Origin of the sequence: Paenibacillus sp. B01, from assembly GCF_009649995.1 — a bacterium.
GTDB classification, from domain to species: Bacteria; Bacillota; Bacilli; order Paenibacillales; family Paenibacillaceae; genus Paenibacillus_O; species Paenibacillus_O pasadenensis.
Genome location: NZ_CP045802.1, coordinates 2,203,018 through 2,260,688, shown reverse-complemented (window position 1 = coordinate 2,260,688; position 57,671 = coordinate 2,203,018). Strand labels below are relative to the sequence as shown.

Below are 57,671 nucleotides of genomic sequence, written 5' to 3'. Positions count from 1 at the left end.
ATTGAACTGACTAGACCTATCACACCAATAAGAAAGGAAAGCAGCTTGACTGGATAGTTATTTGAAAGTGTGTTGTACATCCTATATCGTACTAATCCTGACCAATACATCAAAGATATTGGACTTGTAACAACAAAGCGGACCCCTTCACGAAGCCATATTAACGGGTTCTTCACTTCCTTTTGTGCTTCATTCACCCAGCCTTCTGCGGCGCCTATAAACGTAAGCAACACATCGTCTATCGTACTGATAACTTCCTGCAATATTCGACGTTCCAAATCCAAACTATAACTATTAACCATCTCTGAATAGTTTTCTCTAATGCCACTTATTCCGTTTACGATAATTTCATAGTTCCTAAAATAATGATTCGCGCCGGGTGGTTTATACACCGATGCTATACCGAATGACCCCATTAACGTTTGCATCTTTGTTGATTTCATTTTTAGCCATTGGTATTTGTCGCCGTTGAATGTGTTTTGAAACAACGGCGAACAAAAATCTCTATAATTATTCATAAACTCGATAGCGAAGTTTTCGTTTTTTACTGTGGTTCGAAGAGTAGCAACTGTTTTGACGAAACCAATAACAATAATTAACACGACAATAATAAATGGTAGCCAGTTGTTCAACGACACGACTCCTTAACATGTTATATGGACGGACGATATGTATAATATTGTATCATATTTTGACGCTTATCCGGGAAAGCCTTCATCGTAAAATAACCTATTCAACACGTCGATCAATTAAAATCACACATAACAGATATGTTACTTTCAATGATAATAAACTCATCCAGCGAACGGCGGTTAACCGTCCTCATAGGCTGTCGCCCCTTCCAGGATCACTGCAAGCCGCCCCCATTGCGATAACTATGGCTAGACGGAAGTATCATTATCCCGCCGCATAGATTATCGCCAAAATGATACCATCATTTATTTTTGCATAGGTAAAGATCGCTCGCACCCCAAATAAAGGATGGTCGTGGCGCACCTGCAAAATGGCTTTCCCTTTCGGGTATGCGGGGAACGTACCGGATGAGTGGTTATGTTATTGTCAAAGAACGGTGGAGGGATGTATCCCCTCTACCATCCGTTTCATTTTTGAAGCCAAACCGGACCCTTCTCTCAAAAAATATTTATGAAAATAAAAGCGGCAGCATCAAACTCTTCATAGAGCTTGGTGCTGCCGCAAATTATTGTGTGTAACTGCATCCTTTCCGTATGTTTGAAAAACTCTTTAATATAAGATATGTTCTAGTGTTTTAGGACATTGATCATTTCATAGCATTCGCGCAGGTGCGAGTCCTCCTTCAAACACAGGTTTACAAAGGTTTTCATTTCCTCTATTGACCACCGCACATTCCCCAGAATTTCACAACAGACATGAACTCCATACTCACGCCCATTCTGTTTTCAGCGAATAAAGTAAATTTTTTCTCGGAAGTGTCCGATTTCCCCCAAAAAATGAAACGGATAGTAGAGGGATATTTCAGAACCTCATCTCAATCGAATTATGTTGAATAAGGAGTTCGCCCATGCCACACAATCAAAATCAACCAGTTCTTGAACCTGATCCTTACCAACTTCTTTTTCAGACCATGCCTGATGTCGTAAATGTCGAGCAAATGTGTACCATGTTAGGCGGCATTAGTACCAAGACAGGCCGCAAATTACTCCAATCAGGGCGCATCGCCCACTTTCGCATCGGGCGCTTCTACAGAATCCCGAAGCTGAGCATCATCCATTATTTACGGGAAATCATGACCCCCGGCACTCCACTCGACTATGACGCTTTACAGCATTGAACTAATCTTTCTATGCCTGTTATCATTAAAGTGTCGATGGTAGGAAGCCGGGCTGCTATCCTGGGAGGGATTACGATGGTAGCAGGCCATCTGCAAGAAAAGAAAGGGAATTATTATATCGTTCTGAATTACAAAGACGAAGAGGGCAAGCGGAGAACCAAATGGATTGCAACAGGGTTACCGACAAAGGGGAACAAGAAGAAAGCAGAAAGCATGCTGCAAGACGCACGCAAGAGCTTTGAAATTCCTTCTGAAACGATTGTCGAGGAAATAACGCCGCCGATTGAGAAGAAAGCCACTCCAGACGCGGACAGTCCAGCCGGTGTTCTTTTCAGCGATTTCATGTTGGAATGGCTGGAAATGATGAAGCATCGAGTCGAAGTCACTACTCATGCCGCGTACACCTTTGGGGTCAAAGGCCGAATCGTCCCTTACTTTCGTGAAAAAGGATTTCGACTGCTGGAGATACAACCCAAACACTTGCATGATTTCTACCAGCACATGTTAAAGGAGTTCAAGCTTTCTACAAGTACCGTACAACACTTTCATGCCTATATCCGTCAAGCTCTGCAACACGCGCTTAAAATGGATATGATTTTAACCAATCCGGCTGATAAAGTTGAGCGCCCAAAAAAGAACCATTTTGTAGGAAGCTTCTACAACGATCAAGAGCTTCAGGAGTTATTCGAGGCAGTAAAAGGCGATCCAGTCGAGCTTGCCGTCCTACTGGCCGCTTTCTATGGCTTACGGCGCGGCGAGATTGTAGGGCTCAAATGGCAGGCGATCAACTTTCAGAACCAGACACTTACCATCCAGCACACCGTCATTCCTGTTTCCTATGAGGGCAAACAAATCACAATCGCAAAGGACCGGGCCAAAAATAAATCCAGTCGTCGCACCCTTCCCCTCGTCCCGGCGTTTCAGGAATTGCTTTTGCGATTACTTGAGGAACAGCAGCGAAATCAGGCGCTCTACAAAAGTTCGTACTCCAATGACTACAAAGACTATATCTATGTAGATAAGCTAGGGCAATTGATAAAACCGGGGTATATTACGCAGCACTTCCCGATTGTGCTAGAGAAGCATAATTTGAGAAGGATTCGCTTTCACGATCTTCGGCATAGCTGCGCCAGCTTATTGCTGGCAAATGGCGTTAATATGAAGGACATTCAAGAATGGCTTGGGCATAGCCATTACTCCACAACGGCTAACATTTATGCTCATCTTGACTACAGTTCAAAGATTTCGTCGGCACAGGTCATGAGCAACACTTTACAAATCCCAATCATGCAAAAAGCTCCTGAATCGTCACAAGGACAAATTCAAGAGCTCGTTAATTGTTAGGGTGGTGCGGTCAAGAGGACTCGAACCTCCACGGTATTGCTACCACTGGCACCTGAAGCCAGCGCGTCTGCCAATTCCGCCATGACCGCACATTTTTACCCTCATGTGCCTCTCGGAAAACGGAGAGAACTACAGGAGAGAACTTGGAACCAATACTTCAGTAAAACCGCATAACCACAAGGGTTTTGGGGAATCTCAACCAGCTTTCGCACAAGTACCTGAATCTAGCGCGTCTGCCAATTCCGCCATGACCGCGTAATCACAAGGAATAATATACCGCGGCCGTATCCTAAAGTCAACAAAAATCAGCGGATTTCCACCATCGCCTTGATGACCTGCGAGGCGGGATCCAGCCATTCCTCGAACCGGTCGACCGTCTCGTCGAAGGCCGCCCGATGCGTGACGTAGGCGCCGATGTCGAGCGATCCGCCGCGAACGACATCCATCACATGGAGGAAATCTTCTTTGGTCGCGTTGCGGCTGCCCATCAGCGTCATCTCGCGCTTGTGGAATTCGGGATCGTTGAAGGCGATGTCCCCCTTCACCAAGCCCACATAGACGAGCCGGCCGCCATGCGCGACATAGCGGAAGGCGCTTGTCATCGATCCGGCGTGGCCCGTCGCATCGAATACAGCCGTCGGATAGTCGCCGTCCGTGATGCTCGCCAGCTCGGCCGCCGCTTCCGGCGACGCCTTGACCGTATGATGGACCTTGGCCCACTGGCTGCAAAAAACAAGCCGCTGCTCGCTCAAGTCCATCGCGATGACGCGCGCGCCCCGCTGCTTGGCGAACGCCATCACGCCGAGGCCGATCGGCCCCGCGCCGATGACGAGCGCGGTCTCGCCCGCGCGCAGCTCCGAGCGGCGCACCGCATGGGCGCCGATGCTCAGCGGCTCGACCACGGCCGCCTCGTCGAGAGTGAGGCCGGACGCCTTCAGCAGATGGCTCGTCGGCACGGCGATGCGCTCGCGCATCCCGCCGTCCGCATGGACGCCTAGCACCTTCATCGCCGTGCAGCAGTTCGTCTTGCCGCTGCGGCAGGCGATGCAGCGGCCGCAGTGCAGGTAAGGGATGATGCTGACGGGATCGCCGGCTCGCAGGCCTGAGGCCGGATCGTCGATCCGCTCGATTACGCCGGACAGCTCATGCCCGAGGATGCGCGGATAGTCGAAGAACGGCTGGTTTCCTTTGTAGGCATGCAGGTCGGTGCCGCAGATGCCGATCCGCTTGACCGCCACGATCGCCTCGCCCGGCCCGCATGCCGGCTCCGGCAGCTCGACCAGCGCCAGCTTTTCCGCTTGCTCGCAACGGATTCCTTTCATCGTCCAAGCTCCTCTCGCTTACACATTCAAGCTCCGGTTGTATTCCGGCAGGCCGCTAGGCCAGGTCTGTCCTTGCACGGGCGCCAGGACGTCCAGCACTTCCTGCAGCAGCTCCGTGTCGAGCTCCTCTTCCGCCCAGCCGGCATTGCGGCGGATGTTGTCCGGGTTGGCCGTGCTTACGAGCGTAGTCGGGATGCTCTCGTTGGCGACGGAATACTGGATCGCCAGCTTTGAGATCTCCGTTCCTTTGGAGGCGCACAGCTCGGCGGCGCGCTTGCAGGCCGCCTTCAGCTCGCTGCCGGCCGGATGCCAGTCCGGCGCGCCGCGCGTGCCGAGCAGTCCCATCGAGAGCGGAGAAGCGTTCACCAGCCCGACCTGACGAGCCGAGAGCAGCGGCAGCAGCTCGAGCAGCGTGGAGTCGTTCAGCGAGTAATGGCAGTACGAGATGATCGCATCGACCTCGATCTGCGGCAGCATCTGGCGGAACAGCTCAAGCGGCAGGCCGCAGATGCCGGCATGGCGGATCTTGCCCTCCTGCTTCAGCCGCTGGAGCGTCGGCATCGCTTCTTCAAGGATGACGGCCGGCTCCACGAATTCGATGTCATGCAGGAAGAAGAGGTCCACATGGTCGGTATTCAGCCGCTGCAGGCTTTCCTCCAGGCTGGCGGCGATCCGCTTCGACGAGAAGTCGAATTCGTTCTCGCCGTAGCGGCCGGCTTTGGTCGACAAGTAGAAGCTGTCGCGAGGAACGTCGCGAATTGCTTTGCCGAGCACGGTCTCCGCCTTGGTCAAGCCGTAATAAGGCGATACGTCGATATAATTGATGCCGCAGTCCAGCGCTTCGCGGACGGTGCGGATGCTTTCGCTCTCGTCCGTAGTCCGGAATACCGAGCCCAGCGACGAGGCGCCGAAGCTCAGCACGGAGACGTCGAGTCCGGTGCTGCCGAGTTTCCTGTAGTTCACGTTCGGTTCGCTCCTTGAAAGAAGAGTGGGATGACGCTAGAGGATGACGCCGTCCTTGAAGATCGCGATCTCCCGGAAGTCGTTGCGCTCATTGTTCGTCTGCCGCTCGCCCGAGGCGAGCGCGATCACATAATTCCACAGCTCGTCGGCGAGCTGGTCCATCGTGGCATCCTCAAGCAGGCGGCCCGCATTGAAGTCGATCCAGTTTTTTTTGCGCGCGGCCAGCTCGCTGTTCGAGGAGAGCTTGACGGTCGGCACCGGTCCGCCGAACGGCGTCCCTCGGCCTGTCGTGAACAGGACGATATGGGCGCCGCTCGCCGACAGCGCCGTCACCGAGACGAGATCGTTGCCGGGCGCCTCCAGCAGGGCAAGCCCAGGCCGGCTCGCCCGGCCGCCGTACGGCAAGACGTCGGTGACGGCGACCTGGCCGCCCTTCTGCGTGCATCCGAGCGACTTCTCCTCCAGCGTGCTGATGCCGCCGGCTTTGTTGCCGGGAGAAGGATTCTCATAGACCTCCTGCCCATGCCGGATGAAGTAGTTCTTGAAGTCGTTGACGAGCTGCACGATGCCTTGGAAAATCTGCTCGTCGGCCGCCCGGTTCATCAAAATCGTCTCGGCGCCGAACATCTCGGGCACCTCCGTCAGGATCGCCGTTCCGCCCTCCTGCGCCAGCCGATCGGCGACGGCTCCGACGAGCGGGTTGGCGGTAATTCCGGACAGCCCGTCCGACCCTCCGCATTTGAGGCCGAGCTTCAGCTTGGAGACCGGCACCGGCTCGCGCTTGAAGCGCTCGGCGTAGTCGGCCAGCTCGGAGAGCAAGGCCATGCCGGCCTCGAGCTCGTCTTCTTCGTCCTGCAGCTTCATGAATTTGATGCGGTCGGGATCATGCGGCCCGATCGCCTGCTTGAACGAATCGATCCCGTTGTTCTCGCAGCCGAGCCCGGCGACGAGCACGGCCGCCGCATTGGGATGGTTCACGAGCGCGGCCAGCAGCCTTTGCGTATGGACGAGGTCGTCGCCGAGCTGCGAGCAGCCGAACGGATGCGCGAAATGATGCACGCCGTCGATGCGGCCGCCAAAGGCCGCGGTCGCCCGCCGCGCGAGCGTCTCGCAGGTCCGGTTGATGCAGCCGACCGTATTGATGATCCAGATCTCGTTGCGGATGCCGACCTGCCCGTCGGAGCGCAGGTATCCCTGAAACATGCGGCCTGTCGGCCGCTCGGCCGGTGCGATGGCGGCCGCCGGCGCATAGCCGTAATCTTCCTTGATCCCTTGCAGCCCGGTGCGCAAATTATGCGTGTGCACCCACGAGCCCGGCGCGATGTCGCAGACGGCTTTGCCGATCGAATAGCCGTACTTGACGACGTCCTCGCCCGCGCGGGCCGCCCGCGTCAAAATCTTGTGCCCCTTGGGCACGTCGTCCAGCAGCGTCAATGCCGTTCCGTCCTCCAAGATGATGGAGTCTCCGGCTTGGAACGGCTGCAGCGCTACGATGGCCGAATCCTTTTCGGCGAGCCTGATCCAGCTGTTCATGTTTCCTTCCGCTCCCATCCCGCCAGATGATCGGCGACCTCTTCCGCCAGGCCCTTCCAGGCCGACAGATCGATTCCCCATACCGTCTCGTCGGCCAGCAGCCGGCGAACCTTCTCCCGCTCCCCGCAGTCGGCCGACCACGCCTGCTCGATCCGGCCCAGCAGCTCGGCATCGTCGGCGACCCGATACGGCTCTCCGGCGAAGCTCCGGCCTTCATAGCCGTCGCCGCTCCGTTCTACGCGGTAATACCGCAGCAGGGCGGCGAAGCCTAGGGCCAGTCCAGCCGGCACAGGCTCGCCCTTCTCGGCGTAATAAGCCATCGACGGCAGCAAGCGCGCCTTGGCCTTGCTGATGCTGTTCATGGCGATATCCGAGAGCCGGTGGCGGAGATGCGGATTCAAGTACCTCTCGTAAACTTCCGCCGCATAGGCCTTCATCGACTCCGCCGGCTCCGGCAGCGACGGGATGATCTCCGCTTCGACCGTATTCCGGACGAAGCTCCCCAGCTCGGGATGCTCCATCAGCTCGCGCACATGCTCCACGCCATGCAGCAGGCCGAGCGGAGTCATGAGCGTATGGGCTCCGTTCAGGATCCGCACCTTGCGCTGCTGGAACGGCTTGAGATCGGGCGTCCAGTGGACGTTGAAGCCGGCCTGGCGCAGGGGAAGCTCCTCATCCAGCTCCGGCTCGGCCTCGATCGCCCACAGATGGTAAGGCTCGCCCGTCGTCAGCAGCTCGTCGCGATAGCCCCAGCGCTCGAACCAGCGCTCCGCCTCCTCGGCATCCGGGTATCCGGTCACGATCCGATCGACGAGCGTGCTCAGGAACCGGTTGTGCTCCCGCACCCAGGCTTGAAAAGCCTCCGGCAGGCCCCATTCCTCGGCATGCCGCAGCACGCCTTCCCGCAGCCGGTCGCCGTTGCGCTCGAGCAGCTCGCACGGCAGGAAGATCAGCCCCTTGTCCGGCGCCCCCGCGAACGTCTCGTAGCGGCGCAGCAGCAGCAGCGTCATCTTGGCCGGGAACGACTCCGGCGGCTCGCCCGGAACCATCGGCTCGGAGCGGTAGGCGAGCCCCGCTTCGGTCGTATTGGATACGACGAACCGGAGCTCGGCGCCATCCGCCAGCGCAAGGAACGACGCCCACTCCTCGTAAGGATCCAGCACGTTGGAGAATACGGAGACGACGCTCCGGCGCTCGATCCGCTCGCCTCCCTCCAGGCCGCGGATGACGAGGGTGAACAGTCCGTCCTGCGCAGCCAGCTTCTCGATCTTGCGCTTTCCCGATCGGCGGGGCTGCACGACCGCGACGCTGCCAGGGAAAAGTCCTTGCTTGCGGCAGCCGTCGAGCATCCAGTCCACAAAACCGCGCAGGAAGTTGCCTTCTCCAACCTGCAGCACCCGCACCGGGTCGGAACCAGCGCTTGTAAAGCGGCCGTCTTCCGCTGCGGCCAACAGCGTTTCGGTAAGTAACGACGCCATCGCATAGCGCCTCCTTTTTGTTCGCTTGCCTTCATCTTATAAGATAAAATGGATTATAAACATAACCTGTAATTGCTTTAACATTCTCTATTTTGATATATTGAACGAACGATGAGGACATGGAGGAGGTTTCCCGTGCAGCCGTTTCGCAAGCCCTTTCAACTGGATCCTGTCTTTCCGTTCGAGCTCGTTCTTCAAGGCGTCCGCCGCTACGAGACCGAGCTTCCCGACCATCTGCACGATCTGTATGAGCTCGTCTATGTCCATGCCGGCCAAGGCACCTTTTTCATCGACGGCTCCCTGTACGAAAAAAAAGCCGGGGACTTGTTCCTCATCCCCGGCAACACCGTCCATCGCGCGTTTCCTTCTTCCGGCGACCCGATCGTATCGACAGCCTTGTTTTTCGCTCCCTCCCTCGTCCATGCCGAATCGCTCGACGACGGCCATCACCCGCTCCGCTGCTTCGAGCGGGCCCGCAAAAGCAAGCAGCACAAGGCCGAGCTGACGCAGCCGGCGCGGCTGGCCGTCGAAGCGGCCATCGAGGCGATCGCAGACGAGCTCCAGACGGCAGCCGCCGGCTATCGCCATGCGGTCAAGCTTCATCTGCAGCAGCTTCTGCTTGCGCTCAGCCGGCTGCCGATGCATGAGGAAGCTCCCCGCAGCGATCTCCTGCCCGGTCCGAAATGGGTCCATGACGCGCTGCGGACGATCGACCGCGATCCGATCCGCTGCGGCGGCCTCAAGGAGCTGGCCTCTGCCGCCTGCGTCAGCGCGCCTCACTTTTCACGCGTGTTCAAGCAGATGACCGGCATGAACGTGACGGACTATGTCGGCGCCAAGCGGCTCGTCGCCGCCAAGGAACGGCTGCTCTCCACGGACGACAACGTAGAGGCGATCGCCAATGACTGCGGCTTCCTCGGTCTGCCGCATTTTTACCAGGCGTTCAAGAAGCTGACGGGCATGACCCCGCGCGGCTACCGCCTGCAGAGCCGGCTTGAGCCGAAGGAATGAACCGATTCAGCCGAGACGCAGAGGCCGCGGCTCGACGCTACTGGCTCCAGCTGCGGTAGCTCGACGGCGACTCGTTGAAGATCTTCTTGAACACGCTGCTGAAGTAGCCCGGCTCCGAGAATCCGACCTGCTGCGCGATTTCATAGGTTTTCAGCGTCGTATTGCGCAGCAGCTCAGCCGCTTTCTGCATGCGGTATTCCGTCACGTATTCAATATAGGTGCGGCCGATTTCATTTTTGAACAGCGCGCTTATATAGCTGAGGCTGAGATGGACATGCCGGGACAGGTCCTGCATCGCCAGCTCCGGATCGGCGTAGTTTTGCGCGACATATTCCTTGATCCGGGCCACATAGACGCTGTTGCTCTTCGCATGGGCCTCGATATGGGCGCTGCACTTCAAATACAGCTCATGCACCCACTGCTTGATGTTGAGCAAGCTCTTGATCTGCCGCAGCGTCTCGGACACCGGGACCTCCCTTCCGAACATGGCCTCGACGCTCACATTCATGTCGATGAATTTCTGCAGCATCATGGCGACGAGCTTGATCCATTCATCGACGCACACCTGCTTGTCGAATTTCTGCAGGATCATGTAGTCGTAAAAGCTTTCCAGCTCGCGCGCGACCCGCTTGTCCTCGCGCGCTCCGACAGCCTGCAGCACCGAGCTGCGGATGGTCGCCAGGCCGCCTGTAAAATCCGTGGAGCTCTGCTCGACGCGATCCCCGTCGACGATGACGTCGTTGCCGATGAAGAATTTATACTCAATCGCTTTTTTCGCGATGACATACGATTTGGACAGCTCTCGGAGCGACTTGACGAAGCTTCCCACCCCGGCGGAAATCGTGATCTTCAAATATTGCCCGCTGGCCTTTTTCAGCTCGGCGATAGAGGCCTTCGTCTTTAGGACCGCCGCCTGCTTGCTTTCTTCCAGGTAGGAAAAAACAATCGCGATTTCATTTTCGTCCGTGCGGAAGACGCTGCAGTCTTCCCGGTTCTGGAGCAGCTCCGATACGAGATTGTACAAAGCAAAATTCGTCAGCTTCCGTTCATCCGGATGAATCGAGGCGCTCCCGCCCAGAACGCGGTCGTAATCGAGCAGGCAGATGCCGTGCCACTGGCACGCTCCGTTGAAGCTCATCTTCGCGATCGCTTCGCTGTCGATGTACAGGCTTTCATAAATCAGGCCGTTCAAATAGCGGCTCCGCATGTAGGGCAGGCTTTCGTTCACCTTTTCGTTCAACGCCTCGTATTCAAGCTGCTTTTCTCTTTTTTTATCCAGTCCGGCCACGACAGTCGTCAAAATCTCGATCGACTCGTCCTTGGTCAACGGCTTCAAAATGTAGTCGCTTACATGAAGCCGCAGCGATTCCCTCACATAGGCGAAATCGTCGTAGCCGGTCACGACAATGATCTCGCAGTCGTTTCCGGCGTCTTTCAGCATTCGGACAAGCTCCAGTCCGTTGACCTGAGGCATGTTGATATCCACGATTGCAATGTCCGGCCGAACGCGCTGGATGAGCTCGAATCCTTCGATGCCGTCCTGCGCGCCTCCTGCGTATTCAAGACCGAGCGAGGGCCAGTCGATTTGTTTCCGCATCCCTTCCCGGACGATATTCTCATCGTCGACGATTACGATCTTGTACAAGGCAACTCCACCTTCAGGATCCAGATTCACAGCCAGCTAACAAACGAACCAGGGGATGATCCATCCCCTGGCTTCCGGCTTTTTTCACGATTATACTCTGCTTGCTACTTCAACGGATAGAGGGCCGCTTGCGAAGCCGGATCTTCCATATTGTCCGTCGCCACGAGCGTCGTGCCCGTGTCGATGCTTTTCGTCACCTCGGCTCCGCTGAACGAATTCACGAGCTGCTTGATGCCTTCGACCCCCATCGTATACGGCATCTGCACGGCTACGGCCTTGATGATTCCATCCTTCAGCAGCGGAATGACGTCGTCGGAGGAGTCGAAGCCGACGAGGATCGTTCCCGTGACGTTCTTTTCCTTGAAGGCACGGCCCGCGCCGACGACGCTAGGCTCGTTGGCGGCGAAGAGAGCGGTCAGATCCGGATGGGCGGTAAGGATGTCCTGCGTGACGGAGAGCGCTTTCGTCTTGTCGCTCTGGCTGTACTGGGTCGTGACGATCTTCATGTCGGGATGCTCGGCGATCGCTTTCTTGAAGCCGTTTTCCCTTGCCGTATTGGAGCCTGCTCCCGGCTGGAAGCCGAGAATGGCGACCGTTCCTTTGCCGCCGACCATTTCCGCGAGCTTTTTGCCGACCTGGTAGGCGGCGTCCTCGTTGTTCGTCGTCGCATAGCTCAGGTAGTTTTCGGTATTGATGCCGGAGTCGATGATGACGACGGGAATGCCCGCCTTGGACGCCTTGTCGACGGCCGGCACGAGCGCGTCCGAATCGGAAGGAGCGAGTACGATTCCGTCCACCTTCTGGTTGATGGCCGTCTCGACCAGGTTCACTTGGCCGTTGATATCCGTCTCGCCGCCGGCGGCGCCGGTGAAGTACATGTCGACGCCGTTCTTTTTCGCTTCTTCCTCGGCTCCCTTTTTGACCGTCTGCCAGTACGGAGCATCGGTCGATTTGACGATGACGGCAATTTTCTTCTGCTTGTCGCCGCCGGCCGCATTGCCGCCGCCGCTTGCATTTTCCGCCGCGCCGTTGCCGGAGCTGCCCGAATTTCCGCATCCCGCCGCAAATGCGACCAAGCATGCTGCCACCATAAGAGCTGCAACCTTTTTAATCGGCTTCACATTTCTTCCTCCTTAGATAGGTCCATCTATTTTTATGGAAAATTCCATTTGAAACCGTCTCGAGCGGCGCCGCCTCCGATCAAGCGAGGGCGTGGCCTTTTCTGCGGCGAAGCGTATCCATGTAGACGGCGATGATGATGACCGCGCCGATGGCAATCTGCTGCCAGAATGCATTGACGTTGAGCAGGTTCAAGCCGTTGCGCAGGATGCCGATGATGAAGGCCCCGATGATCGTCTCCCGGATCTTCCCGGATCCGCCCGCCGGGCTCGTTCCTCCGATGATGGCGGCGGCAATGGCGTCCAGCTCGTAGCCGGTGCCTGCCGTCGACTGCGCGGAGACGAGCCGGGAAGCCATCATGATGCCGGCGAAAGCGGCCAGCGAGCCGGAGATGACATACACCCAGATTTTCGTCTTCTGGACGTTGATGCCCGAGAGCACCGCTGCGTCCTCGTTGCTGCCGAGGCAGTACACGTAGCGTCCGAACCGGCTCTTGCGCAGGATGAACCCGAAGACGATCGCCAGCACGAACATCTCGATCATCGGGATCGGAATCCGGCCGATGCTCCCGCCGCCGATGAAGTAGAACTCCTCCGGCAAGCCCGATACCGGCATCGCTCCCGTGATGACGTAGGCGACGCCCCTGGCGATGCTCATCATGCCCAAGGTGGCGATGAACGGCGCGATGTTCAGCTTGGCGATGACGAGTCCGTTGATCCATCCGCATACGGCCCCGATCAGGATGCCGGCGACGATCGCCAGCCAGATCGGCGTTCCGGCGACCATCAGCTTGCCTGTGACGACCCCGGAGACCGCCAGGATCGAGCCGACGGACAAGTCGATGCCCGACGTGATGATGACATACGTCTGCGCGATGGCCAGGATGCCGATGACCGACGTCTGCAGCGCGATCGTCAACAGGTTGTCGACGGTGAAGAAATGATCCGAAAGAATGGAGAAGACGAGGCTCATGACAAGCAGTCCAAGCAGAATCCCGAATTTATGCAAGACTTTCCGTGTGTAATCCGTCGCCGATCTTTTCATTGCTACGGTTTGCCCGTCCAATGCTTCCACTTCCTTTGTCGATAATTAATGGATGGCGTGAGACAGGATGCCGACCTCCGTCAAGTCCTCCGCATCCAGTTCTCCTGTCACGCGGCCTTCCCTCATGATGACGACGCGGTCGCTGATGCCGATGATCTCCGGAAGCTCCGAAGAAATCATGATCACGCCGATGCCCTCCTGCACGAGCCGGTACATCAGCTCGTACACCTCGTACTTCGCTCCCACGTCGATGCCGCGCGTCGGCTCGTCGAAGATGACGATCCGGGACTGCTTCGCCAGCCATTTGCCGATGATCACCTTCTGCTGGTTGCCGCCGCTCAGGTTTTTGGCCAGCTGATGAATGGACGGCGTCTTCACGCGCAGATCCTGGACGTATTTCTCGGAAGTCAGCGCCGCTTTCCTATCGCTCACCACGCCGACGCTCGTTATTTTCTCGAGGCTCGGAAGCGTGATGTTGTACTCGATCGACAGATCGAGCGCCAGGCCGTCCTTTTTGCGGTCTTCGGTCAAGTAGGCCAGCCCGTAGGCGATCGCATCGTACGGAGCCCTGACCTTCATCGGCTCTCCGAAGATGCGGACATCGAACTGATCGACTCGATCCGCTCCGAAAATCGCTCGCGCCAGCTCCGTCCTGCCCGATCCCATCAGCCCGTAGATGCCGAGAATCTCGCCCTTGTAGAGCTTCAGGTCCTCCACATCCAGCTTCGTGCCTCTGCGGATCTTGTTGACCTGGAGCAGCACCTCCGACCGGTCGGCCTTCGTGTGCGGCTTCGGCGGGAACTTTTCGCTCAGGTCCCTCCCCACCATGGAGGAGATCAAGCTGTTCATCGTCATGTCCTGGAAGCGCTCCGTCTTGATGTAGCTGCCGTCTCTGAGGATCGTGACGCGATCGCAGATCTCGTTCAGCTCTTCGAGACGATGGGAGATGTAGATGATGCCGACGCCGTTTTTCTTCAGGTTGCGGATGACCTTGAACAGCTCCTTGATCTCCGATTCCGTCAACGCCGCCGTCGGCTCATCCATGACGAGAATCTGCGCGTCCATCGACAGCGCCTTGGCGATCTCGACCATCTGCTGCTCGGCGACGCTGAGCCTTCCGACCTGTTGATCCGGGTCGAGCTTCAGGTCCAGCATGTCGAGCACTTCGCGCGTCTTTCTTTTCAGCTCGCGGTCGTCGATCACGAAGTTGAAAAGAGCGTGTTTCGGTTCTCTGCGGATGAATATATTTTCCGCAATCGTAAGATCCGAGAATAAATTGAATTCCTGGAATATAATGCTTATCCCTCGTTTTTGCGCTGAATCCGGATCAAGGTCGACGACCTCCTCGCCCTTGATGAAGATCCGGCCCTCGTCTTTTTTATAGACGCCGGCCAGAATTTTCATCAGCGTCGATTTCCCCGCCCCGTTCTCGCCGATCAAGGCGTGCAGCTCGCCGCTCTGCAGCTCGAGATCTACCCCTGACAACGCTTTCACTCCGGGAAACGACTTTACGATTCCATTCATTCGCAACAGCTCCGTCAAGCTCTTCACCACCGTTTTGCTTTTAGTCGTCCTGCTGCCCTGTCTCCTGCTCCTTCGATTATAGGTCTCGCGGCAGAATTGCATAATAAAGAAATCTATGATGAATATATAAAAATCTCTAAAAAAAACACCCTCCGGATTGCTGCCGGAAGGTGTTGCATGATGACGAATGGCGAAGCTATTCTGCGAACGGGAAGAGCAGCTTTTCGTTTTGCGGCGAGTACATCGTCTCTTTCGTAATGAGCTCGTAGCCGGTAAGGATCGTTTCGCTCTTGTCCTTCAGAGCGGATATGATGCTGGCATATCCCATGTTGAACGGCTTTTGGACGACGATGGCCTGAATGATCCCGTCCTCGAGCCCCTTGATGATCAGCCGCGAGCTGTCGAAGCCGACGACGCTGATCCGGTCCTGGACGCCCAGCTCGCGAACCGCGATCGCAATGCCCTCGAGCGCCTGCTGATTGACGCCGTAGAGGCCGGTCACGTTCGGATTTTTCCGCAGGAGCTCCTTGGTCAGATGGTAGCTCTTGTCGACATTCTCCTGGCTGTACTCCTTGAACGCGATCGATGCGCGGCTGTCCGCAGAAGCCTCCACCGCCTCCTTGAAGCCTTTCTCGCGGTCGATGGCCGTCGTCGCGTTCATCGTCGAGCTGACGATGCCGATCTCCCCCCCGGCCCGGAGCCGGTCCAGCAGATGATGGCCCAGATCGCCGGCGGCCGCTGCATTGTCAGTCGTAATGAAGCTCCTGCTGACGTCCGAGTGGATGTCCGAGTCGAGCAGCAGCAGCTTGATGCCGTGATCGGCCACCTGCTTCGCCGCATCGCTCAGCAAGTACTGATCGACGGCGGAGATGATGATCGCGTCCGGCTTCTTTTCGATGGCGCGCTTGACGAGCTCGATCTGCTCCTGCGCGTCGTTCTCGTATTTCGGTCCCCAGAAGACGAAGTCGCAGCCATGCTCCTTCGCCGCGGCTTGGGCGCCGGCCCGGATGAGCCTCCAGAATTCATAATCCTCGCGGTCCACCTTGACGATCATGTAGATCACCGGCCTCTTCGGCGAATCGAACACAGTTCTGCTCAGAGCGAGCAGCCCGCCTAGCAGGATGGCCGCGCAAGCGGCAGCGAACAGGCTTTTCTTGACTTTCATCCGCATCCGAAGTCCACCTCCGCTATTCCACGATCGGCAGGAAGACCGTGACGGTCGTGCCTTCGCCTGGAACGCTCTCAAACTGAAGTCCGTACGACAAGCCGTAGCTCAGCTGGATTCGCTGATGCACGTTGATGATCGCTACGCCGCCGCTCGTGAGCGGCTCGTCCTCCTTGAAGATGAGCAGCCTCGCCAGCTTCTCCTTGCTCATGCCGACGCCGTCGTCCCGCACCTGCAGGGTGAGCCTGTCCCCGCTCCGCTTGCCGGAGATCCATATCTTTCCGCCGCCGGGCTTGTTCTTGATGCCATGATACAAGGCGTTCTCGACGAGAGGCTGCAGCAGCGTCTTCAGCATCTTGTACGAGTAGAGGTCCTGGTCGATCCCGATCTCGTACTCCAGCTTGCTCTCGTAGCGGATTTTCTGGATGACGAGATAATATTTGATATGCTCGATCTCCTGATAGACCGGGATGATGTCATGGCCCCTGCTCAGGCTGAGGCGGAAATATTTCGACAGCGCCGACGTCATCCTGACGACCTTCTGATGCTCGCCCTGCTCCGCGGTCCAGATGATCGTATCCAAGGAATTGTACAGGAAATGCGGATTGATCTGGGCATAAAGCGTCTTCAGCTCGCTTTTCCGCAGCTCCGATTGATCCTCTTCGATCTTGAGCAGCAGGCTTTTGATCCGGCGCACCATGATCGAGAACGTATGGGCCAGATGGGCGACCTCGTTCCTGCCGGATACGCGGATGTCCAGATCGAGGTCGCCCTTCTCCACGCGCTTCATCATCTTCTCCAGCTGGGACAGCGGCCCGGACAGATTCGAGGAGACCTTGATCGATATGACCGTCGCGACGATCAGGCAGACGAGCGTGAGGAGCACCATGATCTTCATGAGCACTTCTTTTTGAATCAATATATCGTCCATATAGGTCACGCCGACGACCTTCCAGTCGATCGACTGCAGGCTTTGGACCGTGACGATGCGGCTGACGCCATCCTGCTTGTCGTTGAAGCTGCCGTTCTCGGTCTGAAGAAGGCGGGCCGTATCTTCTTTTTTGACGTTGGAATGGATGAGCTGCTGGCTGGGATGATAGACCATCTCGCCTCGGCTGTCCATGAGGAACAAGTAGCCGCGCTCCCCGATCTCCACGTTGCTGCATAGATCCGTGAACACCTTGTAGTTCATGTCGATGAGCAGCACGCCGACGAACTGATCCTGCTCGTCGTAGATGGCGCTGCTCAAGGAGACGACCCACGGATACTGGTCGACGATGAAGTTCTGCACATGGGAGGAGGACAGCACGGGCTCGCCTCCAGCCTCGACCGCTTGCCGATACCAGTCCAGGCTGGCGACATCCGTATTCCCTTTGATCTGATAATCGTCTTTGTCGGCCAGCAGGATCTCATTCCGGTTCAGCAGCACGATCGTCACGATATCGCTGCGCGTCTGGGGAATCGTCTTCACCAGCACGTCGCCTTCCTTGGCGGAGGAATACCGGATGATCGACGAGATGTCCTGCATGTAGTTCACATAGTAGTCGATGTTCCGGCCGATCTGAGCCGTGATCTGGCTGGCCGAGGCCTTGGCCTCGCGGGTGATGACCTGTACCGATAAATAATAAAACACGCTGTCCAGCACGATGATCAAGCCGATGATCATCAGCCCGATATTCGTCAGGATCTGCATCTGGATCGATCTGAAGTTGCGGAACTTCATGCGGCGCCGGTCCCCTCCCGCTATGCTAGAACGCGTCTACCTGTCGAAGATCATGCTCCGTCCGAAGCCGCCTCTTCCTTTCCTCCCCGAAAGACAAGCCGATAAACCGCTCCCGCCCGGGTCGAAAAGACAACCGCTCCGGCAGCATCCGTCTTCGCCTCGACCTTGCCGCCGTCCTCGTCCCGCACTTCGAACGGCTGGCAGCTGACGATCGCGCAAGCGCTGCCGGCGTCGGAGCGCAGCTCCGCCTCCGTCAAGCGGCCGTCACGCCAGGCCATGCCGACCTCGAAGCCGCCTCTCGCCCGCAAGCCGCGGACCGAGCCTTGCGGCCACGCCTGCGGCAATGCCGGCAGCAGCTCGATCCGTCCTTCATGAGACTGCAGCAGCAGCTCCGTGATGCCGGCCGTAGCCGCGAAATTGCCGTCGATCTGGAACGGTGGATGCGCGTCGAACAGATTCGCATACACGCCGCCGCCCTCGTATTCGGTCGGCTCGTTCGGACGCACCAGCCGCAGCAGGTTCGAGATGAGCCGAAACGCCCGGTCGCCGTCCTTGAACCTTGCCCACAGGCCGATTTTCCAGCCCAGGCTCCATCCTGTCCCGCCGTCGCCCCGGATGTCGAGCGACGTCCTTGCGGCCTCGAACTGCTCCGGGACGCTGCCCTTCGTCACGATCCTGCCCGGATAAACTCCCACGAGATGGGAGACATGCCGATGATGCGGGTCCTCGTCCTCATAGTCGCGGCTCCATTCCTGCAAGCGGCCTCGGTCGCCGATCCGGATCGGATGCAGCTTTTGCCGGGCCTGCTCGAGGGTGTGCGCGAACTCCTCGTCCAGCCCCAGCTCCGCCGCCGCGAGCTGGCAATTGTCGAACAGCTCCGCGATCAGCATCAGATCCATCGTCGCCGATTCGGTGACGGCATGCTTTTGCCCCGCGAGCACGAATTTATGCTCCGGCGAGGTGGACGGCGAGGTGATGAGCTGGCCGTGCTCGTTTTCGACGAGCCAGTCGAGCGCGAACAGCGCCGCCTCCTTCATGATCGGGTAGGCGCGCTCCCTCAGGAATTCCGCATCCGAGCTGAAGGCGTAATGCTCCCACAGATGCTGGGTCAGCCACACGCCTCCCATCGGCCACATCGTCCAGACCGGGTCCCCTCGGCCATAGTCGCCGACGGGAGCCGTCTGCGCCCATAGATCCGAGTTGTGATGCGCCACCCAGCCTCGCGCTCCGTAATTGACCTCGGCCGTCTTGGCGCCATTGGCCGCCAGCCGGCCGATATAGTCGAGCAGCGGCTCGTGAAGCTCGGCCAGGTTGCCGCTTTCGGCAGCCCAGTAGTTCATCTCCGCGTTGATGTTGAGCGTGAAATTGCAGCTCCACGGCGCCCGCGTCTCCTCGTTCCAGATGCCTTGCAGATTGGCCGGCTGGCTGCCCGGACGCGAGCTGGCGATCAGCAGATAGCGTCCATAATGGAACAGCAGCTCGACCAGTCCCGGATCGTCCGCTCCGTAGTCGGCGATCCGCCGATCCGTCGGCAGCGAGTCCGGCGCCTTGCTGCCGCCCAGATGGAGCGAGACTCGGTCGAACAGCCGCGAGTGGTCCTCCGCATGGCGCTGCCGCAGCTCCTCGTAGCGGCGGACGCGCGCCTGCCGCATCGTCTCCAGCGTGAGCCGCTCCGGCCGGATCGCCTCGTCGCTCGCTCCCAGGCGCGGATGGAAAGAAGTCGCTGCGCTGAACAGCAGCGTAGCCGATGTCGCATCCTGGACATGGAGCCCGTCCGCGTCCGCCCGCAGCGTGCCGCCCTCCAGCTCGACCGCCAGGCGGCCGTGGAACGACAGCCCCTTGCTCTTGCCGTCAGCGCCGTAGCGGACGGGCTGCTCGGTATCGTGGTAGCTCGGCGAGACATGCTCCGGCGCGAAGCCGAACAAAGTGAAATCTCCCTCGTCCGCCGCCGTCGCATGGCGCAGCGGGCTGTCCAGGCGCGCCCGGAAGCTGAGCGCGCCTGTCCGATCGGCAGACAGGCGGACGACGATCGCCTGGTCGGGATGCGAGGCGAACACTTCGCGCTCGTACGTCACCCCTCCGATCGAATACCGCACCGTCGCCATGCCGCGGGCGAGGTCGAGCTTCCGCTCGTAGCTGCCATAGCTGATCTGCCCATGCTCCATGCTGAGCAGCAGATCGCCGAACGGCAAGTACGACTGCGTATACGGTCCCATCAAGCATTGCTGGGCAAGCCGATCCGCCTCCGCATGCTTTTCCTGAGCGATCAAGGCGCGAATTTCCGGCAAGGCTTCCTTCGCTCGCGGGTTGTTCCAGTCCGTCGGATAGCCGGACCAGAGCGTGTCCTCGTTGAGCGCGATCCGTTCCTTCTCGATGCCGCCGAATATCATGGCGCCTAGCCTTCCATTGCCGACGGGCAGCGCCTCGACCCAATGGACGGCGGGGGAATTGAATTGAATGTTCATCGTGGATAAACCCTCCCGATCATGTCGATTTCGATTGGTGCATCAGTAGCACGAACAGATCTATGGCCCGTCAAGTCCGCAAGCGATGCAGAGGATCCTGAGAACGCTTACGAAAAGCAGGAATGAACCCAGCATAAAGCATCGACGGCTGCAGGACAATGATGGATTCTCCTTTCCTATCATCCACAGGTAAAAGCTGGCCGTCCTATCCAGAGACTCAAGCTCATCAAGCGATCAAGGACGGCCAAGAGGCCGGCCATCTCTCCCGAGAATGCCGGCCTCTCCTGTCACGCCCCTGATTTTTGCATGCGTCAGCTGTAATTCAAGCTCATGAAATCATAATCTCCTGCCCAAGTCCCGCTCGCGACCTCGACGAGCACATACAGATCGTGGACGCCTCCACTAGGCGCGCCGGTCAGCGCAAGCTGAGGCTCCATGTCGCTGGAGGCGACAGAGGCGCTGGCGATCCGCTTGCTCTCGTCCAGGACGACGTTGGAGATCTGATAGCGCCGGCTTGCTTGTCCGTCGCCTCGAGTCGTCTGATAGTCATCCTTGAATTGCTTCGACACGCTCTCCTGGAGGTCGACGTAGAGCTTGATCGTCGCAGCGCCGGCATATACCCGAGTGAAGCGGATCGAGTCCAGGCTGCTGAAATCAATGTCGCTGAACTTCCAGACCGCCTGATTTCCCGTGCCGTTGCCGGTATAGTTCAGCTTTCCGCCGCTAAGGACGTAATGGCCGAATCCGTAATCGAAGCTCTCCATCTCCACTTTGCGGTCAGCCGAAGGGTTCGCGAGGATCGGGACAAGCCGTTCGTTGGACTTGAAGCGGCCGTCGGTCGTCGTCGCATGCACCTTGACCGTCTTGCCCACGGCCGTCTCCGCGCTCGCTTTCGTAGCCGAAAGCACGCCTTGATCGGAGATTCCTACGCCCGGAATCGGCTTCCCCGAAGCCGCATCCACCGCAAACCAGCGAATTGCGGTCGCAGGATTGACCGACGCTTGGAACGAAGCCGTCGTGCCCGCCATCAATCCGCCTGCGCGATCCGCTTCGGCCGAGGAGATCGCGATGCTTGCATCGGCAAGCTCGAACTGCACGGTCTTGGAAGCTCCTTTGGCAAGGGAGATGTCGATGTACTTGCGTCCGGCCTCGTCCGTCTTGATCGTCTGGGCGACGCCGCCAACCAGAGCCCTTTTCCACGTCAGGCCATTCATCAGCTTCAGCTGGACCGAGGACTGATCCGTCGTCAACGTCACCGAAGCGGTTTTACCCGCCGTATCCCACGCGATCTGATTGACGAGCGTATTGTTCCTGGCCCTGAGCCCGCTCACGCTTCCTTTATTGAAGCTCGGAAGCAGCGTCGGCAAGATCTCGATCTCGCCCATGTTGGAATACAGCAGAGATTCGTTTACCGCGCCCATCAGGCCGAACGCCGCATCCGTGGCGTACGTGGAGCTGAGTCCGCTGTTATGCGAGGTCATCAAGCTGGCATAGTGGTAGCGTGCGGTCAGCAGGTATTTCACCGCGTGCTCGAAGCCTGCCGGCCTTTTCAGCCTCGCCTCGACGAGCGCCTTATGCGTCGCTCCATGAGACTGGGTCGCTTCCGATCCGTTGTATGCGGCAGAACGGTAATCCATCGCCAGCGCGATTCCCTCGCTCAGCGCCGGATCGTTCTGGGCTTCGAACCCTGGCCAGGCCGGGTAAGCATGGCTTTCATGCCGATGCCGATGCTGCTCGGGCACATTCTTGTCCGCCCATTCCTTCAGCTCCCCGGTCTCCTCCTCGTACACATAATCGGGGATGTATTGCTCCAGCTGCGCCCATTTCTCTCGGATGCTGCCTGCGTCGCCGGGCTTGACCGCATCGAGCAGCGTTCTTCCCATGAACAGCGTATTTCTTGCCGCAGCGATATCCATGGTCGTGTTGTACGACAGAGCATAGATCGAGTTGCTGCCGTCGGCGCTGGCCCGATCTCCGCGAGTGTTTTCAGGCGAGTAGCCCGGCGTGAACAGATATTGCGCCTTCAGGTCGCCGCCGGCGACCGCATCGGACAGCGTCGAGCCGTCGTTCAGATGGTGATTGCCCATGCCGTCCGTATAGAACCTCTCGTCCACGTACTGAAGCCAGAAATTCATCGACTTGATGACGAGCGGATAAAGAACGTCGTTCTGCAGGTCGATCAGGCCGGTCTGCTTGATGCGGGAAACATCCGCCGCCGTCAGGTCCAGCACGTCTGCGATCGTCTTGCCCGTGGAGCGGCTCTTCTTTTCAAAATCGATGTCTTTGCCGACAGGCACCTGGCGATTGCCGTACGTCTGCCAGTATTCGAAGATCGGCAGGATGACCCAGTCGGTGATGCCGTTCACATAAACATGCGGATAGCCGTTGAGGAAGTGATAGCTGCCCGACTCTCCGGTGCCGTCTACACGCGGCGGCGCCTTGATGGCGTTGTCCATGCCATAAATATTGTGGGCATCATCCTCCCAGTCCGCCACCATGCGGACGATGAAGTTGACATATCCCTGGCTCGCTCCCTCCATATTTCCGACATTCATGCCGGATACCTGCAGGTTGTTGTTGGCGTCCAGCGTAAAATCGCCCGACCAGTCCGGCTTCCATGTTCCCGTCCATATCGCGCCAAGCCGCGTCGATTGATACCCGCTCGCGCAGATCAAGCCGAACCGGCCGTTGTTGTAGATCCGTTCGAGGAATGCCTTGTTGATGACATTCTTGTTGCTGTTCTGCTTTTGGATCAGAGCCGAGTTCGTCAAGGCGCGATCCGCTTTTTCTGCAGCCGTCTCGGCAAGATCGAGACGCACGGTGTTGAACATGCCCCCGTGAATGCCGGCATGCGGCTGCAGCAGCGCCTTGTAGCCGCTCAGCTCGGCCTTGCCGGAGTTCACGCTGTATTTGGCGAGCACGCCATTGATGTCTGCCAGCAGCTTGTCGTACAGCTTCGTCTTGACATCCGCCAAGCTTGGAGCGCCCTCGTCGATGCGGTCGACCTTGCTGACGAGCAGGAGGGTATTCGTACCGGTGATCGTCAATGTCGGATCGTTCGCCACGACTGGCGCGGTCCCGGTGCGGAAATAATTGATCCTGCCGTCGGCAGCCGGCGTGAAGGTGCGCTTTTTCGCCTCGTACTTGATCGCGCCATCGGTGACGATTCGGGTAGCCGTGCCCCAGCCGCCTTCGGCGAACAGCCTTTTTTCCACGTTTTTGGTGCCTTTGCGGTTCAAGTTCGGAGATTTGCCCACCATGCCGATTCCTACGACTTTGCCTTGCTGCTCGGTCACGACGTAGTCGGTCGCGGGAAACTCTTCGTTGTTGCCTTGATTGCTCTGATTTTTCATCTCGAGAATATGGTCGATCGACAGGGTCAGGTTCAGGTTCCGCCCTTGCGGAGCCTCGATATACGTCACGATGACCTCATCGCTCCTCGAGGCGAAGGACAACCGGTTCCACTGATTTCCTTGCTCGTCCTTCCACTGGACGCCGACCTCGCCCGTCTCAAAATTCGTGTACCGGTTGTAGTTCCCCGCGCTTGCGTTCGCGCTGGTGTAGTCATTGTTCTTGATGCGATACTGGGCGGCCGGCTGATAGTCCCGAGGCCACGTCGTTCCCCAGTTCGCGCCGTACTGCTCCTGCGAGTACCTGTTGTATTCCTGCGTCCACGGAAAATCGCCGCTGCCGCCGCTCAGGACCGCCCCCGTCCTCTGCGCGTCAAGCACGGGCGACAGGACCGGAGTTTCATAAAAGTTTCCGTTGTCGGTCACGATTTTCGTATTGTTGAAGATGAACACATCTTCGCTCGGATCCGCGCTCTCGATGAAGCCGATCTCTCCGTTGGCGGTTACGGAGCCGTCTCTCCAATTGTTGTTGGCGCCGCTTTTCACGATCGGCTTGAACGTATCTTCATTGAATCCAAGAGCGTTTCCGAGCCCGAACTTCCAAGCGCTGGAACCGCCCGCTTCGTAGGAAAGGCTCATTGAATCAAAATTAGCCGCGTAGGTCCCGCCGCTTGCCCGGGCGTAGACGTACAAGTCATGTACGCCCACAATCTCTTTGCTGAGCGCGACGGTTTGGTTCAAGGCGCCGTTCGGAGCGTTGCCGCTGCCGACTCGTTTGGACGCATCGATCGTAACATCGGAAAGCAGATAGCGCCGGCTTTGTTCCGCCGTTCCTTTGCTCGGCTGCCAGTCCTGAAAATACGTCTTGCTCGCCTTCTCCGGCAAGTCCACGTACAATTCAATGTTCGCGGCGCCCGCTTGCTCCCGGATGAAACGGATCGATTTTAGATCGGTGAAATCGATTCCGCTGTATTTCCAGACCGCTCCCCTCCCGTCCGCTCCCCCGACATAACCGAGAACGGTGTTTCCGTTCGGAGCAACGCCGTTCTGAATCACATAATAGCCGAATCCGTAATCCAGGTTCTCGCTCGGCATGTCCGCCGTCCCTTCAGCCGCCCTGACCGGAGCAGGAGCCGCCGGAAGCGCTCCTCCGATCATCGACAGGCTCAAAAGCAGCGCCATGACTGTTCTCTTCATCCTAATCCTCCATTCGAATTTAGCGTACAAGCCAGATTGTAAGCGCATTCAATAAGAGGGGGAAGGCAATATTCTCCAATAAAAGTCGATTATTCTCTTCTTGTCCGAGGCGGCGAAGAAGCACAAAAAAAGCTCTGGACTGTCGTTAGGACAGATCCGAGAGCTTTTTCGCGCTTGCCGTTTCAGCATTCGGCATGCCGCTTGCCGACGCCATGCGGACAGCGAGCGCTACGGCAGCGAGCTTTCGCGCGCTTCGTCGATCGCTTTTTGAATATCATCCAGCGCCGTCTTCAACGGAGCGCCGGCCAAATAATGGTTGACTCCCTCCAGAATTTTGACCTGAAGCGATTCCGTCGAAATCGTATGCGGCCAGTACAGCGTCGCTTCCTTTTGAGTCACGGCAGCCGCGATCGAAGACGTGGATTCGTTCCAGCCCTGGGACGACGAGATCGTCGAGGGAATGGCGTTTGCTCCGCGGGCAAGCTTTTCCTGGCTGGCGCGTCCGTTCATGAACGCCACGAACAGCTTCGCTTCCTCGGGATGCTTCGTCTGCGAGTTGACGACCCGGTAGCTGCCTACGTTGATGTTGGGAACGGTACGGGTGCTGCCCGGAACAACCATGAACCGGATATCCTGAGAAGGATCTCTCTCCTGGATCGTCAGTATGTCCCATGTCCCCGTAATCATCATCGCCGCGCTTCCGTTGCCGATCAAATCTTTCGCCTGCTCATGCTTGAGCGACGTCCAGTTTTTCGGAACGTAGCCGCGATCGATCAACAGCTTGTGCTTGCTGATCGCATCGACAAAGTAAGGATGGTCGATCTTGATCTGGCCGCTCTCCAGCTTTTTCGTCCACTCGGCATCCGCGCCATTGTTGGACATGATGGAGCCCCAGAAAAACTGGGCGTTGGACCATTCGCCGTCTGCCGCGATCGGGATGATCCCTTCTCGCTTCAGCGTTTCGCAAAGCTCCAGCAGCTCATCCCATGTTCGCGGCACTTGAAGCCCCAGACGGTCGAACATCGTTTGATTATAGATCAAGCCGTCGCTATGCATGACTTCCGGTACGCCGTACACCTTGCCATCCACCTCGACGGGCTTCAGGGAAGAAGGATAAAAATCGTCGAGGAACGGAGAGCCGCTCAAATCGAGATAAACGTCCGGACGCAGCTTGCGGAACTCCTCGAACAAGCTCGGGGACCAAGTGTCGAACACATCCAGCGGCTCGCCTCCGAGCAGCCTGATCTTGATCCCGGCGGTATAGTTGTTGCTTTGGATGAAGTTGGCTTCGATCTTGATGTTCGGGTAGCGTTTCTCGAAATCCGCGATCGCCTCGTAATAAACCTTGCCGGCTTGAGCCGCATCCAGCAAAAAGCTGGAATAATGCAGGACGACCGGTTCCGGCGCCGGCTTCCCGTCCTCGGAGGAGCGGGGAATGCCGAACCGGCCAGCCAAGCCGCAGCCTGCGCAGCTGACGATCAAAGCGCAGAAGACAGCCACCAGCGCCCATGCTGCGCGCTGGCCTCGCTTCATGCCGGGCATTCCCTTCCCTCCCTTTTATCCGTTCCGAGCTTGATTTTCCTCATCATGACATGGCGGCTTTCGCACGTCAATGACTCAGAGCTTGCCGCCGGACGTCGCGATGCCTTCGATGAACTGCTTTTGGAACAGCATGAACAGCGCGAGCATCGGCCAGATCGCCAGCACAGACGCGGCCATCAGCTCCGGATAGTGGACCGCGAACGCGCTCTGGATTTTGGCCAGCGCGGAAGAGAGCGTCGCCGCGCTGGAATCGGTGTTCACGATCAGCGGCCACATCAAGTCCTTGAACGAGAACAGCGCGGTGAATATGGAAAGAGCGGCCAAACCGGAGCGGACAAGCGGAAGCATGACATAAAGGAACGTCTGTCCGATATTGCAGCCGTCGAGCTTAGCCGCTTCCTCCAGCTCCTTTGGCAATCCCATGAAAAACTGCCGCAGCAAAAAGGTGCCGAAAGCGCTGACCAAGCCCGGAAACAGCAAGGCAAGGATAGTATTGCGCAATCCGAGCTGATCCACCATTAAATATTGCGGAATGATGAAAATTTGGGTCGGAACCATCATTTGGAACAGCACCAGGCTGAAAAAGAAGCTTCGTCCCGGGAATTTAAGCCTGGCGAAAGCATATGCCGCCATCGCGCTGAACGTCACGCCGCATAAAACGCGCAGCGCCATCATCGCAAACGTATTCCAGTACAGGCGGAGGAAGTCGGTCTGCCGCCACACCTCCGAATAGTTTTCCCACATCACTCGGCTGGGGAAGAAATAGAACGGATTCATCGAGGTCGATTCCGTCACGGTCTTGAGCGAGGTCAGCACCATCCAAAGGAAGGGCAGAACCATGATGGCCGCTCCCAGCAGCAAGACCGCATGGACGAACAGCGTGGATAGTCGATTTTTTTGCGTCATGCCGCACCTCCTATTGATAATGGACCCACCGCTTCTGCGCTTTCATCTGGAAGAAGGTGATGATCATGATCAGCGCGAGCAGCAGCATGACGATCGCCGATCCATACCCTCTGTCCATGTACTTGAAGGAGCTGTTGTAGAACAGATAGACGAGCGAGACGGTATGGTCGTACGCCGGATTCGTCACGTCGATCATCATGAAGATGACATCGAATACTTGCATGGCCTGAATGACCGACGTTACGACGACAAAAAACAGCGTCGGCGTCACGAGCGGCAGCGTAATGACGAAAAATTGCCTGATTCTGCCCGCCCCGTCGATATCGGAAGCCTCATAGTAGTCCTTCGGTATTTCCTGCAGGCCAGCAAGCAAAAGCACCATATTGTAGCCGACGACGCTCCAGATCCCGATGACGGCAATCGAAACGAGTGCAAGACGGGGATTGGAAATCCAGTCGACGGGCGGCAAGCCAAATTTGGACAACACGTAATTGAATAATCCGAATTGCTGATTGTACATCCATCTCCATACCATCGTCACGGCGGCAGGCGCCGCGATCATCGGAATGAAATAAATCGTCCGATAGGCGGATCGGCCCGCGATTTTCTGGTTCAGCAGCACGGCGATGAGCATCGCGAGGGCGATGCTGACCGGCACGACGATCGCGGCATAAAGCAGCGTGTTGGCGACAGCATGCCAGACCTGCGCATCCTGGACCAGCTTGCGGTAGTTGTCCAGACCGACATAAATATTGTTTCTCCCGAAGTCTCCGCTCTTGAAAAAGCTCAAGTAGGCCGACTGGGCCATCGGAATCAAGTTCAGAACGACAAGTCCGACAATGGTCGGGGCGATGAAAAACCAGCCCCAGGCCCATTCCTTCCATGCTTTCTTTCCGGATGTTCTCTTTACGGCTTGGCTCTGCATCCGATTTCCTCCTATCAAAATGCGGCAACCGCTCGGTTGCCGCATTCCTCATTTACCGTTCCGCCGACCCGTGGCGCTTACTTCTCCTGGGACAGGCTTTCATTCATGATCTTGGCGGCGTTTTTAGCTGCCTCCTCCACCGTCGCTTGACCGAGGAAAGCCGGCTTGAGCGCTTCGTACGCCTTGTCTTCCCAGACAAGCGTCGTATTGGAGTAAGGACGGACGACGCCGTATTGAACCATGTCGACAAACACTTGAGAATGGAACGTCGACGAGGATTCGACCCACTTCTGTGCCGTTCCTTTATAGGCCGGGATCGCCAGGCCAAGCTCCGCCTGCATCTCCTGGCCTTCCTTCGAGCTGAGGAACTCCACGAATTTCCAGGCCTCTTCCGGATGCTTCGTTTTCGCGTCGATCGCATGGCCCAGGCCGTTGTAGATGGAGGCTTGCTTTTCTTTTTTCGGCAGTACGGCGACGTCGAAGTTTTTCGCCATATACTCGTTCTCCGCAAAGCTGCTCAAGTTCCAGGAGCCGAAAATGCCCATCGCGACTTTTCCGTTTTTGATCAGTTCCGGACGCTCCGCGTCGACGACGGTCATCGGAGACAGCCCTTCGCGAGTGAAGCTGATGTAATAATCCAGCGCCTCGATCGTTTTCGGATCGTCATAACCGGATTTCTTGTCGTCGGTGATGATCGTGCCGCCGTTTTGATACACGAAGTTGTAGTAGCCTTCCTGGTTGTGCATCGGAGCGAGCAGGCCGTACACGCCGTCTTTCGTCAGCGTCTTCGCGGCGCTTTTCAGATCGTCCCACGTCCAGTTCTCGTCGGGATAGCTCAGGTTCGCCTTGTCGAACAGCGTTTTATTGTACCAAAGTCCGATCGTATCGAAGTCCCTCGGAACGGCATATTGCTTGCCGTCAAAGTTGTAGATCTGATTGAGCCCCTCGGGGTAGTTCTCCAGCTTGACCTCCGTGCTTTTGGCGATCTGATCGTTCAGATCGAGCAGCATGCCGTTGGAGGCATAGCGATAGATCTCGTTGGAGTGCATCCAGAACACATCCGGCAGCGATCCGCCGGTCGCTCCGGCTTCCAGCATCGTCCAGTAATCGGACCAGCCGGCCACTTCGATCTTGATCTTGATGTTCGGGTTTTTCGCTTCGAACGCGTCGGCGATCTTGCGCGCACCTTTCTCCTGATTGGAATCCCATAGCGCGTATCTCAGCGTTACGTTTCCGCCGCTTCCGCTGCCTGTCGAAGCGTTCTCCGCCTTGGAAGGCTCTGAACCGGCATTGCCTGCAGCGCCATTGCCGCCATTGCCGCATGCCGCCAACATCGTCGCGGTCAGGCCGATGGATACTAAAGTCGTCCAGCGTTTGTGCGTCACTCGAGTTCCCCCTCTAATCATGCTCAAGTTTCCCTTGCCTTTGCTCTCTTATCGTAAACAATGGCGCTTCAAGCCGGAATGGCGGTTTTTTACGCTCTATTCACCTTTTTTGACCAGACAAAAGACGACAAAAAAAGCGCCCCGCCGGAAGGAGCACTTTTTTTACTTTTCCTCTTTATTTTTTGCTTTCGCCGGCAGATCCGCGGAATTCCTCCGGCGTCATGCCGCAATGCTTCTTGAACAGCTTGCTGAAATAAGCGGTATTGGGATAGCCGACCCTTTCCGCCACCTCGTACACCTTCAGCCGGTTTTCCCGCAGCATTGCTTTTGCCTTTTCCATGCGCAGCCGAGTCAAATAGCCGACGAAGTTCACTCCCGTCTCGCGTTTGAAGATGCGGCTCAAATAGGAGGCGTTCACATTGATCTTCTCCGCGACGAATTGAAGCGAAATATCCTCCGTGTACAGCTGCCGCATCATTTCGCATGCCTGCTCCGCATAACTGCGAGGAAGCTCCTTGTCGGTCAAAAGGGAGCGGCATGAGTTCAAATAGTCCACGACCGTGCGGTGGAGGCCCTCCAGCCGTTCTTCGCGCAGCAGCTTTTCGTATACGTTCAGTCCGTCCTCGTCGGAATCGGGAAGCACCGGGAAGCAGGAGGAGATCAAGCCGAGCACCCGGATATAAGCCGAGCGGGCCGCTTGCTTCGTGTAGCCGCCTTCCCGCAGCTGCTCCTTCAGCTCCTCCAAAAACGCCAGCGCCGTCTCGCTGCCAAGCTCCGCGTCCTGGCGGAACGATCGCAAGGCCGCGCCTTTCCACACGAAGCGCTGGATGCAGCGCTCCTTTTTCCGCGGCCGGTCATAATAGACCAGTCCGTTTCCGGAGCTGAAAAACAGGTCGTCCAGCGCTTCGTCCGCTTCCTGAAACGCTTTCCGAATGCCTTTGTAGCCGTCGGCCTTGCTCGCCCCGATCGACATCGTCAAATTGAGAAAGTCGTTCATCGCCTCCTGAATCTTGTCGACGAGCTTCTCGAACTCCCGCGGCGGCCCGTCATCGAGCCATTCCATCAGCAGGACGTATTCAGCCGAATTCATGACGATGATTTCCTTCTGCCGCTGCCGCGGTATGATTTCCTCCAGGATGTTCAGGACGGCGTACCGCAGCAGCTTCTCGTCCTGCTCGACATATTTGCGGCGCAAATATTCGAAGCGGTCGATCCTGAACTTCGCCAGCAGCATCGGTCCGTCCTGGACGCGGATGCGCAGCGATTCCCGGCTCGCCGCAATGTCGCGCTCTCCTTTGTAGCCGCTGATCACTTCCTTGAAGAGCGTCTCCTTCAAGTACTCGATGCTTTCCTTGACCGATCCGGGCGGCATGCCGTCCATCTCTTTGCGCGTCGTTTTCGCCGCTCTTTTTTTCACGACATCGAGCACCCGCAGCAGCTGCGAGGACTTCATGTCGCTCTTGATCAAATAATCGGCGGCTCCGAGCCGGATCGCCTCCTGCGCATAGTGGAATTCATCCAGGCAGCTTAAAATGACATACTGGCAGTCCGGACGGTCCCGCTGCACTTCGCGGATCAGCTCGAGGCCGTCCATGACCGGCATTTTGATGTCGGTCACGATCAGGTCGGGAGCCGCCGCCTCGGCCAGCTCCAGCGCTTCCTTGCCGTTCGCCGCCTCGCCCATGATGCGGAAGCCCTCCTCCTCCCAATTGATCAGCGATTTGAGGCCGATGCGCATCAAAAGCTCGTCATCCACGATGAGTACGTTCAGCATGGCCGCTTTCCTCCTTCATTAGGTCGATACGGGAAGATCAAGGTAAACTCGGCCCCTTCCCCCTCGGCGCTTCGGAAGGACACGCCGTACGGCTCGCCGAAAACCCTCCGGATGCGCTGATGCACGTTGCAGATTCCGATTCCGCCCTCCGCATCGCTGCCGGCCAGCCGTTCTCGAAGGCGGCTGGCCGCTTCGCCGCTCATCCCCGCTCCGTTGTCGCGCACCGTAATCCACAGCTGCTCTTCTCCGATGCCCCTTACTTCCAGCGTCAGCACGCCGTCCTTCTGATTGGCGATTCCATGGAAGATGGCGTTCTCCACGAGCGGCTGGATGCTGAGCTTGGGAATTTCCTGATCCAGCAGCGAGTCGTCCTCGACCTCCACATGAACCTCGATCCGGTTGAAATAGCGGACCTTTTGGATGACGAGATAATGACGGATATGCTCCAGCTCTTCGCGGACGGGCACGAGTCCCTTGTCCGCTCTTGCGGTATACCGCAGCATGGAGATGAGCGCCTCCGTCATTTCCACGATTTTGTCCGAGCGCTGCATCGAGGCGATCCACTTGACCGAATTCAGCGTGTTGTACAAGAAATGCGGATTGATTTGCGCCTGCAAAGCCCGGATTTCCGCCTCCACCTTTTGCTCCTGCTCCTCGTAGATGCGCTCGACAAGCTGCTTCAGCTCGGCCGACATCTGTTCGAACCGAATCGCCATCAGCCCGATCTCGTCATTCGACTGGACGGGGTGCAGGCTGTCGAACTTGCCGTGCTCTACGAGCGCCATGTTCCTCATCAGCTGCTTGATCGGCCGCGTGATGAGGCTGGAGATATAGAGCGTGCTCACCAGCGCGAACAGCAGCAGCACGGTGATGATCATCCACAAGTTGCGCTTCAAAATCCCATCCTCGATCGTCAGATCGTCCATAGGCATCGAGAGATAGGTCTTCCATCGGTGGGACTCGAAGCCCGCCTGGATGAGCATGTGCTCGCTGCCCTTGACGCGGACGATCTGGCGGTCGAGCCCGCCGTCGACATGGCCGCCCATCGGGAAGATCGACTCGAACGGCTGGCCGATCGCGCCGTAGTCGTCCCTGAACATGATCCGGTCCTGCTCATCGACGATCGTCATGACAGACTGGCTGCCGACATTCATGCGCTTGTTGAGCTCATGGATGAACTCGATGTCGACGCTGATCACCATCACGCCGAGCAGCTTGCCGTTCTCCATGTCCAATATTTTCCGCAAATTGTAAATGGCCCAGTTGCCTTCTCCTTTGACCTGCCGGTCCTTTTGTGTCGGCAAATCCCGCGTAATGTCATCCGATTCCAAAAAATCGTTGAACCACGCTTCCTGGCGCGGCTCGTACGCGTAGTCGATCGGCTTGTTCGGGCTGATATAGAGATCGTTTCCAGGATTCATGTTATAGACATAGATGGAAATTTTTCTGTCTTTCATCGTGATGTAGTTCATCAATAATTGCGTCGCCTGCATTTCATTGGCGATGGATTGGTTGCGCAAATAATTCTGAACCGGATAATTATCCTGCGATACAGCCGAAATATAACTGTTGATGCCATAGCTTGAAATAAGGGAAATTTGCCGGATATCCCGCAAATATTCCTCGATCCGGATATTGGACTGCCTGGCCACGTCCGCAAGCAGGATGCTGTACTTGCTCTCCAGCATCTGGCGCGAAGAAAAATAGGCGTTGACGACCATCACGGACAACGGGATGAGGATCGACAGCAAGAAAAAAACCATGATCTTGTTTTTCAGGCTGATGAAGCGGTATTTGCGACGCATCGCATCGTCCTCCGGTCTGAACGGGATAGAACCAATGTCCCCATGATAATCATAGAAGCATCGCCTTGTCACGTCAGGACGGTCTGCTATACTGGTAGCAGCACGGCACTTCACCTGAAAAGAGGTTGCTTCCATGGCTAGCTTCACCTTGCAGAGACAGCCGGACGGAGTGGCGGATCCGGAGCTGAGCTTGCTGTTCTGGGGCAGGGAGCAATGCGCTCCAGGCCATACCTACGGTCCCGGCATGCGCGACTTTTATAAAATCCATTTCATTCAGAGCGGATCCGGCACGTTGACCGCCGCGGGCGAGACCCATCGCATCGGCGCCGGCCAGGCGTTCCTCACTTATCCGCATATGCGGGTCACCTATTCGGCCAGCGAGGAGACGCCGTGGCTCTATTCCTGGATCGCCTTCAAAGGCAGCCGGGCGGAACAGCTGCTCGCCCGGACGGCATTGTCGGCAGCCAGCCCGATCTTTCCGCTGGACGACAAGCTGATGCCGACGCTGGATCAGACGATGAGCCGCGACGCCCTGGCCTCGGACGCCGCCGATCTGCTGCTGCTCGGACGGCTGTACGAATTTCTGGCCGCGCTGATCGCGATCGTGCCGCGCCGCGAGGCCGGCCGCGACGGCCGCTCGCGTCCCAACCCTCATGTCGCCGACTGCCTCCGCTATCTGCACGCCCATTACGACGAGGACATCTCGGTCGAACGCATGGCGCGGGAATTCCAGCTCGACCGCAAATATCTGTCGTCCCTATTCAAGCGGGAGACCGGTATGCCTCCGCGTCAATACCTGCTGGATTACCGGATGTCGCGCGCGGCCGATCTGCTCGATCGGACCGACTGCACGATCAGCGAGATCGCGTTTTCGGTCGGCTATCGCGATCCGCTGCTGTTTTCCCGCATGTTCAAGCGGGTCCGAGGCTGCTCGCCTCGAAGCTATCGCGATCGCAGATGCTGACATCATGACATGTTTTCCTTCCTTGCTGACATGTATTCCACGCCGCTCCTTCCGCTACAATGGAGAAGTCAACTCGGCAAGGCAAGCCCTTTCAGGCTGCCGGGCCACATGGGAGGAATGATGATTTTGTACAAAGCTTCCGAATCACGATACGACACGATGAAGTATAACCGAAGCGGCCGCAGCGGCTTGCTGCTTCCGGCCATCTCGCTTGGTCTGTGGCACAACTTTGGCGGCATCCATACGGTCGAGAACGGCAGAAGCATGCTGACCCGCGCCTTCGATCTCGGCATCACGCACTTCGATCTCGCCAACAACTACGGTCCGCCTCCAGGCTCGGCCGAGGAAATGTTCGGACAGATCCTGAACAAGGACCTGCTTCCATACCGGGATGAGATCATCATCTCCACCAAAGCCGGCTATGGCATGTATCCCGGCCCTTACGGCGATTGGGGCTCCCGCAAATATCTCGTCGCGAGCCTGGACCAGAGCCTGAAGCGCATGGGCCTCGACTATGTCGATATTTTCTATCACCACCGTCCAGACCCGAACACGCCGCTGGAAGAGACGATGAGCGCTCTCGACGCGATCGTCCGCCAAGGCAAGGCGCTCTATGTCGCCATATCCAACTACGGTCCGGAAGAAGCGCGCAAAGCGTCCCAGATCCTGCGCGAGCTCGGCACGCCATGCCTCATTCATCAGCCGAGCTACTCCATGTTCAACCGTTGGATCGAGGACGGACTTCAGGACGTGCTGGATGAAGAAGGCATCGGATCGATCGTCTTCTCCCCGCTGCACGGCGGCATCCTGACCGACCGCTATCTGAATGGCGTCGCGGCGGATTCCCGCGCTGGCGGTCCAAGCGTCTTCCTGAACGAGAACGACATCACCGAAGAACGGATCGCTAAGGTCCGTCGCCTGAACGAGATCGCCGCGGGCCGCGGCCAAAAAATGTCGCAGCTCGCCCTGAACTGGGTGCTGCGCGGCGGCCGAGTCACTTCGGCTCTGATCGGCGCCAGCAAAGTGTCGCAGATCGAGGATGCGGTCGACTCGCTCCGCTTCCCGGAGCTGACCGAGTCGGAAATCGCCGCGATCGAAGCCATTCTGAAGGGCTGATCGAAGCCAGGACGCCTCGCGGCATGGTCCTTGATGCTTGGCTGACGCCAGGGATGAGGCTCATGCCGGTCCAATCGAAAGGGCGGCTACTCATTAATTGAGTAGCCGCCCTTGTTTCATACCATGAGCAATCTTCGATGCAGACAGTCAAATGAGTTATTGACCCAACGGACGTATGAACGATCCGAGAAAGCGGGCTCTGTAAGGACTACAGCCTTTTGTATATGACGCCTAGCTTGTCTATATTGTCGGCAGCGCGTCCGAAGAAGCCCGCAATACTGCTGCCGGCCGGGGCGGTAAAGGTAGTGGCGGCGCCGCTCTTCGTGCCCGAAGCAATTTTGCGTCCCTTGCTTGTCGTAAGCTCCAGATAGAAAATGCGAACGCTGTTGTTGTACGTATTCGTGTACACGAGCGCGCTGGCGATCGTTTCCCCGCTGTCCAGCGTAAGGGTGCTTGTTGTCCCGCCGGACCCGCCAATGCTGATCGTCGTTCCGTTCACATAAGTCATGGCGATGGAATCCAGACGGCTCGCTCCCCTTAGCGTGACAGAGAGCGGAGCGCTTGTCGCCGGAGCGTTGCTGTGGAGGAAGTTGAAGCCATTGCCGCCGCTTCCGCCCGCAAGATCACTGTAAGATACGGCAGCGCTGGTCGAGTACGTAAAGTTCGCGGCTATCCCGTAATGATCGGACAGTTGCGCGCCGTTCTCATCGGTAAAGTAAGTATCCTCGACCTGGTAGCTGTTCGCTTCGAGGGATAGGGCAGCGCCGCTGCGATAGAAAATCTTGTCGACGACTTCGTTGTCGGCGCTTGTCGATCCAGGGACGCCCAGCAAGGCGTCTGCGCCCATGGTCGGATAGCTGCCGCCGCGAACTTTCTCGATCCAGGCATCCTTCATCCCTAGCCGATCGACGAACAACGACTTCAAATTATCTTCGGATCGCGTATATCGGGTGTTGGTATCGCCGAATACAAGCACGGCATGACCTTGCGAATGCGCCTCGATATAGGCGGCGAGCTGGCTCAGGTTATCCCGTCTCGCTTCATTGGACAACGTGTCCGTATTGGCGTCGGCATGGAGATTGTAAACGTCAATGTAGACCCCTGCGGACATTTGGATTTGGCTGTAGGTGAAGCCCTTCGGTGTCAGCTCGTCCGATCCGTTGTCAAACAGTCCATAGCGTTTGTTCCAGGTCACTCGCTTCAAATCGTTGAGCGGGTAGTTCGACAGCGTGTTCAGGCCGCTGCCGATGCCGGCGCCGCCGGATGTCGGGGTGCGGTGGGGATGATTGTCGTTCGCATACAAGGAAGCGTGGTAATTAAAGTCCTCCTGCACGTTGACCAGATCATAAGGCCCCAGCTTGGCTCCGATCAACGGCGTAAATTTTTGCGGATCTGAGCTGCTGGACAGAAGCGCGGGCAATCCTCCAATATTGTAGGACAGCACCGTGAAGCTTCCTGTTGCCGCGCTTGCCGTCTGAACATAGCCGGTCATCCCTAATGGAGCCGCGCTTGCCAACGCCAGCGTTAATGCCAACACCTTGCGCCACTTCGGCATTTCAATTCATCACCCTTCAACATTTGATCGTGTGTTGCCTCCCACAGTCTAACACCCGATTTTGGCGAGCTTCCATATGACAAATCCCGTATTGTAGCAGAACCGTACGATTCTGCGGCAGGGCTCATCCAGAACCGGCTTCGCGCCTATATGAACATGAACAACGTTTATGGAAAAATCGCAGAGTCGTATAGGATGTGGCGCCGGAGACCGGGCTTTACGAGGGTTGATGCTCGTCGCGCCATTCATTCGCTTCCCGGACCACCTGCAATCCTCCCATTTCCATAAATTCCTGGACGAACGCATCGAAGAACTCCAGGGGCTGATCGCCCGTAATGATGGAGATATAGGCCTTGTTCTTCCATTTGATGAGGTCGGAGCCGTAACGGGCCAGAGATGGAGTCGCGACCTCCAGCGCATTGTAGAGTCCGTCCTTGTCCAGGCCCAGGGAGAGCGCCCATTGCTCTCTGCGGCCGGCCGGCATGATCGGAACAGTCATGCCCAGATTGGCGCCGATTAGGTTCTGATAGCTGAACAGCTTGTCGTACGGCGGGAGCAGAATGACGTCCTCCTTGGATGGACTTGTCCATCGCCAGTGCGTCCCTTCGATTCCGTATTTCAACGTGGCCGCCTCGTCGGGATCGGGGTTGGCGCTGACATCGTCGAGAATCCGCAAAATCATCTCCAGCTTCCCAGGCTCTCGGACTGCGTCGGCGCCGATCGCCATGAAGCTCATGAGCATGTCATAGGCTTGGGAGCCGCGCTTGCCTTCCGGGCCTTGGACAGGCCTGCCAAACGAAATCCGGGCTTCCGGATAAGCCGCGGACAGCTCCTTCGCGTTGAAGGCGGCGGCGGCGGGAGACAGCTGTCCGTTCAAATTCCAGGCCAAATAGTCGCCTTCCTGGACCCAATGATAATAGTTGCCCATCGAGGTCATGCCGATCGTTCCATTGATGAAGGAATGGGAGAGATGCTTGTAGCCTCCCTTGTTCTCGCCCGTTATGAATTCCGGATCGATGACGCCGTCCCGATACCACTTCCTGAGAAGCCGCAGCGCCTCCTTCATCTCCGGCTGCAGGGCGCCGACGGCCAACTCCCCGTCCTTCTCTCCGAAATAAAGCTGGTCGGCGAAGACGATCTGCCCGAAGGCGCCGAAGACGACGTTCATCCCTTCCCGGGACAAGCCGTACGTATCCTTCTTGCCGTTGCCGTCCGGATCGTCATGTGCGAACGCATACATGACCTTCTCGAACTCGGCCAGCGTGTCGGGAACTTCAAGCCCGAGCTTGTCGAGCCAATCCTGCCGATAGACGACAGGGATCCGGTAGACGTTCGTAGGGTTGATGACCGGAATGCCGTAATAGCGGCCGTCGATGACGCCGTAATCCTGATAATGGGGCGCGTTCTCCCGAATGGCCTTCATCAGGTTCGGGGCGTACTTCTCCAGAGCCTCCTTCGGGATCTCGGCCAGCACGCCTTGCCTCTCATACTTGAGCAGATCCTGCGGCTGCCGGATCCGGAACAGGTCGGGGATGGCTCCCTGCGCCAGCTTCAGATCCAACAGCGCTTCGTAGTTATTGTTCTCGAGATTCCACAGGTCCAGATCGACGTTGAACTTCCTTTCCACGTAGCGGACCATCTCGGCCTCTTCGGGCACGGACAGGTTCTGATGCATCGTCCAGGAGATTTCATACTTCGGCTCGGTCGCGGCCTCGGCGGGAGGCAGGGACTGAGGCGAGGCGAGCATCGTCGAGGCTCCCTCGCATCCACCGAGCAATCCCGCTGACAAGATTGCGAAAAGGATGGCCGCGATGCGACGCGGCTGCTGTTTGGCCATGATTCCCCTCCGTTGCCGCTAGGCATGTCTTGCGATGCTGCGCCTGTAATTTCCCGGTGTGCAGCCGTGAATTTCCTTGAATTTCTTGATGAAGTAAGCCGCCGTTCCGTATCCGACCGTGCTCGCGATCTGCTCGACCGTCAGCTTGTTGGCCTCGATCAGCGCTTTGGCCCTCTCCATCCGCTGGCCCGTGACGTAGTCGGTATAGGTTACGCCAACCTCCTCCTTGAACAGTTTGCTGAGGTATTTGGGACTCAAGAAAACTTGTCCGGCTACCGCGTCCAAGGACAAGTCCTCCGATAAGTGGTCCTGGATGTACCGCTTGACAGCCTCCACGCTGGAGACCGCCCTCTCGCTGTTCCGACTTTCCATGTGCGCGATGAACTCGGCCGCCGAATTCGTCAACCAATCCTGATAAGCCAGAATATGGGGCAGCCCGGCAAACTCGCCGTAGAGATCCGGATTGCCGGGATCGGGATGCTTGTAGCGGACGCTCTTCATGTAGTCGGAATAGACGAACACGGTATTCGCCAGAATATAGCGGCAATAATCCGCCGCATAGACCCCTTCCCGCATGACCGTCGCCAACTGCTCGACGGCGTCGGCAAGGCCGTCCGCCTGGCGGGCATGCAGCTTGTCCCTGAATTTCGCCAGGATAGCTTGCGGAATTTCTTCCGTGCTTTGCTCTCGGTCCAGCAGCTCCGGATCGTTCAGAATGGACGTCTCCGGAAAGAAGTAGGCGTATTTCATCCGAATCCGGGCTTCGTCGAAGCTCCGGTGAACGTCGATCAGCTCCTCCACCCAACAGCCCCAGGAGATTTGGAAGTCGAGCTCGAATCGCTCCCTGCCTTCGGCCACGACGAACCGGGAAATCCGCTCCCGCAGCTCGCCGCTCTCCCGATCGGCTCCTATGAGGACGACCACCCTCTTATCGGGCAGCGCCTCGGCCCGAATGAAGCCGTCCGGCAGCGCGGCCGCCTCCAATTGGCCGATCATTCGATAGGCCGCGTACTGAAGGCTGCGGGAATTCAGCCCGGCGAACGCTCCTCTCGAATCGAGAAGCAGGCAGCAGTAGCGGCCATACTCGCGGTCCAGGCCAAGAAAATCGAGGTCCTCGGCCAATTCCTCCTGACTGTAGCTGTTGCGCAGCAGGCCAAGGATGACATTGTGCCGGATGACCGAGCTGTTCGCTTCCAGCGTTTCCTCGAGGCTGGCGACTTTGGCGTTCAGCTTGACGAAGGCCGTATCGATCAGCCGGTACTCGTTGGCGACGCTTGCGGAGGCGGGGTCCAGCAAGCCCTTGATCTTGGCCGTCAGCCGTTTGATCGGACCCGTATTCGCCCGCGCCAGCACTCCGGACATGACGATGCCGATCAGGAGCGCGAACAAGCAAAGGCCTAAAATAAGCTTCTGAATAAAAATCGACTTCTGGTAGAACGCGCTCGAAGGCATGATGCTGTACAGCTTCCATCCGGTCGATGGAAGCGTCAGGTAGGTCGCCACTTGGGAGGACCATTCTACCGTCCCCCCTGCGTCGCCCGCTCCCGGATCCAGCGCGCCCGCTCCTGCCTCCGCCCTCTGGCCCAGCTTGCCCTTGTCGGAGCCGGATATCGCATTGCCCGAGCTGTCCACGATAAAAGTGCCTTCGTACCGGGAAGGCATCCTATTGCGGATGATTCCGCTGATCGCGCTCTCCTTTACGTCCACCGCGACGATCACCTCGCTGTCCGCTCCCGACGACCGGAACGGGTATCCGTGAGCGTAGGTGATGAGCGCCTGGCTCTTTCCGCCCTTCAGATTGGAATAGATGTCCTCGGGAACCAGGCGGGCTTGCGTCCACAGGCTGCTCTCCTTGCTGCTCCGCATTCCTTCGATCCAATCCGTCAAAAATGGCGTTTCCCGCTCCCGGTCGGCGTAGAATTTCAGTCCGTAGGCAGAGGAGAGCATGATGTTCGGCTTGGGATAATAAAGATGCACCGCCTGAACGAGATCGGAGTTGCGGATGACTGCCGAACGCAGCAGCTCCTGCAGATCGAGCACCTCGGCATGATCGCCCTTAAAGGAGGGATCGGCGAGCAGCCTCACGTCTGCCGTCTTATTGAGGGAGATGTCCAGATAGATCTGCTGAGCCCGTCGAAGCACCGAGCTCTCGATCGTCTGGGCCGTATTCTCCAGCGCAATCCGGCTTCGGTCGCGCAGCTCCTCCTTATACTTGCCGGTAAAGTACATATAGAAGCTCGAACAAAGCAGAAGCACGATGACAAGAACGATAAATAGGTACGATAGGATCAGGTTAGCGAATACCGTGTTCCATTTTCTCAAGTCGTCCCCTCCCTCCGCTGCCGATCCTGCCTCAGCTTTCTCATTCAAAATACCGCATCTTTATTAAGGCAATGTCAAATCACGCCCGGTTCCTCCCAAAGCGACAGAAAGCGGAAATTGTCCTATTGCCGCCCGCCGCGCCCCGGTGCTACATTGAGTCCGGTTCCGATCCCCCAAGGGTCGAGATTAATCATGATAGGAGTAGACTCATTGTGAAGACAAAGGCAAAACCAAAGAACCGGCTCGTATCGGCCATGATGGGCGCGCTGCTGCTTTCGAATTTCGCAGGCGGAACGATCGCGCTCGCGGCTTCCGACGATCCATCCGCCGCTCTGCCCGCTGCTCTGCCCCCCGCTCCGGCATGGGGATACTTCGTCGACGGCTACAAGAACAACACGACCGCCAACATGACATTGGAATCCAACCCGGTGCTAGGCACGCTGTCCAGGTTTCTCGATCTGTGGACGCCGGGGACGTCCTGGAACAACGGCACGAAGCTCAACGCCGGCGTTCTCGACGCCAACATTCAATACGTTGCCGACATCGCGGCCAGCCGCACGGATGCAGAGGAAGCAGCGGCATATTTCGATGACCGGCGCAACCAAACCTACGGCGCCATCGACGGCCTCGGTTCGCTGGCTGACGTCTACCGTCAGAAGACGAACACGTTCACCACGATCACGAGCATTCCGGAAGACGCTGCATCGGTGAAGTACAACGACGGCAACGGCGCGAACAAGGGGGGCGACTCCGATTCCGAGCTCGGCAAGATGGTCGATCTCATCGGAACGGTGAGAGGCAACTACGCCTCGACTACCCCGGCCAAAAATCACTTCGCTTACATGCGTCCCTACCGCTGGCTGGACGACACGTCCATCATCGTGCCGACGCTTGTTCCTGCGATCAGCTCGACGCCGGCTACGGACGGCGGCTTCCCGAGCGGCCACACGAACGCATCGTACCTCGCCGCGCTGTCGCTCGCTTATGCCGTGCCGGAGCGGTTCCAGGAGCTGCTGACCCGCGCTTCCGAGATGGGCAACAATCGCATCGTCGCCGGCATGCACTCTCCGCTCGACGTCATGGGCGGGCGCGTCACGGCAACAGCTCTGGCGGCCGCTGCCTTGGCCGATCCGGACAACGCTGCGCTGAAGCAGGCCGCTTACGATCAAGCTCATGCTATCCTGCTGAAGGAGAACGGCACAGCTGAAGACCGCTTCAGCGATTACGCCAAAAATAAGGCGCAGTTCACCCAGCGGCTCACCTACGGCTTCACGCCGATCGCTTCCACGACGGAGGCCATGGTCGTTCCGAAGGGCGCCGAGGTTCTGCTGGAGACCCGCCTGCCTTACTTGAGCGGCGACCAGCGCCGTGCCGTTCTCGCGACGACAGGCCTCTCCTCCGGCTACCCGCTGCTGGACGATCCGGAGGGCTGGGGACGGCTCAACCTGTTCGCTGCGGCGGACGGCTATGGCGCCTTTAGCGGCGACGTTACGGTCGAGATGAATGCAAGCCAGGGCGGATTCCATGCCTCCGACAGCTGGAGGAACAATATCTCCGGACCCGGAAAGCTGACGAAGGAAGGCACGGGCACCCTGAAGCTCAGCGGTAGCAACACCTATTCCGGCGGCACCGAACTGAATGCCGGCACGCTGGAAGGCGCCTCGGAGACGGCCTTCGGCAGCGGCGCGGTTGCGAACAACGGCGGCACGCTCGCAGAGAGCGCAACGGGAAGAGTAGCGATCGGAGGCGACTTCGCTCAAGCTTCCAAAGGCACGTTGGAGCTGAACGTAGCGAGCTTCGGCGACATGCTCGATGTCGACGGCGCGATCGACGCGGACGGCAAGCTCGTCGTGAGCTTCGCGAAAGACTACGTGCCGGAAGCAGGCTCTCTTACTCTGATCCGCCATGGCAAGGACAAGCGCATCGGGCAGTTTTCCTCCGTGGAGATCAACGGATTGCCAAGCGGCTATACGGCCCAGCTTGATTACCAGTCCGACCGGATCGCGCTGTCCATCGACAATGGCACGACGCCTGGCACCACGCCTGGCACCACGCCTGGCACCACGCCTGGCACGACTGCGCCGGATACGGGAACAACTGATCCTTCCGCCGGGACGGACGATACGGATTCTGGCGGCAGCAGCGCTCCGGAACCGAACCAGGAGCCGGACGCCGGCATCGATCCGTTCCATTCGAACGTAGTCAGCCGCGAAGCCGTCGTGCAAACGGTCCGCGACGCGATTGCCGCTGCGGGCAACGAGAGCCGCTCGTTCCGCGACGTCGGCAAGCACTGGGCAAGCGGCACCATCGCCAAAGCGGCAAAACTTCGTATCGCGGGCGGTTACGCGGACGGGACGTTCCGGCCGAATGCGCCTGTCACCCGGGCCGAATTCGCCGCCATGATCGCCCGCGCGTTCGGGCTGGCGCCAAGCCCGGCTTCGAACGTCTATGCCGATGCCGCATCCAGCTGGGCTGCCGGCTCCATCGGCGCTTTGGCGGACAAAGGAATCATCGCCGGATACGCGGATGGCAGCTTCAGACCGAACGATCCGCTCACCCGCGCCGAGCTGGTGAAAATAATCTCGCAGATCTTGAACCTCAATACGCTGGCGAAAGGCTCCGCTGCCGGCTTTGCAGACGTACGCGGCGACCATTGGGCGGCGGAGGAGATCCGTCTGGCGTCCTCGGCCAGCCTCGTCCAAGGGATCTCTTCCTCCCGCTTCGCGCCGGACGACAGCAGCAGCCGCGCCGAAGCGCTGACGATCCTCCTTCGCGCCTTGGAGAGCGACCTTACGATCAAGGCTATGATCGACGCCATGTAAACGCAAGGGAAACGCAAAGAACCGGGGCTCATGCTGCACGAGCCCCGGTTCTTCATTCTGGTTCTGAAAATAAAAAAAAGCTCTGATCTGCGAGAATTCGCAGAACAGAAGCCTGTTGTAGATAAGAGTGGTGCGGTCAAGAGGACTTGAACCTCCACGTCATTGCTGACACTAGAACCTGAATCTAGCGCGTCTGCCAATTCCGCCATGACCGCGTGACACTTTTAATAAAATATCACACGGCCCGGATGCTTGTCAACCTTTATGTCGAAGGCTTGAAAAGCTCATGGCGCGGGCGGCATTCCGTAAGGCGGGGACGGCGTCTCCGGCCGTTTTTCGTCGGCAGGCACATAACCGTAAGGTCCGCCGGCAAGCGCGAAGCCGCCTGCTTCCTCCTCCGGCGCTCCGTAAAGCGGAATGCCGTCGTCGCGCGCTCCTTCGGCTTCCTCGGACGCCAGCTCATGGGCTCCATAAGGCGTCTCGCTCAGATGTCGCTCCTCGACCGGACCGGAATAGTATGGCGTGACTTCCACGCCGCCATACGCCAGCCGCTCGCCATCCGGGCCTGCGAGGCGGACATTGCCGCATACAGGGCAGCGGAACACCGTCACGCCATCGACCTCGGACCCGTTCATCACCATATGATCGTTTGGACAAAACATCTCGCGCTCTCCTCCTTCGTCGTTCAGGACGATGCGGAACGCGGAGCTGCTGCGGATTCGTACGTATAGCCTCGGCTGAGCTGGACGACCCGCCGGTTCGCCTTGCGGATCATGACGCTGTCGTCATCCCAGGCGACGACGATTCCGAGCACGTCGTTCTGCTCCATTTCATCCCGGATGACCCGGACCTTCTCTCCGGTCAGCCGGAATCCGTTCAGCAGATCGTCGCTGGCAAGATTCATCTTATTACCCTCCTCTCCTGCTGCTGAAACGCCGCCGCATCAAAAAGCCCCGGAAGCACCGGGGCTGAAGCCGCTCTATTCTGCGTTGCCGACATGCTCCTTGGTATCGTTCGTCTCGTACCACTCGTCCAGCACGCGCGAGCTCATGACCCGCTTGGAAATATAATCGGCCTGCTTGTCGGTGAACTGGCCCTTCCACTCCAGCCCGAGCTCCTCGCTCAGCTTGACGATCGTCAGCAGCTCGGACCAGGCGACGTACCGTTTGTACCAGAAAAATTGCGGATGCTCGATCATGTACGGATACAGATCGTCGAATTCGGTATGCTTGCAATCGAGCGCGCGCTCGAAATGAATTTTGGCAGCGGACAGCTTGGCTTCAAAGAAACCGGGATCTACGTTTTCCATCGCCTTGTGCCTCCCCATGTAAGAAATCTTCTTTACCCATTATAGGCGATATGCCGGGCAGGGAAAAGGGAAGATTTTGACGGCTATTCCTCGAAGACGATCGATCCTCCCTCGAGCGAGCGGATGCGGACGAGCGGCTCGACGCGGATGCCTTGCTCGCGCAGCGTGCTGGCGCCGGCTTGGAAGCACTTCTCGATGACGACGCCGAATCCGACGAGCTCGGCTCCCGAGCGCTCGATGATGCGCACGAGACCGCGCGCGGCGTCGCCGTTGGCGATGATGTCGTCGATGAACAGCAGCCGGTCCTCCGGAGACAGCAGCGACTTGGACACCATCAGATCGGTCACGATGCCCTTGGTGAACGACGGCACCCGCTCCGAGTAATGATCGGGATCGGCGATCAGCGTCTTCTTGCGCCGAGCGAACAGCAGCGGCACGTTCAGCTCCAGCGCCGTGGCGAAGGCGACCGGGATGCCGGACGATTCGACGGTGATGACCTTGGTCGCCCCCGCTTCCCGGAACAGGCGAGCGAACTCGCGCCCCATCTCCATCGTCAGCGCCGGATCGACCTGATGGTTGAGGATTGCGTCCAGCTTGACTACATCGGCAGACAAGATCGACGCGTCCTGAAGGATTCGGTTTTTGAGCATTTCCATATCGGCTTGGTCCCTTCCTTGGGGAATTCTTTCCGTTAAATTATCATAGCCCGGCCGTTCCTGCAACCTCGCCCAGCGGCTCCCTGTCATGCCTGTCCGCCGCCGCACATAGGATGTAAGGACAATCCATGCGAGAACGGAGGCGAAGCCATGCGGGGACGCGTCTTGCGCGTGCTGCAGATCGGATTCACGTACATGGGCACCGTCGTCGGTGCCGGATTCGCCACGGGCCAGGAGATCCTCCAATTCTTCACCCGCTACGGCCACTGGGCCGTGCTGACGATCGTGCTCGCGACCGCCATGTTCATCTGGCTCGGAGGCAAGATGATGCTGCTCGCCGGCGAGATCGGAGCCAAGTCCTACGAGGATCTCAACAAGGCGCTGTTCGGACCGGCCGTCGGCCAGCTCGTCAGCTATTTCATGCTCGTCGTCCTGCTCGGCGTGAACGCCGTCATGCTGGCGGGAGCGGGAACGATCTTTTATGAGAACTGGAACCTGCCCTACCAGATCGGACTCGTCGTGACGCTCGTCGCCTGCTATCTCATGCTGCGTCGCGGCATGAACGCCATCCTGACGATCAACAGCATCGTCGTGCCGTTCATGCTGCTGTTCACGGCGATCGTGCTGTACGACACGTTCACCTCGCCGAGCGGCGGCCGCTGGCTGCAGCTGACGACGGACGACTCGGCGCTGCGGGTGTGGACCGCCCCGCTGCTGTACACCGCGTTCAACCTCGCGATGGCTCAGGCGGTGCTCGTCCCGCTCGGCGCCGGGATCAAGGACCGCAAGGCGATCCGGCTCGGCTCGCTGTTCGGCGGCATCGGCATCGGCTTCATGCTGCTCGCCGGCCACATCGCGCTGTCGTCGCATATGCCCGGCGTCCAGCAGTACGAGATCCCGATGGGCGGCATCGCGCGCCAGCTCGGCTACGGCATCCAGTTCGTCTATATCCTGCTCATCTTCTCCGAGATCTTCACGACGCTCATCGCCGACATCTACGGCCTGGCGCTGCAGCTGCAGCAGCGCGTGGCGGTTTCACCGAACGTGCTGCTGCTGATCATCCTCGTCCTCTGCTACCTGCTCAGCCAGATCGGCTTCGGCCCGCTCGTCAAGACGCTCTATCCGATCTTCGGCCTGTTCAGCCTCGGCTGGCTGGCGCTCATGATGCTCAAGAAGACGCGAAAGCGGCCGGAGAGCGATTAGCTCTCCGCCGCTCCCGGCGCCGCTTCCAGATAGACCTGCTTCAGCTGCGAGATGACCCTCGTCAGCGAGTAGGCTTTTTTAGCTTTGTCCCAGGCGGCGCGGGCGAGCTGATAGCGGAACGTCTGGTCCGTGATGAGCCGCTCCAGCGCCGCGGCCAGCGCCGCCGCATCGTCTGGCGGCACGAGCAGCCCGTTCACGCCGTCCTCGATCTGCTCGCCGATGCCGCCGACGTCGGTGCCGACGAGCGCGAGCCAGCAGAGCGCCGCCTCGGCGAACACGCTGCCGAACGCCTCCGCCCGCGATGGCAGCACGAACACGTCGAAGAACGGCATGAATTCCTCCGGATGCAGCATGTAGCCGTAAAAAATGATGTCGTCGTACAAGCCGAGCTCGGTCGCAAGCGTCTCGAGCTCCTTGCGGATCGGGCCGTCGCCGATGATGTGGAGGACGAACGGATGGCCTTTGTCCTTGAGCTCGGCGCAAGCCCGCAGCAGGATGTCGAGCCCTTTGGCGGGCACGAGCCGGCATACGGTGATGAGCTGCGTCACCTCGTTCTCATGGCTGATCGGCTTGAAGCGCCGCTCGTCGAAGCCGTTGGCGATGACGCCGATCGCCTCCGCGTCGTCGACGTACGGAGCCATGTACCGGCGGAACGAATCCGATACGGTCAGCAGCCGGTCGGCGGCATGCTCGAGCTCGCGATAGATGGAGGCGAGGAACCGGTGCTCCGGCCCGCCCTCCTCGATCTTGCCGTTCAGGATGAGCTCGCGCTCGTAGCTCGAGTGGATCGTGACGACGAGCGGCGTGTCGGGAAAGACCTGCTTAATGACGAGCGCGGCGACGGGATGATGCGCGTGGATCAGGTCGTAGTTGCGCTTGATGCGCATTTTGGTCCACCACAGGTAGTCGCTCAGCGTCTGAAGATACTTGGCCGCGATCGGATTGTCCCGATACGGCTCCGGATCGAACGTATGCAGCCGCACTTCCTCGGTTCCCTTGCCGCGGATCCGCTTCGGCAGGGAGAACAGGTCGGTCGGCCAGCCGACCTTGTTGAACCGATCCTGCATATAAGGAACCATGGAGGACACGCCTCCGGGCTGCTCGGGAGGAAAGAACAAAGCCTGCAAAATTTCCATCTGATCGCTCTCCTTCCAGCTTGGCCATGATAGAATGGAACGGACGTTCCCTCTAATGGTTGGACGGGGAACAGCCGATACCGTGAAAAGGCGGCAAGCGAATCGCTTCCGCTGCCCGGCCGCCGCTGCGAAACGCGGAGCCGGACCGATGCTGACAAAGGCGGAGTGCATGTTCCATGACCAATTGGCCTCAGGCTGCTTCGATTCAACTATTCGCATCCGCCTGCACGCTGACCGTGCTTGCGCTGATGATCTTCATGGGCGTGAAGCTGTATCGAAGCTATCGCCGCCATCACGTCTACCGGCTGCTGATCCTCATCCTGCCGCTGCTCATGATCCGGCAGGGGATGCTGCTCGCCGGGCTGGACCAGGGCGATGCCCTTCCCTTGCTCCAGCTGGCGACGCGCCTGCTCGGAATCTTTTCTTTCATCATTATAAACTTTGTCTTCATGAAATTATATAGCCATCCCGGCGCGAAGCTGCGCGGAGCTCCGTTCGTCGTCATGGCCGCCCTCGCCTTCGCGATCGCCGGAGCGGAGCTGGCGATGAATCCGGGCCTGCTCGGCGCTGCCGACGGCCGCGCGGTGCCGCTCGTGCTGCTCGACTTCTACGGCATCATCATCAATTTCCTCATCCTGCTCGATACGCGGGGGGTCGAGCTGCGCACGAAGTATTCCGCCAGCCTGATCGTCTACTTCACGGCAGACCTGGCGCTCGTCACCGACCGCTACGTCTTCCAGGGCGGCATGCCGGCGCTGCTCGTGCTCTCGCGGATGCTGCCCGTCGTCTACTTCACGCTGCTGTTCCTGCTGCTGTTCGAATGGGTGCTCGAGCGGCTGCTCACGACCTACCGCTCCTCCATCACCGACGGGCTGACCGGACTGTACAACCGCCGCCATTTCCAGCAAAAGGCCGAGCTGCTGCTCCGCCGCGGCAAAGGAATCGCCGTCGTCTTTTGCGACATCGACAACTTCAAGAAGCTGAACGACACGCAAGGCCATCACCGGGCCGACGGCGTGCTCAAGCAGATCTCGGAGATGATGCGGGAGCTCGTGCAGGGCATCGGCTCGGCCGGACGCTACGGCGGCGAGGAGCTGCTGCTGGTCGTCGGCTCCAGGGAGAAGGCCGCCGAGCTTGCCGAGACGCTGCGCCGGCGGATCGAGCAAGAGACGATCGTCACCGTCAGCATAGGCGTCAGCTACTCCCGGCCCGGCATCAGCGTCGACCAGATCGTGCGCGAGGCCGACGAAGCGATGTACCGCTCCAAGACGACCGGCAAAAACCGCGTCACCGTCGTGAACGAGCCTGCTCGCGCCGCGAGGGGCAAAAAAGCATCCCCCGTTTAGGGCGTGTTTGCACCCCCGCTCAGGTGCGTCTATCACCGCCTTTTTGCCTCCTGCTTCGTCGCGCAGGCTCGACGTACCCCCGGTACGCCTTCGCCTACGTTCCTCGCAGGGATCAAAAATTCGGCAATATTCGGCTTCCTTCGAAGGATGTGCAACACGCCCTAGGACGGCGGATGCCTTTTCTTGACTGCCCTCGCTTGGCGCGACCGGCTCCAGGCGCATGGCGCGGGCAGCTGCGGCCGCCCCGGCTGCCGGGGTCAGGCGCCGCTGCTGAGCCGCCAGTCGGCGGCGGCCGTCTGCCCGGACACGAGCCGGATCGCCGCCGGCAGCTGCGCGAGCTCGGAGATGACCGCGTCCGGCAGCGCCGCCGCCTCGTCCGGCCAGGCCTGGCTGCTCCGCAGCCAGACGGTCTTCATGCCGCTGAAGTAGGCGCCCTGGATGTCGTTGACGGGATGGTCGCCGACAAAAAGGGCCTGCTCGGGCTGCACGCCAAGCTCGCGCAGCCCCATGGCGAAGATCTCGCGCTGCGGCTTGCGGCAGCCGGCCGACTCGGAGACGAGGATCGATTCGAACCAGCGCGCGAGCCCGGTCCGCTCCAGCTTGCCGCGCTGAATCGCGTCCTTGCCGTTCGAGACGATGCCGAGACGATAATACGGACGCAGCGACGCGAGCAGCTGCGCCGCGCCGCTCATCGCCCGCGCGGCGGCGACATATTCCCGCTCATAAAAGGCCATGAGCTCCGCAGGGTCGGAGCATGTGCAAGGAAGAAGCTCCGGCAGCTGCCGAAACAGGTCGTGCTTCGGCTTGCAGCCGTCCTCGTCCAGCTCGATCAGCCGCCGCGTCCAGTCTGCGCGCCCGCTCTCCGGCACGGCGGCATACCGCTCGGCGAAGCGGCAGGCGAACTCGTGGAAGCCTGCCGTACGGTCGAGCAGCGTATGGTCCAGGTCGAACAGGATCGCTCGTATCATCGCTCTCCTCCTTTTTGCCGATCGCTCACGCGTGCAAGCCCCGATAGCGTCCCGTCACGAGCTCCCGACAATACGGCTCCAGCTGCGGCATGGCGAGCCGCTCGGCGCGGGCGACCGCCTCGCCGATATCGTAGGGCACCCGGATCAGCTGCAGCGCGAAAGGCGCCATGGCCGCCGCATCCGGCTCCCCTTCCACGATCGCGTAGGAGGCTTGCGGCAGATCGAGCGGGTTGCCGACGCTGCCGCAGTTGAACAGCAGCCTGCCGTCCACATATTGGGCATAGGCTTGGTGGATGTCTCCATAGCCCAGCGCATCGGGGCGGCCGCTGCAGCCGTCCGGCGGATCGAACATGGACGCCCTGTCCTCCGGGGAGTCCCAAGGCTGGACGCGGCGATACACGCTCTGCGGAGAAGCATGGACGAGGCGGATGAGCCGCCCGCCGAGGCGAAGCTCCGCGCAGAACGGCAGCTCCCGCAAATAGCGGAGCCGCTCCGGCCCGAGCCGCTCCTGATGCCATCGGAGCGTCTCGTCGTCCGTCGGCAAGCCGAGGAATTCATCCCAGTTGCCGCGGATGACCGTCTCGCAGCTGCTTCGCACCTCATCGACGGCCTCCGCCGGCTCCGGTCCCTTTCCCGCCAGATCGCCCAGGCAGACGATCCGCGAGATGCCTCTGGCCCGGATGTCCGCGAGCACCGCCTCCATCGCCGGCATATTGCCGTGTACATCAGATAGGATCGCGATCCGCTCCATGCAGTCCCTCCTTGAAAGCGGTTCATAGTAGCTTATGTACGGCAGGCCGGGAGGAATGATTCCTCCCGGCCGATTATTTGCGCGCAAGCGCGTTTGCCGCGGGATCGTTCAGCGGCCGCGCACCGTCTGGACATCCGCCGCCGGGATCCGTTCTCCCTCGTAGAGCATGAACCGCCCCTCCTGCCATTCGATGCGCAGCAGCCTGCGGTCGTCGGACTGGTATTGCCACACATGCAGCTCGCCCGCCGGATGATGGGGGGCCCTGCCGGACGACGTCACCGGAGAAGAATGCTGTTCCTCCAAATAGTAGTCCCGGCCGTCCAGCGCCATCGTCGACGGCACCTCCTCGATCGAGTCCAGCCGTCCGTCGATCGGCTCGTACAGGCTGTACTCGGTCTGCTCGCGGTCCTCGATATGGAGATAGCGGAGCCGGGTGCCGTCCTGCAGCGTCAGGAACGTTTCCTTGCGCCGGAAATTCTTCGTCTGGCCGATCACCTCATACGTCTCCAGCGAGATCTCGCAGATGTCGCCCGGGCCGAGCGTAAGCATGCTTTTCTCGGCCGGCGCCGGCTCCGGACGCCGCATGAGGTTCGCCACTCGTTTGAACAAGCTCATGCCTTCGCCGCCTTATTCCGGTTTTTTGTATTGGTTCAGCAGCGCAGCCAGCTCATCCTCGACTTTTTTGTCGCGGCCGAGCGCCTCGAATTCCTCGTCGAGCGACTTCGCCCGATCGTTCAGGACGTTGCTCGCCTCCGCCTGCGATTCGAGGCCGAGCACCTTGTCTTCCATCCGCTTCAGTCCGGCCATCGCCGTATCGGAGCCGAAGCCGCTCATCGAACGGTTGATCTCGACCTGCGCCTTGGCTGCCTGGGCCCGGGCGACGAGCGACTCGCGCTTGCTCTTGAGCTCGCCGAGCTGCTTTTGCATCTGCGCGAGCTTGTCGCGGAGCAGATCCGCGGAAGCCTTGTTCGTCTCGAACGCGGCGCGGTATTCGTCCCGCTTGGCTTCGGCGCTTTGCTTCTCCGCAAGCGCGCGGCGAGCCAGATCGACATTGCCCGCCTCGGCGGCGGCATGGGCCAGCTGCAGGCGGCGTTGAAGAAGCTCCTCCTGCTCCTCGAGCAGCTTCTTGAACTTCTTCTCCAGGGCGATCTGGGCCGCGACCGCCTTTTCGGCTTCTTCAAGATCGCTCGCCATGTCGCGGATATATTGATCGGTCATCTTGACCGGATCCTCGGCTTTGTCGATCAGGGCATAAACGTTGGATAGAGTCAGATCGCGCAGGCGTTTGAACAGAGACATGGATAAATTCCTCCTTGAAAGGTCGATTGATCGGTACTGAAAAGTTTGGCAGTCAATTAGTTTCTTGCTTTCCCCTTATACGACGGCAGCGGCCGGAAGGTTTCCGAATCCGGACGGCAGCCGGGCCGGACGGTCCAAGGTTAATGCTTCCGGGGCAAGGGTATACAAGGAGTAAAGGAATCCAGTCGCCCGAACGGAGGTCGTCCCGCTTGAAAATCGGAAAGTTCTATCAAGCCTGCATCAGCATCATTCTCGTCCTCGTCATCCTCTACCTGCTCTCCCGGCTCGAGTTCCTTTACCGCCCGGTGCTGCTCGCGTTCAACATGCTGCTGCTTCCGTTCGTCGTCTCGTTTTTCTTCTATTACCTTTTCCGCCCGCTCGTCACGCAGCTTCACAAGTGGCGCATGCCGAAATGGCTTGCCGTGCTCGTGCTGTTCGTCGTCATGGCGGCCGTCGTGGCGATGCTCGTCGTGCTCGTCTGGCCGACGCTGCAGTCCCAGGCCGAGGGCTTCGTCGAGAACCTGCCCGCCCTCGCCAAGGAGGTGCAGGAGCAGATCAACTACTTGCAGACGCAGAGCTTCGGCGGATTCAGCCTCGCCGAGATCGACTTGTCGAGCAAGCTGACCGGCTACCTCGAGCAAGGCATCAACTATTTGTCGACCTACCTGCAGAACGCCGTCTCCATCGTCGCGACGATCGCGCTCGTCGTCGGCACGGTGCCGGTGCTGCTCTACTACATGCTCAAGGAGGACCGCAAGGGCTATACGTCCTTCGTCCGCTTCTCGCCCGCCAAGTACCGCGCCGACGCGATCGAGATCTTCGGCAGCGTCGACAAGATGCTGAGCGAGTTCGTCATCGGCCGCGTCGTCTGCTGCCTCGCGCTCGGAGCGTTCGCTTATATCGGCTTCCTGATCGTCGACCTGCCTTATTCGCTGCTGCTCGCGCTGTTCGTCGGCGCGATGAACATGATCCCGTACATCGGGTCGATCATCGGCTCGATCCCGTGCATCCTCATCGCCTTCACGGACTCGTTCACGACGGCGATCTGGGTGCTCGCGATCATCCTCGTCGCCCAGCAGCTCGAGGGCAACCTGATCTCGCCGTTCGTCTACGGAAGGACGATGGACATCCATCCGCTGACGACGATCATCGTCGTCCTCATCGCCGGCGCGGTGAGCGGCATCGTCGGCATCATGATCTCGATCCCGGTCTACATGATCTTCAAGATCGTCATCCTGCAGATCGCCGAGCATTTCGAGCGCAAAGCACAGCCGGACAGCACCGCTTGACCTCGCCGGCCTAGGCCGGCGGAACGCTCCAGAGCAGCTCCGCCCGCTTCAGCGGGCTGACGCGATAGGCCTCGTCGAGGCCGTCGGCCGCGATGCGCGCCTTCGGCACCCGCTTCAGCCTCAGCTCGACCTTCGTCTCGCCTTGCAGCGCCCTCTCCGACAGGAGGAGGCGCTGCTTGTCCGTCCAGGACGCCCGCAGCCGGCGGCCGGACGGCAGCAGCCCGTCGGCCGCGGAAAAGCCTTCCCTGTACCAGGGATGCTCCTGCTCCCCCGCTGCGCCAGGCTCGTTGAGGCAGACATACAGCGACAGGCTGTCGAGCAGCTGCAGCCGCAGCAGATCGAGGCGGGTCCGCTCCGGATCGGCGCGCAGATTCATCGCGAGCCGGCGCTGGCGCACCTCCTCGGTCCGCTTGAACTCGTCGCATGCCTCTCCTTCCAGATGCTCGAAAAAGGCATGATAGAACAAGCTGCACAGCAGGCCGGCATAAGGGCTGACCGCCTCGACCTCGTCGATGCCGCGCCGGTAGAACGCGATCTTGGGCAGCAGCGGATAGTCCTCGAACGCATAGGGGCGTCCGGCCGCATCGTTCCAGATCGGCGTCTCGTCGAGCCCGATCCAGCCGCGGTCATGATGCGCCGCCGCATAGACGACGCTGGCGCGAAGCCTGTCCGCCGGCAGCAGCTCGGGCGCGAGCGCCTGCGCGAGCTGCGCGGACACGGCCGCATGGTCGTGCTGGCGGATCAGCACGAAGCTGTCTCCGCTGTCCCGGATGATCATGGTCGGTCGGCCTCCTTTGCCGGCAGCGGCACTTCCGTGTAGTGCTCCACCGTGGGGAATGGATCATAGTAATGATGCAGCAGCGCCTTCCAGCGGCCATAGTCGGCGGATCCGCGGAAGCCGTGCGTATGGTCCTCCAGCGTCTCCCACTCGACGAGCAGCAGATAGCGCGACGGCTGCTCCAGGCAGCGGGACAGCGTATGGCGGACATAGCCGCGCATGGAGGAGATGATGGCGGACGCCGTGCGGAAGTCCCGCTCGAAATCGGCCTCCTTGCCGGGAATGACGGACAGCAGCGCATGCTCGAGAATCATGGTCGTCGCCTCTTTCGTAGAATCATAGGTTCTGCGTGGCCTCTCTCCTCCTCTCCATTCGGGAAAGGACTGCCGTTTTCCCGCTTGCAGCCCGAAATTTCCTTGGCCATCGTTGCCAAACCGGCCTTGATCCGTTAAGATAATCGAGAGAAAGTTAAAGGGCTTTAATTTTGAAGCAGGCTGACGCCGCTTCCTTTTGCCAGCCTTCTCGACATCCGAAAAGAGCAAGCTCTCTTTTTTTTCATCAAAAGTTTAAGCGGTTTAACTTCACGAAGGGAGGCGCTTCATGAAACCAAGCATCTTCGACGTCGCCAAGCGCTCCGGCCTGTCCGTCGTCACCGTCTCGCGCGTGCTCAACGGCTCCGGCAACGTGCGGGAGAAGAACCGCCTCAAGGTGCAGCAGGCGATGAAGGAGCTCGGGTATCGGCCGAATTCGGCCGCGCAGTCGCTGGCCAAGGGCAAGACCGGCGTCGTCGGCCTGCTGCTGTCGACGCTCCAGGACTCGGTGTTCGACGCGATCGTCAAGAGCGTGCATGACGAGCTCGCCGGACACGGCTATTTTCTCGCGCTGTCCGTATCGCCGAGCTGCCGGGAGCCCGGAAGCAGCTTCCTGATGGAAAGGGACCGGGTCGACGGCATGATCATCCTGTCGCCGACCTGGGAGGACGAGCTGATTCCCGACCTCGAGCGAAAAGGCATTCCGTACTCGATCATCGACAACCAGAACCCCGCCTACGACTTGTCGGCCGTGCAGGTCGGCCATTACTCCGGCGGCTACGCGGCCGGCAAGCATCTGGTCGAGCTCGGCCATTCGTCGATCGCCCATCTGAGCGGTCCGAGCAACTACAAGAGCACGATCGACCGGCAGAACGGCTTCCTCAAGGCGCTTGCCGAGCACGGCCTGGAGCCGGTGTTCATCGAGGAAGGGACGTATTCCATGGACACGGGCTACGAGGCGGCGAAGCGCTGGCTGGCGGAGGGACGCCTGCCGGAGGCGCTGTTCTGCGGCGACGATTATATCGCCGTCGGCGTGCTCAACGCGCTGCAGGAGGCCGGCCTGGCCATCCCCCGCGACCTGTCGCTCGTCGGCTACGACGACCAGAACCTCGCGACGCTGCTGCATCCGAAGCTGACGACCGTGGCGCAGCCGGTGCTGGAGATCGCGCGCTCCGCGGTCGACGGCCTGCTCGCCCAGATGGAGGGGCGCGAGGCGCCGCCGCCTGTCGTGCTGAGGCCGGAGCTCGTCGTGCGCGAGAGCACCGCTCCGCCATTATCCGATTGGAAGGAGAATTCCGTATGAGCTTCTATCTCGGCGTCGATGCCGGCGGCACCAAGACGCATGCGCTCGTCTCCAATGCCGAAGGACGCATCCTCGGCAAAGGCATGGCCGCAGGCGGCAACCATCAGAACGGCCGCGACTCCGCCCGGCGCAATCTCGACGCCGCCGTCTCCGAGGCGCTGCGGCAAGCGGGCGTCGAGCGCTCCGCGCTCGCCCACGCGTACTTCGGGCTCGCCGGAGCCGACCGCCAGGCCGACCTCGACATCCTGCATCCGCTGCTCGGCAGCATCGGCTTCGCGGAGCGCTATACGGTCGTCTGCGACACGGTCATCGGCCTCCGGGCCGGCACGGCCAGGCCGTACGGCGTCTCGGTCATCTGCGGCACCGGCGTCAACTGCGCCGGCGTGAGCCCGACCGGCGACATGTACCAATGCGGCGGCTTCAGCTACATGTACGGGGACTTCGGCGGCGGCGGCGGGCTGAACGTCGAGGTTTTCCGCACCGTCATCCGCTCCTGGGACGGCCGCGAAGGCCCGACGAAGCTGACGCCGATGCTGCTGGAGATGCTCGGCTATCCGACGGTCGAAGCGATGTTCCACGACTATCTCGACCGCTCGCTCGGCGTGCCGACCGACGTCGTGCGGCTGCTGTTCCGCGCCGCCTCCGAGGGCGACGAAGCGGCGCTCCGCATCCTGACGCATCAGGGCGAGGAGCTCGCGCTGTCCGTCAAGGCGGTCATCGAGCGGCTCGGCATGCGCAAGCTTCCGTTCGACGTCGTGCTTGCCGGCAGCCTGCTGACTCGCGGCGACCACGGCTGGATCAGCGGCCCGATCGCCGCGATGCTGCGGCAGACGGCTCCGGGAGCGTCGCTCGTCAAGCTCGATGTCGAGCCGGTCGTCGGCGCCCTCTGGGGCGCGCTGGAGGCGGACCGCATCGACATTACGCCGGAGATGTACCGATCGATGCGCCAGCACCGCGAGTTCGACGACATCCCGATCGCCCCATTTTAACGAAAAGAGGAATCGACCATGACCGAAACAAAAGGCCTCAAGATCGCCGTCATCGGCGGCGGATCGTCCTACACCCCCGAGCTCGTCGAAGGCTTCATCCGCTATTATGACTCGCTGCCCGTGCGCGAGCTGTGGCTCGTCGACATCGAGCCCGGCCTATGGAAGCTGAACATCGTCGGCGAGCTTGCCAAACGAATGGTCGACCGCTCCGGGCTGCCGATCGAGGTGCATCTGACGACGGACCGCCGCGCGGCGATCGCCGGAGCCGACTTCGTCAGCACGCAGATGCGCGTCGGCATGCTGGAGGCGCGCGGCCTGGACGAGGCGATCCCGCTCAAGCACGGCGTGATCGGCCAGGAGACGACCGGCCCCGGCGGCATGATGAAGGCGCTGCGCACGATTCCGGTGCTGCTCGACATCTGCCGCGACATCGAGGAGCTCGCTCCGGAAGCATGGCTGCTCAACTTCACCAACCCGGCCGGCATGGTCACCGAGGCGATCCGCAAGCACTCCAAGGTCAAGAGCATCGGCCTCTGCAACGCGCCGATCGGCCTGCTCAAATGGCTCGCCGGCAAGTACGGCACGACGACGGACCGCGTCTACGCCGAGTTCGTCGGCCTGAACCATCTGCACTGGGTCAGCCGCGTCACCGTCGACGGCGTCGACCGGCTGCCGGAGCTCGTGCGG

The 57,671-nt window shown here is 59.3% G+C and carries 45 protein-coding genes and 2 tRNA genes (2 of these 47 only partly in view); 12 read left to right on the top strand and 35 right to left on the bottom strand.

What is annotated here, in order from left to right; translation table 11 throughout:
• Window positions 1-638 carry the 5' portion of a hypothetical protein gene (locus GE073_RS09630; RefSeq protein WP_021877781.1) on the bottom strand. It extends 52 nt beyond the left edge of the window, so 638 of the gene's 690 nt are visible here — the first part of the coding sequence; the start codon lies at window positions 636-638; its stop codon lies off the left edge, out of view.
• A 902-nt stretch (window positions 639-1,540) separates the two neighbouring features.
• Here GE073_RS09630 and GE073_RS09625 point away from each other — a divergent pair.
• Window positions 1,541-1,810: a helix-turn-helix domain-containing protein gene (locus tag GE073_RS09625; protein ID WP_048743932.1), complete on the top strand. Its 270-nt coding sequence runs from the start codon at window positions 1,541-1,543 to the stop codon at window positions 1,808-1,810.
• Window positions 1,811-1,885: 75 nt separating this feature from the next.
• On the top strand, window positions 1,886-3,154 hold the full coding sequence (locus tag GE073_RS09620) for a tyrosine-type recombinase/integrase (protein ID WP_083436177.1): 1,269 nt from the start codon (window positions 1,886-1,888) through the stop codon (window positions 3,152-3,154).
• Between the two features lie 2 nt (window positions 3,155-3,156).
• Here GE073_RS09620 and GE073_RS09615 read toward each other — a convergent pair.
• The 5 genes from GE073_RS09615 to GE073_RS09595 all read right to left on the bottom strand — a co-directional run bounded on the left by GE073_RS09615 (window position 3,157) and on the right by GE073_RS09595 (window position 8,450).
• Window positions 3,157-3,243: transfer RNA gene (locus tag GE073_RS09615), tRNA-Leu, on the bottom strand.
• 216 nt (window positions 3,244-3,459) lie between these two features.
• A complete protein-coding gene (locus GE073_RS09610; protein ID WP_153783362.1) occupies window positions 3,460-4,476 on the bottom strand; it encodes a zinc-binding alcohol dehydrogenase family protein in 1,017 nt (338 codons plus the stop codon).
• Between the two features lie 18 nt (window positions 4,477-4,494).
• Complete coding sequence (locus GE073_RS09605) at window positions 4,495-5,439, bottom strand: aldo/keto reductase (RefSeq protein ID WP_153783361.1); 945 nt, start codon at window positions 5,437-5,439, stop codon at window positions 4,495-4,497.
• Window positions 5,440-5,475: 36 nt separating this feature from the next.
• Window positions 5,476-6,972, bottom strand: a complete 1,497-nt coding sequence (locus GE073_RS09600) for a UxaA family hydrolase (protein WP_153783360.1) — start codon at window positions 6,970-6,972, stop codon at window positions 5,476-5,478.
• Window positions 6,969-8,450, bottom strand: a complete 1,482-nt coding sequence (locus GE073_RS09595; protein ID WP_153783359.1) for a tagaturonate reductase — start codon at window positions 8,448-8,450, stop codon at window positions 6,969-6,971. Before GE073_RS09595 ends, GE073_RS09600 begins: the two co-directional genes overlap by 4 nt.
• A gap of 135 nt (window positions 8,451-8,585) precedes the next feature.
• On the opposite strand from GE073_RS09595, the gene GE073_RS09590 reads away from it, so the two are divergent.
• A complete protein-coding gene (locus tag GE073_RS09590; protein WP_153783358.1) occupies window positions 8,586-9,461 on the top strand; it encodes an AraC family transcriptional regulator in 876 nt (291 codons plus the stop codon).
• 37 nt (window positions 9,462-9,498) lie between these two features.
• On the opposite strand, the gene GE073_RS09585 is transcribed toward GE073_RS09590, so the two are convergent.
• The 14 genes from GE073_RS09585 to GE073_RS09520 form a co-directional block, all read right to left on the bottom strand.
• On the bottom strand, window positions 9,499-11,106 hold the full coding sequence (locus GE073_RS09585; protein WP_153783357.1) for a response regulator: 1,608 nt from the start codon (window positions 11,104-11,106) through the stop codon (window positions 9,499-9,501).
• A gap of 104 nt (window positions 11,107-11,210) precedes the next feature.
• Window positions 11,211-12,182 carry an ABC transporter substrate-binding protein gene (locus GE073_RS09580; protein WP_180968489.1) on the bottom strand — a complete coding sequence of 324 codons (972 nt, stop codon included), beginning with the start codon at window positions 12,180-12,182 and terminating at the stop codon, window positions 11,211-11,213.
• Window positions 12,183-12,306: 124 nt separating this feature from the next.
• Window positions 12,307-13,197, bottom strand: a complete 891-nt coding sequence (locus tag GE073_RS09575; protein ID WP_228551403.1) for an ABC transporter permease — start codon at window positions 13,195-13,197, stop codon at window positions 12,307-12,309.
• 117 nt (window positions 13,198-13,314) lie between these two features.
• Window positions 13,315-14,793 (bottom strand): sugar ABC transporter ATP-binding protein, encoded by a 1,479-nt coding sequence (locus tag GE073_RS09570; protein ID WP_101808952.1) that lies wholly within the window; start codon window positions 14,791-14,793, stop codon window positions 13,315-13,317.
• Window positions 14,794-14,989: 196 nt separating this feature from the next.
• Window positions 14,990-15,964: a substrate-binding domain-containing protein gene (locus GE073_RS09565; RefSeq protein WP_153783356.1), complete on the bottom strand. Its 975-nt coding sequence runs from the start codon at window positions 15,962-15,964 to the stop codon at window positions 14,990-14,992.
• Window positions 15,965-15,980: 16 nt separating this feature from the next.
• Complete coding sequence (locus GE073_RS09560) at window positions 15,981-17,681, bottom strand: sensor histidine kinase (protein WP_101808950.1); 1,701 nt, start codon at window positions 17,679-17,681, stop codon at window positions 15,981-15,983.
• A gap of 50 nt (window positions 17,682-17,731) precedes the next feature.
• Complete coding sequence (locus GE073_RS09555) at window positions 17,732-20,146, bottom strand: glycoside hydrolase family 95 protein (RefSeq protein WP_153783355.1); 2,415 nt, start codon at window positions 20,144-20,146, stop codon at window positions 17,732-17,734.
• A 311-nt stretch (window positions 20,147-20,457) separates the two neighbouring features.
• Window positions 20,458-24,693: a glycosyl hydrolase family 95 catalytic domain-containing protein gene (locus GE073_RS09550; protein ID WP_228551401.1), complete on the bottom strand. Its 4,236-nt coding sequence runs from the start codon at window positions 24,691-24,693 to the stop codon at window positions 20,458-20,460.
• Window positions 24,694-24,921: 228 nt separating this feature from the next.
• Complete coding sequence (locus GE073_RS09545; protein WP_228551399.1) at window positions 24,922-26,235, bottom strand: ABC transporter substrate-binding protein; 1,314 nt, start codon at window positions 26,233-26,235, stop codon at window positions 24,922-24,924.
• Between the two features lie 75 nt (window positions 26,236-26,310).
• Window positions 26,311-27,141 (bottom strand): carbohydrate ABC transporter permease, encoded by an 831-nt coding sequence (locus GE073_RS09540; RefSeq protein WP_153783352.1) that lies wholly within the window; start codon window positions 27,139-27,141, stop codon window positions 26,311-26,313.
• 10 nt (window positions 27,142-27,151) lie between these two features.
• Complete coding sequence (locus GE073_RS09535; protein ID WP_028599556.1) at window positions 27,152-28,066, bottom strand: carbohydrate ABC transporter permease; 915 nt, start codon at window positions 28,064-28,066, stop codon at window positions 27,152-27,154.
• Between the two features lie 77 nt (window positions 28,067-28,143).
• The gene (locus GE073_RS09530) at window positions 28,144-29,451 is read right to left on the bottom strand and encodes an ABC transporter substrate-binding protein (protein ID WP_228551397.1); all 1,308 of its coding nucleotides are present in this window, start codon (window positions 29,449-29,451) and stop codon (window positions 28,144-28,146) included.
• Window positions 29,452-29,626: 175 nt separating this feature from the next.
• The gene (locus tag GE073_RS09525; RefSeq protein ID WP_153783350.1) at window positions 29,627-31,225 is read right to left on the bottom strand and encodes a response regulator; all 1,599 of its coding nucleotides are present in this window, start codon (window positions 31,223-31,225) and stop codon (window positions 29,627-29,629) included.
• The gene (locus tag GE073_RS09520; protein ID WP_153783349.1) at window positions 31,219-33,030 is read right to left on the bottom strand and encodes a cache domain-containing sensor histidine kinase; all 1,812 of its coding nucleotides are present in this window, start codon (window positions 33,028-33,030) and stop codon (window positions 31,219-31,221) included. Before GE073_RS09520 ends, GE073_RS09525 begins: the two co-directional genes overlap by 7 nt.
• Window positions 33,031-33,163: 133 nt before the next feature.
• On the opposite strand from GE073_RS09520, the gene GE073_RS09515 reads away from it, so the two are divergent.
• Both GE073_RS09515 and GE073_RS09510 read left to right on the top strand, forming a co-directional pair.
• Window positions 33,164-33,994 carry an AraC family transcriptional regulator gene (locus tag GE073_RS09515; protein WP_153783348.1) on the top strand — a complete coding sequence of 277 codons (831 nt, stop codon included), beginning with the start codon at window positions 33,164-33,166 and terminating at the stop codon, window positions 33,992-33,994.
• Window positions 33,995-34,153: 159 nt separating this feature from the next.
• Window positions 34,154-35,110 (top strand): aldo/keto reductase, encoded by a 957-nt coding sequence (locus tag GE073_RS09510; RefSeq protein ID WP_228551396.1) that lies wholly within the window; start codon window positions 34,154-34,156, stop codon window positions 35,108-35,110.
• A gap of 208 nt (window positions 35,111-35,318) precedes the next feature.
• Here the strand turns inward: GE073_RS09510 and GE073_RS09505 are convergent, their stop codons facing one another.
• The 3 genes from GE073_RS09505 to GE073_RS09495 form a co-directional block, all read right to left on the bottom strand.
• Entirely contained in the window at window positions 35,319-36,665 is a 1,347-nt protein-coding gene (locus GE073_RS09505) for a jacalin-like lectin (RefSeq protein WP_153783347.1), read from the bottom strand.
• 217 nt (window positions 36,666-36,882) lie between these two features.
• Window positions 36,883-38,412: an extracellular solute-binding protein gene (locus tag GE073_RS09500; protein WP_228551394.1), complete on the bottom strand. Its 1,530-nt coding sequence runs from the start codon at window positions 38,410-38,412 to the stop codon at window positions 36,883-36,885.
• A gap of 108 nt (window positions 38,413-38,520) precedes the next feature.
• The gene (locus tag GE073_RS09495; RefSeq protein ID WP_153783345.1) at window positions 38,521-40,824 is read right to left on the bottom strand and encodes a helix-turn-helix domain-containing protein; all 2,304 of its coding nucleotides are present in this window, start codon (window positions 40,822-40,824) and stop codon (window positions 38,521-38,523) included.
• Window positions 40,825-41,036: 212 nt separating this feature from the next.
• Here GE073_RS09495 and GE073_RS09490 point away from each other — a divergent pair, with 212 nt between their 5' ends.
• Window positions 41,037-43,646, top strand: coding sequence for an S-layer homology domain-containing protein (locus GE073_RS09490; protein ID WP_194843332.1), 2,610 nt, complete (start codon window positions 41,037-41,039; stop codon window positions 43,644-43,646).
• A gap of 128 nt (window positions 43,647-43,774) precedes the next feature.
• Here the strand turns inward: GE073_RS09490 and GE073_RS09485 are convergent.
• The 5 genes from GE073_RS09485 to GE073_RS09465 all read right to left on the bottom strand — a co-directional run bounded on the left by GE073_RS09485 (window position 43,775) and on the right by GE073_RS09465 (window position 45,611).
• Window positions 43,775-43,861: transfer RNA gene (locus tag GE073_RS09485), tRNA-Leu, on the bottom strand.
• Window positions 43,862-43,930: 69 nt separating this feature from the next.
• The gene (locus tag GE073_RS09480; RefSeq protein ID WP_153783343.1) at window positions 43,931-44,308 is read right to left on the bottom strand and encodes a TFIIB-type zinc ribbon-containing protein; all 378 of its coding nucleotides are present in this window, start codon (window positions 44,306-44,308) and stop codon (window positions 43,931-43,933) included.
• A gap of 23 nt (window positions 44,309-44,331) precedes the next feature.
• The gene (locus GE073_RS09475) at window positions 44,332-44,550 is read right to left on the bottom strand and encodes a hypothetical protein (RefSeq protein ID WP_101808942.1); all 219 of its coding nucleotides are present in this window, start codon (window positions 44,548-44,550) and stop codon (window positions 44,332-44,334) included.
• 75 nt (window positions 44,551-44,625) lie between these two features.
• Window positions 44,626-44,955, bottom strand: a complete 330-nt coding sequence (locus GE073_RS09470; RefSeq protein WP_028599547.1) for a hypothetical protein — start codon at window positions 44,953-44,955, stop codon at window positions 44,626-44,628.
• Between the two features lie 83 nt (window positions 44,956-45,038).
• Complete coding sequence (locus GE073_RS09465) at window positions 45,039-45,611, bottom strand: xanthine phosphoribosyltransferase (protein WP_028599546.1); 573 nt, start codon at window positions 45,609-45,611, stop codon at window positions 45,039-45,041.
• A 150-nt stretch (window positions 45,612-45,761) separates the two neighbouring features.
• Here GE073_RS09465 and GE073_RS09460 point away from each other — a divergent pair, with 150 nt between their 5' ends.
• On the top strand, window positions 45,762-46,814 hold the full coding sequence (locus tag GE073_RS09460) for a YkvI family membrane protein (protein WP_028599545.1): 1,053 nt from the start codon (window positions 45,762-45,764) through the stop codon (window positions 46,812-46,814).
• Here GE073_RS09460 and GE073_RS09455 read toward each other — a convergent pair.
• Window positions 46,811-47,950 (bottom strand): glycosyltransferase family 4 protein, encoded by a 1,140-nt coding sequence (locus tag GE073_RS09455; protein WP_153783342.1) that lies wholly within the window; start codon window positions 47,948-47,950, stop codon window positions 46,811-46,813. The two genes, GE073_RS09460 and GE073_RS09455, sit on opposite strands and share 4 nt — an antisense overlap.
• 176 nt (window positions 47,951-48,126) lie before the next feature.
• Between GE073_RS09455 and GE073_RS09450 the strand changes: the two genes are divergently transcribed.
• The gene (locus tag GE073_RS09450; RefSeq protein WP_153783341.1) at window positions 48,127-49,296 is read left to right on the top strand and encodes a GGDEF domain-containing protein; all 1,170 of its coding nucleotides are present in this window, start codon (window positions 48,127-48,129) and stop codon (window positions 49,294-49,296) included.
• Between the two features lie 257 nt (window positions 49,297-49,553).
• Here the strand turns inward: GE073_RS09450 and GE073_RS09445 are convergent, their stop codons facing one another.
• The 4 genes from GE073_RS09445 to GE073_RS09430 all read right to left on the bottom strand — a co-directional run bounded on the left by GE073_RS09445 (window position 49,554) and on the right by GE073_RS09430 (window position 52,314).
• The gene (locus GE073_RS09445) at window positions 49,554-50,264 is read right to left on the bottom strand and encodes an HAD family hydrolase (RefSeq protein WP_153783340.1); all 711 of its coding nucleotides are present in this window, start codon (window positions 50,262-50,264) and stop codon (window positions 49,554-49,556) included.
• Window positions 50,265-50,289: 25 nt separating this feature from the next.
• Complete coding sequence (locus tag GE073_RS09440) at window positions 50,290-51,015, bottom strand: metallophosphoesterase family protein (RefSeq protein ID WP_153783339.1); 726 nt, start codon at window positions 51,013-51,015, stop codon at window positions 50,290-50,292.
• Window positions 51,016-51,123: 108 nt separating this feature from the next.
• Entirely contained in the window at window positions 51,124-51,630 is a 507-nt protein-coding gene (locus tag GE073_RS09435; protein ID WP_028599541.1) for a DUF4178 domain-containing protein, read from the bottom strand.
• Window positions 51,631-51,642: 12 nt separating this feature from the next.
• Complete coding sequence (locus GE073_RS09430; protein WP_153783338.1) at window positions 51,643-52,314, bottom strand: PspA/IM30 family protein; 672 nt, start codon at window positions 52,312-52,314, stop codon at window positions 51,643-51,645.
• A gap of 209 nt (window positions 52,315-52,523) precedes the next feature.
• Between GE073_RS09430 and GE073_RS09425 the strand changes: the two genes are divergently transcribed.
• Window positions 52,524-53,603, top strand: coding sequence for an AI-2E family transporter (locus GE073_RS09425; protein WP_194843331.1), 1,080 nt, complete (start codon window positions 52,524-52,526; stop codon window positions 53,601-53,603).
• Window positions 53,604-53,613: 10 nt separating this feature from the next.
• Here GE073_RS09425 and GE073_RS09420 read toward each other — a convergent pair whose 3' ends face one another.
• The gene (locus tag GE073_RS09420; protein WP_153783336.1) at window positions 53,614-54,381 is read right to left on the bottom strand and encodes a DUF3891 family protein; all 768 of its coding nucleotides are present in this window, start codon (window positions 54,379-54,381) and stop codon (window positions 53,614-53,616) included.
• Window positions 54,378-54,695 (bottom strand): antibiotic biosynthesis monooxygenase family protein, encoded by a 318-nt coding sequence (locus tag GE073_RS09415; protein ID WP_153783335.1) that lies wholly within the window; start codon window positions 54,693-54,695, stop codon window positions 54,378-54,380. Before GE073_RS09415 ends, GE073_RS09420 begins: the two co-directional genes overlap by 4 nt.
• Window positions 54,696-54,981: 286 nt before the next feature.
• Here GE073_RS09415 and GE073_RS09410 point away from each other — a divergent pair, with 286 nt between their 5' ends.
• The 3 genes in view from GE073_RS09410 to GE073_RS09400 are tightly spaced (at most 18 nt apart) and all read left to right on the top strand, a layout consistent with a single transcriptional unit that may run on beyond the window.
• Window positions 54,982-55,995, top strand: coding sequence for a LacI family DNA-binding transcriptional regulator (locus tag GE073_RS09410; protein ID WP_153783334.1), 1,014 nt, complete (start codon window positions 54,982-54,984; stop codon window positions 55,993-55,995).
• Complete coding sequence (locus GE073_RS09405) at window positions 55,992-56,984, top strand: N-acetylglucosamine kinase (RefSeq protein WP_153783333.1); 993 nt, start codon at window positions 55,992-55,994, stop codon at window positions 56,982-56,984. Before GE073_RS09410 ends, GE073_RS09405 begins: the two co-directional genes overlap by 4 nt.
• Window positions 56,985-57,002: 18 nt before the next feature.
• Window positions 57,003-57,671 carry the 5' portion of a 6-phospho-beta-glucosidase gene (locus GE073_RS09400; RefSeq protein ID WP_153783332.1) on the top strand. It continues 645 nt past the right edge of the window, so only the first 669 of its 1,314 coding nucleotides appear in the window; the start codon lies at window positions 57,003-57,005; its stop codon lies off the right edge, out of view.

Coding starts and splice junctions, on each gene's coding strand:
- GE073_RS09625 (WP_048743932.1), top strand. CDS start 1,541: ATGCCACACAATCAAAATCAACCAGTTCTTGAACCTGATCCTTACCAA.
- GE073_RS09620 (WP_083436177.1), top strand. CDS start 1,886: ATGGTAGCAGGCCATCTGCAAGAAAAGAAAGGGAATTATTATATCGTT.
- GE073_RS09610 (WP_153783362.1), bottom strand. CDS start 4,476: ATGAAAGGAATCCGTTGCGAGCAAGCGGAAAAGCTGGCGCTGGTCGAG.
- GE073_RS09600 (WP_153783360.1), bottom strand. CDS start 6,972: ATGAACAGCTGGATCAGGCTCGCCGAAAAGGATTCGGCCATCGTAGCG.
- GE073_RS09595 (WP_153783359.1), bottom strand. CDS start 8,450: ATGGCGTCGTTACTTACCGAAACGCTGTTGGCCGCAGCGGAAGACGGC.
- GE073_RS09575 (WP_228551403.1), bottom strand. CDS start 13,197: ATGAGCCTCGTCTTCTCCATTCTTTCGGATCATTTCTTCACCGTCGAC.
- GE073_RS09570 (WP_101808952.1), bottom strand. CDS start 14,793: ATGAATGGAATCGTAAAGTCGTTTCCCGGAGTGAAAGCGTTGTCAGGG.
- GE073_RS09565 (WP_153783356.1), bottom strand. CDS start 15,964: ATGCGGATGAAAGTCAAGAAAAGCCTGTTCGCTGCCGCTTGCGCGGCC.
- GE073_RS09560 (WP_101808950.1), bottom strand. CDS start 17,681: ATGAAGTTCCGCAACTTCAGATCGATCCAGATGCAGATCCTGACGAAT.
- GE073_RS09555 (WP_153783355.1), bottom strand. CDS start 20,146: ATGAACATTCAATTCAATTCCCCCGCCGTCCATTGGGTCGAGGCGCTG.
- GE073_RS09550 (WP_228551401.1), bottom strand. CDS start 24,693: ATGAAGAGAACAGTCATGGCGCTGCTTTTGAGCCTGTCGATGATCGGA.
- GE073_RS09545 (WP_228551399.1), bottom strand. CDS start 26,235: ATGCCCGGCATGAAGCGAGGCCAGCGCGCAGCATGGGCGCTGGTGGCT.
- GE073_RS09540 (WP_153783352.1), bottom strand. CDS start 27,141: ATGACGCAAAAAAATCGACTATCCACGCTGTTCGTCCATGCGGTCTTG.
- GE073_RS09535 (WP_028599556.1), bottom strand. CDS start 28,066: ATGCAGAGCCAAGCCGTAAAGAGAACATCCGGAAAGAAAGCATGGAAG.
- GE073_RS09525 (WP_153783350.1), bottom strand. CDS start 31,225: ATGCTGAACGTACTCATCGTGGATGACGAGCTTTTGATGCGCATCGGC.
- GE073_RS09520 (WP_153783349.1), bottom strand. CDS start 33,030: ATGCGTCGCAAATACCGCTTCATCAGCCTGAAAAACAAGATCATGGTT.
- GE073_RS09515 (WP_153783348.1), top strand. CDS start 33,164: ATGGCTAGCTTCACCTTGCAGAGACAGCCGGACGGAGTGGCGGATCCG.
- GE073_RS09510 (WP_228551396.1), top strand. CDS start 34,154: ATGAAGTATAACCGAAGCGGCCGCAGCGGCTTGCTGCTTCCGGCCATC.
- GE073_RS09505 (WP_153783347.1), bottom strand. CDS start 36,665: ATGCCGAAGTGGCGCAAGGTGTTGGCATTAACGCTGGCGTTGGCAAGC.
- GE073_RS09500 (WP_228551394.1), bottom strand. CDS start 38,412: ATGCTCGCCTCGCCTCAGTCCCTGCCTCCCGCCGAGGCCGCGACCGAG.
- GE073_RS09480 (WP_153783343.1), bottom strand. CDS start 44,308: ATGTTTTGTCCAAACGATCATATGGTGATGAACGGGTCCGAGGTCGAT.
- GE073_RS09475 (WP_101808942.1), bottom strand. CDS start 44,550: ATGAATCTTGCCAGCGACGATCTGCTGAACGGATTCCGGCTGACCGGA.
- GE073_RS09470 (WP_028599547.1), bottom strand. CDS start 44,955: ATGGAAAACGTAGATCCCGGTTTCTTTGAAGCCAAGCTGTCCGCTGCC.
- GE073_RS09465 (WP_028599546.1), bottom strand. CDS start 45,611: ATGGAAATGCTCAAAAACCGAATCCTTCAGGACGCGTCGATCTTGTCT.
- GE073_RS09460 (WP_028599545.1), top strand. CDS start 45,762: ATGCGGGGACGCGTCTTGCGCGTGCTGCAGATCGGATTCACGTACATG.
- GE073_RS09455 (WP_153783342.1), bottom strand. CDS start 47,950: ATGGAAATTTTGCAGGCTTTGTTCTTTCCTCCCGAGCAGCCCGGAGGC.
- GE073_RS09450 (WP_153783341.1), top strand. CDS start 48,127: ATGACCAATTGGCCTCAGGCTGCTTCGATTCAACTATTCGCATCCGCC.
- GE073_RS09445 (WP_153783340.1), bottom strand. CDS start 50,264: ATGATACGAGCGATCCTGTTCGACCTGGACCATACGCTGCTCGACCGT.
- GE073_RS09440 (WP_153783339.1), bottom strand. CDS start 51,015: ATGGAGCGGATCGCGATCCTATCTGATGTACACGGCAATATGCCGGCG.
- GE073_RS09435 (WP_028599541.1), bottom strand. CDS start 51,630: ATGAGCTTGTTCAAACGAGTGGCGAACCTCATGCGGCGTCCGGAGCCG.
- GE073_RS09430 (WP_153783338.1), bottom strand. CDS start 52,314: ATGTCTCTGTTCAAACGCCTGCGCGATCTGACTCTATCCAACGTTTAT.
- GE073_RS09420 (WP_153783336.1), bottom strand. CDS start 54,381: ATGATCATCCGGGACAGCGGAGACAGCTTCGTGCTGATCCGCCAGCAC.
- GE073_RS09415 (WP_153783335.1), bottom strand. CDS start 54,695: ATGATTCTCGAGCATGCGCTGCTGTCCGTCATTCCCGGCAAGGAGGCC.
- GE073_RS09410 (WP_153783334.1), top strand. CDS start 54,982: ATGAAACCAAGCATCTTCGACGTCGCCAAGCGCTCCGGCCTGTCCGTC.
- GE073_RS09405 (WP_153783333.1), top strand. CDS start 55,992: ATGAGCTTCTATCTCGGCGTCGATGCCGGCGGCACCAAGACGCATGCG.